At 64.9% G+C, this 53,462-nt stretch carries 57 protein-coding genes (2 of these 57 running past the window's edge); 28 read left to right on the plus strand and 29 right to left on the minus strand.

Annotation, left to right across the window (positions count from 1 at the left end; all coding sequences use genetic code 11):
- Positions 1–1,477, plus strand: the 3' portion of a protein-coding gene (locus tag ABKS89_RS00255; protein WP_348588749.1) for a YdgA family protein. Its footprint begins 32 nt before the window's first position; the window shows 1,477 of its 1,509 coding nt (coding positions 33–1,509); its start codon lies beyond the left edge, outside the window; its stop codon occupies positions 1,475–1,477.
- A gap of 143 nt (positions 1,478–1,620) precedes the next feature.
- Here the strand turns inward: ABKS89_RS00255 and trpA are convergent, their stop codons facing one another.
- Both trpA and trpB read right to left on the minus strand, forming a co-directional pair.
- Entirely contained in the window at positions 1,621–2,427 is an 807-nt protein-coding gene (trpA, locus tag ABKS89_RS00260; RefSeq protein ID WP_138213410.1) for a tryptophan synthase subunit alpha, read from the minus strand.
- Positions 2,424–3,632 (minus strand): tryptophan synthase subunit beta, encoded by a 1,209-nt coding sequence (gene trpB / locus ABKS89_RS00265; protein WP_081518938.1) that lies wholly within the window; start codon positions 3,630–3,632, stop codon positions 2,424–2,426. Before trpB ends, trpA begins: the two co-directional genes overlap by 4 nt.
- Positions 3,633–3,891: 259 nt before the next feature.
- On the opposite strand from trpB, the gene ABKS89_RS00270 reads away from it, so the two are divergent.
- The 5 genes from ABKS89_RS00270 (at position 3,892) to ABKS89_RS00290 (ending at position 6,369) form a co-directional block, all read left to right on the plus strand.
- A complete protein-coding gene (locus tag ABKS89_RS00270) occupies positions 3,892–4,788 on the plus strand; it encodes a LysR family transcriptional regulator (RefSeq protein WP_348588748.1) in 897 nt (298 codons plus the stop codon).
- 101 nt (positions 4,789–4,889) lie between these two features.
- Complete coding sequence (locus ABKS89_RS00275; RefSeq protein ID WP_017518905.1) at positions 4,890–5,105, plus strand: dodecin; 216 nt, start codon at positions 4,890–4,892, stop codon at positions 5,103–5,105.
- Between the two features lie 162 nt (positions 5,106–5,267).
- Positions 5,268–5,489 carry a DUF1161 domain-containing protein gene (locus tag ABKS89_RS00280; RefSeq protein WP_081518936.1) on the plus strand — a complete coding sequence of 74 codons (222 nt, stop codon included), beginning with the start codon at positions 5,268–5,270 and terminating at the stop codon, positions 5,487–5,489.
- A 129-nt stretch (positions 5,490–5,618) separates the two neighbouring features.
- Positions 5,619–6,041 carry an OsmC family protein gene (locus ABKS89_RS00285; RefSeq protein WP_138213407.1) on the plus strand — a complete coding sequence of 141 codons (423 nt, stop codon included), beginning with the start codon at positions 5,619–5,621 and terminating at the stop codon, positions 6,039–6,041.
- Positions 6,042–6,132: 91 nt separating this feature from the next.
- A complete protein-coding gene (locus ABKS89_RS00290) occupies positions 6,133–6,369 on the plus strand; it encodes a DUF1161 domain-containing protein (RefSeq protein ID WP_045213615.1) in 237 nt (78 codons plus the stop codon).
- 73 nt (positions 6,370–6,442) lie between these two features.
- Here the strand turns inward: ABKS89_RS00290 and ABKS89_RS00295 are convergent, their stop codons facing one another.
- The 3 genes from ABKS89_RS00295 to ABKS89_RS00305 form a co-directional block, all read right to left on the minus strand.
- A complete protein-coding gene (locus tag ABKS89_RS00295; protein WP_138213406.1) occupies positions 6,443–6,805 on the minus strand; it encodes a hypothetical protein in 363 nt (120 codons plus the stop codon).
- Between the two features lie 83 nt (positions 6,806–6,888).
- Complete coding sequence (locus tag ABKS89_RS00300) at positions 6,889–7,329, minus strand: PA0061/PA0062 family lipoprotein (protein WP_348588747.1); 441 nt, start codon at positions 7,327–7,329, stop codon at positions 6,889–6,891.
- Positions 7,330–7,372: 43 nt separating this feature from the next.
- Positions 7,373–7,789 carry a PA0061/PA0062 family lipoprotein gene (locus tag ABKS89_RS00305; RefSeq protein WP_045213607.1) on the minus strand — a complete coding sequence of 139 codons (417 nt, stop codon included), beginning with the start codon at positions 7,787–7,789 and terminating at the stop codon, positions 7,373–7,375.
- Between the two features lie 64 nt (positions 7,790–7,853).
- On the opposite strand from ABKS89_RS00305, the gene ABKS89_RS00310 reads away from it, so the two are divergent.
- Entirely contained in the window at positions 7,854–8,945 is a 1,092-nt protein-coding gene (locus ABKS89_RS00310) for an aminopeptidase (protein ID WP_348588746.1), read from the plus strand.
- Positions 8,946–9,074: 129 nt separating this feature from the next.
- Here the strand turns inward: ABKS89_RS00310 and ABKS89_RS00315 are convergent, their stop codons facing one another.
- Both ABKS89_RS00315 and ABKS89_RS00320 read right to left on the minus strand, forming a co-directional pair.
- A complete protein-coding gene (locus ABKS89_RS00315) occupies positions 9,075–10,598 on the minus strand; it encodes a 3-hydroxyacyl-CoA dehydrogenase (protein ID WP_081519184.1) in 1,524 nt (507 codons plus the stop codon).
- A 47-nt stretch (positions 10,599–10,645) separates the two neighbouring features.
- On the minus strand, positions 10,646–12,277 hold the full coding sequence (locus ABKS89_RS00320) for an AMP-binding protein (RefSeq protein WP_348588745.1): 1,632 nt from the start codon (positions 12,275–12,277) through the stop codon (positions 10,646–10,648).
- A gap of 210 nt (positions 12,278–12,487) precedes the next feature.
- Here ABKS89_RS00320 and ABKS89_RS00325 point away from each other — a divergent pair, with 210 nt between their 5' ends.
- On the plus strand, positions 12,488–13,273 hold the full coding sequence (locus ABKS89_RS00325; protein WP_081518930.1) for an IclR family transcriptional regulator: 786 nt from the start codon (positions 12,488–12,490) through the stop codon (positions 13,271–13,273).
- A gap of 147 nt (positions 13,274–13,420) precedes the next feature.
- Here ABKS89_RS00325 and ABKS89_RS00330 read toward each other — a convergent pair whose 3' ends face one another.
- The 4 genes from ABKS89_RS00330 to ABKS89_RS00345 form a co-directional block, all read right to left on the minus strand.
- Positions 13,421–14,551 (minus strand): acyl-CoA dehydrogenase family protein, encoded by a 1,131-nt coding sequence (locus ABKS89_RS00330; RefSeq protein WP_348588744.1) that lies wholly within the window; start codon positions 14,549–14,551, stop codon positions 13,421–13,423.
- A 10-nt stretch (positions 14,552–14,561) separates the two neighbouring features.
- Positions 14,562–15,752: an acyl-CoA dehydrogenase family protein gene (locus tag ABKS89_RS00335; RefSeq protein ID WP_348588743.1), complete on the minus strand. Its 1,191-nt coding sequence runs from the start codon at positions 15,750–15,752 to the stop codon at positions 14,562–14,564.
- A gap of 9 nt (positions 15,753–15,761) precedes the next feature.
- A complete protein-coding gene (locus tag ABKS89_RS00340) occupies positions 15,762–17,855 on the minus strand; it encodes a 3-hydroxyacyl-CoA dehydrogenase NAD-binding domain-containing protein (protein WP_348588742.1) in 2,094 nt (697 codons plus the stop codon).
- A 133-nt stretch (positions 17,856–17,988) separates the two neighbouring features.
- Positions 17,989–18,273 (minus strand): hypothetical protein, encoded by a 285-nt coding sequence (locus ABKS89_RS00345; RefSeq protein ID WP_348588741.1) that lies wholly within the window; start codon positions 18,271–18,273, stop codon positions 17,989–17,991.
- Between the two features lie 182 nt (positions 18,274–18,455).
- Between ABKS89_RS00345 and ABKS89_RS00350 the strand changes: the two genes are divergently transcribed.
- Positions 18,456–19,406 (plus strand): alpha/beta fold hydrolase, encoded by a 951-nt coding sequence (locus ABKS89_RS00350; protein ID WP_348588740.1) that lies wholly within the window; start codon positions 18,456–18,458, stop codon positions 19,404–19,406.
- A 1-nt stretch (position 19,407) separates the two neighbouring features.
- On the opposite strand, the gene ABKS89_RS00355 is transcribed toward ABKS89_RS00350, so the two are convergent.
- Positions 19,408–19,863 carry a GNAT family N-acetyltransferase gene (locus ABKS89_RS00355; RefSeq protein WP_348588739.1) on the minus strand — a complete coding sequence of 152 codons (456 nt, stop codon included), beginning with the start codon at positions 19,861–19,863 and terminating at the stop codon, positions 19,408–19,410.
- A 56-nt stretch (positions 19,864–19,919) separates the two neighbouring features.
- Positions 19,920–20,837: a LysR family transcriptional regulator gene (locus tag ABKS89_RS00360; protein ID WP_348588738.1), complete on the minus strand. Its 918-nt coding sequence runs from the start codon at positions 20,835–20,837 to the stop codon at positions 19,920–19,922.
- Positions 20,838–20,934: 97 nt separating this feature from the next.
- On the opposite strand from ABKS89_RS00360, the gene ABKS89_RS00365 reads away from it, so the two are divergent.
- Complete coding sequence (locus ABKS89_RS00365; protein WP_138213394.1) at positions 20,935–21,222, plus strand: DUF2218 domain-containing protein; 288 nt, start codon at positions 20,935–20,937, stop codon at positions 21,220–21,222.
- Between the two features lie 245 nt (positions 21,223–21,467).
- Here the strand turns inward: ABKS89_RS00365 and ABKS89_RS00370 are convergent, their stop codons facing one another.
- The gene (locus tag ABKS89_RS00370; protein ID WP_138213393.1) at positions 21,468–21,749 is read right to left on the minus strand and encodes a type II toxin-antitoxin system RelE/ParE family toxin; all 282 of its coding nucleotides are present in this window, start codon (positions 21,747–21,749) and stop codon (positions 21,468–21,470) included.
- A complete protein-coding gene (locus ABKS89_RS00375; RefSeq protein WP_045213580.1) occupies positions 21,746–21,973 on the minus strand; it encodes a CopG family ribbon-helix-helix protein in 228 nt (75 codons plus the stop codon). Before ABKS89_RS00375 ends, ABKS89_RS00370 begins: the two co-directional genes overlap by 4 nt.
- Before the next feature lie 251 nt (positions 21,974–22,224).
- On the opposite strand from ABKS89_RS00375, the gene ABKS89_RS00380 reads away from it, so the two are divergent.
- The 5 genes from ABKS89_RS00380 (at position 22,225) to ABKS89_RS00400 (ending at position 26,727) form a co-directional block, all read left to right on the plus strand.
- Complete coding sequence (locus ABKS89_RS00380; protein WP_348588737.1) at positions 22,225–23,610, plus strand: sodium:solute symporter family protein; 1,386 nt, start codon at positions 22,225–22,227, stop codon at positions 23,608–23,610.
- Between the two features lie 25 nt (positions 23,611–23,635).
- Entirely contained in the window at positions 23,636–24,592 is a 957-nt protein-coding gene (speB, locus tag ABKS89_RS00385) for an agmatinase (RefSeq protein ID WP_081518919.1), read from the plus strand.
- Between the two features lie 75 nt (positions 24,593–24,667).
- Positions 24,668–25,591: a LysR family transcriptional regulator gene (locus ABKS89_RS00390; protein WP_348588736.1), complete on the plus strand. Its 924-nt coding sequence runs from the start codon at positions 24,668–24,670 to the stop codon at positions 25,589–25,591.
- On the plus strand, positions 25,588–26,310 hold the full coding sequence (locus ABKS89_RS00395; protein ID WP_348588734.1) for a phytanoyl-CoA dioxygenase family protein: 723 nt from the start codon (positions 25,588–25,590) through the stop codon (positions 26,308–26,310). The genes ABKS89_RS00390 and ABKS89_RS00395 overlap by 4 nt, the downstream gene beginning before the upstream one ends.
- Positions 26,311–26,325: 15 nt before the next feature.
- The gene (locus ABKS89_RS00400; RefSeq protein WP_138213389.1) at positions 26,326–26,727 is read left to right on the plus strand and encodes a GFA family protein; all 402 of its coding nucleotides are present in this window, start codon (positions 26,326–26,328) and stop codon (positions 26,725–26,727) included.
- Between the two features lie 128 nt (positions 26,728–26,855).
- Here the strand turns inward: ABKS89_RS00400 and ABKS89_RS00405 are convergent, their stop codons facing one another.
- From ABKS89_RS00405 to ABKS89_RS00425, 5 genes are all read right to left on the minus strand, one after another.
- Positions 26,856–28,814 (minus strand): DUF7844 domain-containing protein, encoded by a 1,959-nt coding sequence (locus ABKS89_RS00405; RefSeq protein ID WP_518300979.1) that lies wholly within the window; start codon positions 28,812–28,814, stop codon positions 26,856–26,858.
- Positions 28,811–29,146: a DUF2388 domain-containing protein gene (locus ABKS89_RS00410; RefSeq protein WP_348588733.1), complete on the minus strand. Its 336-nt coding sequence runs from the start codon at positions 29,144–29,146 to the stop codon at positions 28,811–28,813. The genes ABKS89_RS00405 and ABKS89_RS00410 overlap by 4 nt, the downstream gene beginning before the upstream one ends.
- 37 nt (positions 29,147–29,183) lie before the next feature.
- Positions 29,184–29,477, minus strand: a complete 294-nt coding sequence (locus tag ABKS89_RS00415) for a DUF2388 domain-containing protein (protein WP_081518915.1) — start codon at positions 29,475–29,477, stop codon at positions 29,184–29,186.
- 106 nt (positions 29,478–29,583) lie between these two features.
- Complete coding sequence (locus ABKS89_RS00420) at positions 29,584–29,904, minus strand: DUF2388 domain-containing protein (RefSeq protein WP_081518914.1); 321 nt, start codon at positions 29,902–29,904, stop codon at positions 29,584–29,586.
- Between the two features lie 92 nt (positions 29,905–29,996).
- The gene (locus ABKS89_RS00425) at positions 29,997–30,128 is read right to left on the minus strand and encodes a DUF1127 domain-containing protein (protein ID WP_348588732.1); all 132 of its coding nucleotides are present in this window, start codon (positions 30,126–30,128) and stop codon (positions 29,997–29,999) included.
- Positions 30,129–30,480: 352 nt separating this feature from the next.
- Between ABKS89_RS00425 and ABKS89_RS00430 the strand changes: the two genes are divergently transcribed.
- The 13 genes from ABKS89_RS00430 to ABKS89_RS00490 all read left to right on the plus strand — a co-directional run bounded on the left by ABKS89_RS00430 (position 30,481) and on the right by ABKS89_RS00490 (position 45,643).
- Positions 30,481–32,016: a glycosyltransferase gene (locus ABKS89_RS00430; RefSeq protein WP_348588731.1), complete on the plus strand. Its 1,536-nt coding sequence runs from the start codon at positions 30,481–30,483 to the stop codon at positions 32,014–32,016.
- Positions 32,013–33,611, plus strand: a complete 1,599-nt coding sequence (locus ABKS89_RS00435; protein ID WP_348588730.1) for a glycosyltransferase — start codon at positions 32,013–32,015, stop codon at positions 33,609–33,611. Before ABKS89_RS00430 ends, ABKS89_RS00435 begins: the two co-directional genes overlap by 4 nt.
- Positions 33,608–34,765 (plus strand): acyltransferase family protein, encoded by a 1,158-nt coding sequence (locus tag ABKS89_RS00440; protein ID WP_348588729.1) that lies wholly within the window; start codon positions 33,608–33,610, stop codon positions 34,763–34,765. The genes ABKS89_RS00435 and ABKS89_RS00440 overlap by 4 nt, the downstream gene beginning before the upstream one ends.
- Before the next feature lie 21 nt (positions 34,766–34,786).
- Positions 34,787–35,623: a class I SAM-dependent methyltransferase gene (locus tag ABKS89_RS00445; protein ID WP_348588728.1), complete on the plus strand. Its 837-nt coding sequence runs from the start codon at positions 34,787–34,789 to the stop codon at positions 35,621–35,623.
- 460 nt (positions 35,624–36,083) lie between these two features.
- Complete coding sequence (locus ABKS89_RS00450) at positions 36,084–36,278, plus strand: hypothetical protein (RefSeq protein WP_348588727.1); 195 nt, start codon at positions 36,084–36,086, stop codon at positions 36,276–36,278.
- Between the two features lie 125 nt (positions 36,279–36,403).
- Positions 36,404–37,309 (plus strand): GDP-mannose 4,6-dehydratase, encoded by a 906-nt coding sequence (locus ABKS89_RS00455; protein ID WP_348588726.1) that lies wholly within the window; start codon positions 36,404–36,406, stop codon positions 37,307–37,309.
- Positions 37,310–37,512: 203 nt separating this feature from the next.
- Positions 37,513–38,484, plus strand: a complete 972-nt coding sequence (gene gmd, locus ABKS89_RS00460) for a GDP-mannose 4,6-dehydratase (RefSeq protein ID WP_138213375.1) — start codon at positions 37,513–37,515, stop codon at positions 38,482–38,484.
- 3 nt (positions 38,485–38,487) lie between these two features.
- Positions 38,488–39,924, plus strand: coding sequence for a mannose-1-phosphate guanylyltransferase/mannose-6-phosphate isomerase (locus ABKS89_RS00465; RefSeq protein WP_348588725.1), 1,437 nt, complete (start codon positions 38,488–38,490; stop codon positions 39,922–39,924).
- Entirely contained in the window at positions 39,924–40,721 is a 798-nt protein-coding gene (locus tag ABKS89_RS00470; RefSeq protein WP_348588724.1) for an ABC transporter permease, read from the plus strand. The genes ABKS89_RS00465 and ABKS89_RS00470 overlap by 1 nt, the downstream gene beginning before the upstream one ends.
- Entirely contained in the window at positions 40,721–41,983 is a 1,263-nt protein-coding gene (locus ABKS89_RS00475) for an ABC transporter ATP-binding protein (protein WP_348588723.1), read from the plus strand. The genes ABKS89_RS00470 and ABKS89_RS00475 overlap by 1 nt, the downstream gene beginning before the upstream one ends.
- Positions 41,980–43,371, plus strand: coding sequence for a glycosyltransferase family 4 protein (locus ABKS89_RS00480; protein WP_348588722.1), 1,392 nt, complete (start codon positions 41,980–41,982; stop codon positions 43,369–43,371). The genes ABKS89_RS00475 and ABKS89_RS00480 overlap by 4 nt, the downstream gene beginning before the upstream one ends.
- Entirely contained in the window at positions 43,355–44,485 is a 1,131-nt protein-coding gene (locus ABKS89_RS00485; protein WP_348588880.1) for a glycosyltransferase family 4 protein, read from the plus strand. The genes ABKS89_RS00480 and ABKS89_RS00485 overlap by 17 nt, the downstream gene beginning before the upstream one ends.
- Positions 44,486–45,643 (plus strand): glycosyltransferase family 4 protein, encoded by a 1,158-nt coding sequence (locus tag ABKS89_RS00490; protein WP_348588721.1) that lies wholly within the window; start codon positions 44,486–44,488, stop codon positions 45,641–45,643. It begins immediately after the preceding gene.
- Positions 45,644–45,715: 72 nt separating this feature from the next.
- Here ABKS89_RS00490 and ABKS89_RS00495 read toward each other — a convergent pair whose 3' ends face one another.
- The 9 genes from ABKS89_RS00495 to ABKS89_RS00535 form a co-directional block, all read right to left on the minus strand.
- On the minus strand, positions 45,716–45,922 hold the full coding sequence (locus tag ABKS89_RS00495) for a DUF1127 domain-containing protein (RefSeq protein WP_138213368.1): 207 nt from the start codon (positions 45,920–45,922) through the stop codon (positions 45,716–45,718).
- 5 nt (positions 45,923–45,927) lie between these two features.
- On the minus strand, positions 45,928–46,251 hold the full coding sequence (locus tag ABKS89_RS00500) for a hypothetical protein (RefSeq protein WP_348588720.1): 324 nt from the start codon (positions 46,249–46,251) through the stop codon (positions 45,928–45,930).
- A gap of 28 nt (positions 46,252–46,279) precedes the next feature.
- Positions 46,280–47,776, minus strand: coding sequence for a succinyl-CoA:acetate CoA-transferase ScpC (scpC, locus tag ABKS89_RS00505; RefSeq protein ID WP_348588718.1), 1,497 nt, complete (start codon positions 47,774–47,776; stop codon positions 46,280–46,282).
- A gap of 186 nt (positions 47,777–47,962) precedes the next feature.
- Entirely contained in the window at positions 47,963–49,399 is a 1,437-nt protein-coding gene (locus tag ABKS89_RS00510; RefSeq protein WP_081518899.1) for an NAD(P)(+) transhydrogenase (Re/Si-specific) subunit beta, read from the minus strand.
- A 1-nt stretch (position 49,400) separates the two neighbouring features.
- Complete coding sequence (locus ABKS89_RS00515; RefSeq protein ID WP_015474896.1) at positions 49,401–49,715, minus strand: NAD(P) transhydrogenase subunit alpha part 2; 315 nt, start codon at positions 49,713–49,715, stop codon at positions 49,401–49,403.
- Positions 49,716–49,777: 62 nt separating this feature from the next.
- Complete coding sequence (locus ABKS89_RS00520) at positions 49,778–50,896, minus strand: Re/Si-specific NAD(P)(+) transhydrogenase subunit alpha (protein ID WP_348588717.1); 1,119 nt, start codon at positions 50,894–50,896, stop codon at positions 49,778–49,780.
- Positions 50,897–51,510: 614 nt separating this feature from the next.
- On the minus strand, positions 51,511–52,146 hold the full coding sequence (locus tag ABKS89_RS00525) for an SCO family protein (protein ID WP_138213364.1): 636 nt from the start codon (positions 52,144–52,146) through the stop codon (positions 51,511–51,513).
- Positions 52,147–52,287: 141 nt separating this feature from the next.
- Positions 52,288–53,190, minus strand: a complete 903-nt coding sequence (gene cyoE / locus ABKS89_RS00530) for a heme o synthase (protein WP_081518896.1) — start codon at positions 53,188–53,190, stop codon at positions 52,288–52,290.
- Between the two features lie 73 nt (positions 53,191–53,263).
- Positions 53,264–53,462 carry the end of a COX15/CtaA family protein gene (locus tag ABKS89_RS00535; protein ID WP_348588716.1) on the minus strand. The gene runs 875 nt beyond the window's last position, so 199 of the gene's 1,074 nt are visible here — the last part of the coding sequence; its start codon lies beyond the right edge, outside the window; the stop codon is at positions 53,264–53,266.

Below are 53,462 nucleotides of genomic sequence, written 5' to 3' on the forward strand. Positions count from 1 at the left end.
CGTTGCCATCGTCGGCGCCGCCGTTGCCGGTGCCTGGTACACCGGCAGCCGCGTCGAGCAGGAAGTGAACCGCGGCATCACCGAAGCCAACGAACTGTTCCAGCAGGAAGCCCCCGGCCTGGGCGCTCACCTGACGCTGGTGGACATCCAGCGCGGCCTGCTCTCCAGCACTGCGCGCTACAACCTGTCCTTCACCGGCAAGGAAGGCGAAGAGCCGCAGATCCTGGTCTTCACCGATCACCTGGAGCACGGCCCCTTCCCCGCCTCGCGCCTGGCGGCCGGCAAGCTGGCGCCAGTCATGGCGCAGAGCCATTTCGCCCTCGAGCAGAACGAGCTGACCGCCCCGCTGTTCACCGCTGCCGGCGGCAAGGCGCCGCTGTCCGGCGAGCTGACCATTCACTACGACCAGAAGCAGGAAGGCAGCGTCGAAACCGCCGCCCTGCAATTCGCCAAGGACAGCGACAAGCTGCGCCTGTCCCCGGCCAAGGTGACTTTCAGCGTTTCCGCCGACAAGAAGGACGTGAGCGCTGTGGGCAACCTCGCTGAGGTCGACCTGGACTTCACCGACGAGAACACCGGCCAGCCGGCGGGCGTGCAGCTGCGCGACCTGGGCATGCAGGGTGACAAGAAGGAAAACGCCAACGGCTTCGCCCTGGGCCCCAGCTCCGCCACCATCAAGAGCCTGAACATCAAGTCGCCGGGTGCGCCGGAAGTCGAACTGCGCGAAGCCGTGGTCGAGGAAGTCCTCAAGCAGGGCGGCAAGGGCCTGGACCAGAGCATCTCCTACCGCATCGGCAAGGTTGTGGTGCAGGGTCAGGAAATCGGCGGCGTGAAGCTCGACCTGAGCCTGCGCAACCTTGATGAAGGCGTGCTCAAGACCTTCAAGGAGTCCTACAACAAGATGGCGCTGGACAGCCTGGAAAGCACCGAGCTGACCCCGGCCCAGGAAGAGGAACTCAAGCGCCTCGGCCTGGCCCTGCTGGAAGGCTCGCCGGTGTTGTCGCTGGACGAGCTGTCGCTGCAGACCAGCCATGGCGTGGCCAAGGCCTCCCTGTCGGTCGACCTGCGCAAGCCCAATGCCGCCGCTGCGACGCCTGACGAGATGGCCCGCAGCATCCTGGCCGCGCTCAAGGCCGACCTGAAGGTCGACAAGGCAGTGATCGGCGACATCGTCGCGCTGCAGGGTTCGCTGGGTGGCGAGGCGGCCGGCAGCGTCGACCCGGTAGCGCTCAAGCAGCAGTCCGATGCCATGACCGACCTGTTCAGCGGCATGGCCCTGAACTCGCAGTGGGCGGTGCTCGACGGCAATGCGCTGTCCAGCTCGCTGGCCTACGCCAACGACCAGGTGAAGTTCAACGGCAAGGACATGAGCGTGCCGGAATTCATGGCCTTCGCCATGGGCTCCGCACAAGGCTTGGGCCTGGGCGGCCCGGCTGCTGGTGCCGAAGAAGAGCCGCAGGAAGAAAGCGTGGAATAAGCCTCGCCTGAAACGAAAAAGCCCGGCATTCGCCGGGCTTTTTTCTGGGTGCAGATCATGCGACCCGCCGCACTTCGGAGCTCCCTGTAGGAGCGGGCCATGCCCGCGATCGCGCGCGTGGCACGCTCCTACACGGGGACCACTCAGCGGGCGCTACGCACGCCTTCGGCCAGTTGACGGCACAGGCCGAGCACGCTCTGCACCGCGTCGGCGGAGCTGGTGGCTTCGGCGATCTTGTCGATCAGCGCCGAACCCACCACCACGCCGTCGGCCAGGCGCGCGATGCTCGCCGCGTGCTCCGGAGTGCGGATGCCGAAACCGATGGAGACCGGCAGGTCGGTGTGGCGACGCAGGCGCGCCACGGCGTCTTCGACATGGTCCAGGGTCGCCGCGCCAGCGCCGGTCACCCCGGCCACCGAAACGTAGTAGACGAAGCCCGAGCTGCCGTTCAGCACGGTCGGCAGGCGCTGGTCGTCGGTGGTCGGCGTGGTCAGGCGGATGAAGTCCAGGCCGGCGGCCTGGGCTGGGTCGCAGAGGTCTTCGTTGTGCTCCGGCGGCAGGTCCACGACGATCAGGCCGTCGACGCCGGCCTCTTTCGCGTCGGCGATGAACTTGTCCACACCGTAGTAGTGGATCGGGTTGAAGTAGCCCATCAGCACCAGCGGTGTGGTGCTGTTGTCCTGGCGGAATTCGCGGACCATCTTCAGCGTCTTGACCAGGTTCTGGCCGTTGCCCAGGGCGCGGATGTTGGCCAGCTGGATCGCCGGGCCGTCGGCCATCGGGTCGGTGAACGGCATGCCCAGCTCGATCACGTCGGCGCCGGCCTCGGGCAGGCCCTTGAGGATGTCCAGCGAGGTCGAGTAGCCCGGATCTCCAGCGGTGATGAAGGTCACCAGGGCGGCGCGGTTCTGCTCTTTGAGTTCGGCGAAGCGGGTCTGCAGGCGGCTCATGCTTGCGGCTCCTGTTGCATGTGGTGCATGACGGTCTGCATGTCCTTGTCGCCACGACCGGACAGGTTCACCACCATGATGTGGTCCTTGGGCAGGTTCGGCGCGCGCTTGAAGACCTCGGCCAGCGCGTGGGAGGACTCCAGCGCGGGGATGATGCCTTCCAGGCGGCAGCACTGGTGGAAGGCTTCCAGCGCCTCGTGGTCGGTGATCGAGGTGTACTCGACGCGGCCGATGTCATGCAGCCAAGCGTGTTCCGGGCCGATGCCGGGGTAGTCCAGGCCGGCGGAGATGGAGTGCGCGTCGATGATCTGGCCGTCCTCGTCCTGCAGCAGGAAGGTGCGGTTGCCGTGCAGCACGCCCGGCACGCCGCCGTTCAGGCTGGCCGCGTGCTTGCCGGTCTCGATGCCGTGGCCGGCGGCTTCGACGCCGATGATCTGCACGCTGGCGTCATCGAGGAACGGGTGGAACAGGCCCATGGCGTTGGAGCCGCCGCCGATGCAGGCGACCAGCGAATCGGGCAGGCGCCCTTCCTTCGCGGCCAGTTGCTCGCGGGTTTCCTTGCCGATCACGGCCTGGAAGTCGCGGACCATCGCCGGGTACGGGTGCGGGCCGGCCACGGTGCCGATCAGGTAGAAGGTGTTGTGCACATTGGTCACCCAGTCGCGCAGCGCTTCGTTCATCGCGTCCTTCAGGGTGCCGGTGCCGGCGGTGACCGGGATCACCTCGGCGCCCAGCAGCTTCATGCGGAACACGTTGGCCTGCTGGCGATCGATGTCGGTGGTGCCCATGAAGATCACGCACTCCATGCCGAAGCGCGCGGCCACGGTGGCGGTCGCCACGCCGTGCATGCCGGCGCCGGTCTCGGCGATGATGCGTTTCTTGCCCATGCGCTTGGCCAGCAGGATCTGGCCGATGCAGTTGTTGATCTTGTGCGCGCCGGTGTGGTTCAGCTCTTCGCGCTTCAGGTAGATCTTCGCGCCGCCGCAGTGCTCGGTCAGGCGCTCGGCGAAGTACAGCGGGCTCGGACGGCCAACATAGTCGCTCTGGAAGTAGGCGAGCTCCTTCTGGAACTCCGGATCTTCCTTGGCCTTCTCGTACTCGCGGGCCAGGTCGTGGATCAGCGGCATCAGGGTCTCGGCGACGTACTGGCCGCCGAAGTGGCCGAACAGGCCCTTGGCGTCTGGACCGGTGCGCAGTGTGGACATGGGAAGGCTCCTTGGGTCTCTTGGCGGTAAGGCACTGGGCACTGCCGCGTGAATTTTCGTAGGGCGCATAACGCGCCAGCGTTATCCGCCGCGGATGGCCTGGCGGATAACCTGTCTCAGGTTATGCGCCCTACCGGGTCGATCGCGCAGCGAGTTGGCTGATGCTCTTACAAGTGCTGCTCAGGATACGGCTGTGTGATGACGGGGAAAAGCGATAAGATCGCCACAACCCGTCAGAAAAACTCACGGATAGAACACCATGAGCCGAGACCTTCCGCCGCTCAACGCCCTGCGCGCCTTCGAAGCCGCCGCCCGACTGCGCGGCATCAGCGCAGCGGCTGACGAGCTGAGCGTCACCCACGGGGCGATCAGCCGGCAGATTCGTCTGCTCGAAGACGAGCTGGGAGTGACCTTGTTCGTCAAGGAAGGACGCGGCGTAAAACTCACCGATGCTGGCGTTCGTCTGAGCGAGGTGGCCAGCGATTCCTTCGAGCGCCTGCGCAGCGTCTGCGCCGAACTGCGCCGCCAGGCCGGCGGCGATGCGCCCTTCGTCCTCGGTTGCCCCGGTAGCCTGTTGGCGCGTTGGTTCATCCCGCGCCTGGACCGCCTGAACCGCGACCTTCCGGACCTGCGCCTGCAACTTTCCGCCAGTGATGGCGACCTCGATCCGCGCCGTGGCGGCCTCGACGCCACCCTGTGCTTCGCCACGCCGCCGTGGCCCGCGGACATGCGCGTGCTGGAGCTGGCGGTGGAAAGCATCGGCCCGGTGCTCAGCCCGCGCTCCCCGCGCTTCGAGCAACTGCGCGAGGCTCCCGCCGGGGCACTGTTGGGCGAGCCGCTGCTGCACACCGTCTCGCGCCCGCAGGCCTGGCCGGAATGGGCCGCGCGCCATGGCCTCGACCCGGCGCGGCTGAAGCTCGGCCAGGGCTTCGAGCACCTCTACTACCTGCTGGAAGCCGCCGTGGCTGGCCTTGGCGTGGCCATCGCGCCGCAGCAACTGGTGGCCGACGACCTCGCCGCCGGCCGCCTCGCCGCGCCCTGGGGCTTCGTCGAAACCACTGCGCGGCTGGCACTGTGGGTCCCCGAACGCCGTGCAGACCCGCGTGCCGAGCGCCTGGCGCGCTGGCTGCAAGTGGAGCTGAACGGCCGCGCGTAAAGTCTGAACCGCCCCCGTTTGCCGTCGGTCCACCCCTCTACTACTGTCCATTGGGCGCGCTGGCATTCTGCCTGTGCGCCGCCAGACCCAGGAGAGAGGCAATGTCCAATCACCACACCTACAAGAAGATCGAGCTGGTCGGCTCCTCGCGCACCAGCATCGAGGATGCGATCAACAACGCCCTGGCCGAAGCGGCCAAAAGCATCGACTTCCTGGAGTGGTTCGAGGTGGTGGATACCCGCGGGCACATCGAGAACGGCGCGGTGGGGCACTACCAGGTGACCATCAAGGTCGGCTTCCGCATCGCCAACAGCTAGATCGCCTGCGGCTCGATCCTGCTTGTCGAGAGCCATTTTTCACGCGGCTCTTTTGTCACGTGCCGCTGCCATTTTGGCGAGGCGCGTGGTCGTGCGTACCGGGGTAGCCCGGTTTTCCGGCCCGTTCGGGCCTTTTCTGTGAACGACGAGGGAGCGTTACCGATGAAGAAGTTCCTGATCGCTGTGGGGGTCTTCGCCCTGGCTGGCAACGTCTTTGCCGCCGGCAAGCCGTGCGAAGAGCTGAAGTCGGAAATCGATGCGAAGCTCAAGGCCAAGGGCGTTGCTTCGTACAGCCTGGAGGTCGTCGACAAGGGCAGCGCGGGCGGCAAGCAAGTCGTCGGCACCTGCGAAGGCGGCACCAAGGAAATCGTCTACTCCAAGTAAATGCCTGGATGTGAATCGAGGCCGGGCTCCGCGAGGGGTCCGGCCTTTTTCATGGTCCGCAAAAAGCTGAACCCGCTGGCGCGGACAGGCCTCGAAAGTCCTGACTGCAACCCACGCGGAGGACGCGACATGAAGAAATCGGCATCGGCCCACTGGCAGGGCGGCCTGAAGGACGGCAAGGGCACGATCTCCACCGAGAGCGGTGCGCTCAAGTCCCAGCCTTATGGCTTCAACACCCGCTTCGAGGACGCGCCGGGCACCAACCCGGAAGAACTGATTGGCGCGGCGCATGCAGGCTGCTTTTCCATGGCGCTGTCGATGATGCTCGGCGAGGCCGGCCTGACGGCCGAGAGTATCGATACGAAGGCTGAGGTCAGCCTGGAGAAGCTCACCGACGGCTTCACCATCACCGCCGTGCACCTGACACTGAAGGCGAAGGTGCCGGGCACCGACGCGCAGACCTTCCAGGCCATCGCCGACAAGGCCAAGGCCGGCTGCCCGGTCTCGCGGGTGCTCAACGCGCGCATCACCCTCGACGCCAGCCTCGAATGAGCCTGCGGGGCACTCTGTCCGGCGGTTGCGGTCCACCGTTAGGATAGGGTGCCCCGCCGTGGGGCTTTGACGAGGGACTGTGATGACGACGATGAAGTGGGCCGTGGCGACAGGCGTGGCGGTACTGCTGGCGAGCGGCGCGAGCTGGGCGGCGGTGAAGCCCTGCGAGGAGCTCAAGGCCGAGATCGAGACCAAGATCCAGGCCGCCGGGGTTACCTCCTACACCCTGGAGATCGTGGACAAGGCCGAGGTAAAGGACCCGAACATGGTGGTCGGCACCTGCGACAACGGACAGCGGCGGATCATCTACCAGAAGAACGACGGCTGAGTCTGCGCGCGGTTGCTCGATTGCCGGAGCGCGCCATGGCTTGCATGGCTCGCCCCTGCAGGGAAAGCCCGAGTCAGAGGTCCAGCAGGTAGCCCGCTGCGGCTGCGCTCAAGGCCAACGCCGAGAACACCAGGGCCGGTCTGGACGTCAGCAGCCTGAGCAGCATCTGGCGGCCCTTGCGACGCGCCTCCCAGCGGATCTTCCGTAGCTCTTCAGCGGCCTCGGGGTGGATGTCGCGGATGAAGTACGTGCTGCTATAGATCAGGTATCTCGCCTGCGTCATCTCGCTCACATTGGGGCAGGCGATGGAGAACAGCGGGCTGCCGTCACGGGCGACGCCGACATTGAAGACGTAAGAGTCCAGCCCGTGCCGGCGCAGGGCCGAGTTCAGGTACTCGGCCAGTGCTTCTTCCTTGAAATCGAGCAGCGTATGCATGGGGGCGCGAGGCTCCGCTCACTGGGAGCGCGACTGTACGACAGGATGCTGCGCGGAAGGTACTGCTCGACTACAGGATCGACTCAGAACGGCCCGCAGCGCACCGCGCCCTGGAAATCCGCCTTCGCCACCAGCTTGCCGTTGGCGTCCGTCAGCAGTGCCAGGGCGCTGCGCAATTGCGGGCGCAGCTCCAGCCGGTAGCGCTGGCCGGCGGCGAAGTCGTCGTAGGTCACCTTGACCCGGCAGGTCAGCTCCGAAGGATCGGTCATCTGGCCCATGCCGCCGCCACTGGAGACCTCGTACTGGAAGCGCACCACCAGCTCGTGGCGCCCCGGCGTCACCTGGTAGAAGCGGCCGTCGTTCACCGACTGACCGTCCAGGCGTTCGGCCATCAGCGTCTTGCCCGGCGTGGTGTAGAGATCGATCCAGGCCATCTGCGGATCGTGGGCCGGCAGCGGGCTGGCGCAGCCGGCGAGCAGGGCGAAGCTCAGGGGAAGGAAGCCGGGCAGGTAACGCGGGCGCATGGAGGTTCACCGTGGGTTGGGCTCATCCCACAGCATACCCCGCTCAGGCCTTGGCGCAGCCCCGTTCACGGCCGCGGGCGATCTCGCCGCCCTGGGCGTCGTAGAGCTTGGCCCAGGGGCGGAAGCCGATGCTGCCGGTCTCCAGGCGGTAGCGCTGGCCGGCGCTGAAGTCCTTGTACTGCACGGTGATCTCGCAGTCGCGCCACAGCGCCTCGTCCACCGGGCCGATGTCCACCGGTTCGACCTGGAACTGGAAGCGCACGCGCAGCTCGTGGGAGCCCGGGTCGACCTCGAAGTAGCGGGTGCTGGACCATTCCTTGTTGTCCACTTCCATGGCCGCCAGGTCGCTCTGGCTATTGGTGTCCAGATCGACCCAGGCGCGGTTCGGGTCGGGCTGGGGCATCAGCATCGAACAGCCGCTCAGGGCGAGCAGGCCGGCAGGTATGAGGAGGGCGCGCATCGGGGTGGCTCCTGGGTCGAGGGGGCGGCAGCGAGCGGACCAGGCCCTGTGCTATGTTCCGCGCATGCCCTTCCGCCTTCTTATCCCGACACTCGACAGCCGCCTGTGCCGCTGGGTTCCCTGCCTGGCCATCTGGGCGCTGAGCGGTTGTTCCACCGTGGGGTATTACGGCCAGCTGGCGGACGGCCAGTTGCGTCTGCTCACCGCCCGCGAACCGGTGGCCGACGTGGTCGCCGACCCGACCCGCGATCCCGCACTGCGCCAGCGCCTGGAGCTGTCCCAGGAAGCCCGCGCCTTCGCCAGCGCCGAACTGGGCCTGCCGGACAACCAGAGCTACCGCCTCTACGCCGACATCCACCGACCCAACGTGGTCTGGAACGTATTCGCCACGCCGGAGCTGTCGCTGCAGCCGCTGACCCACTGTTTCCCCATCGCCGGCTGCGTGGCCTATCGCGGCTACTACGGCGACCAGGGTGCGCAGGCCGAGGCGAAGCGCCTCAAGGAGCAGGGGCTGGACGTCTATGTCGGCGGCGTGGAGGCCTATTCGACCCTCGGCTGGTTCGACGACCCGATTCTCAGCAGCATGCTGCGCTGGGGCGACCAGCGCCTGGCCGAGACGATCTTCCACGAGCTGGCGCACCAGAAGTTCTACCTGCCCGGCGACACAGCCTTCAACGAGTCCTACGCCTCCTTCGTCGAGGCCGAGGGTGGCCACCGCTGGCGCGCTGCGCGCCATCTGCCGGACGAATCGCCGCTGCTGGCCGAGCAACGCAAGCGCTTCACCCAGCTGGTGCTCGATACCCGCGAGCGCCTGCAGGCGCTTTACGCCAGCCCACGCAGCGACGCCGAGAAGCGCGCCGGCAAGCAGGCCGAGTTCGAGCGACTGCGCCGCGACTACGCGCGGATGCGCGATGAAGACTGGGGCGGCAAGGCGCCCTTCGACGCCTGGGTCAACGCTCCGCTGAACAACGCCAAGCTGTTGCCCTTCGGCCTCTACGACCAGTGGGTGCCGGCCTTCGCGGCGCTGTTCGCCCAGGTCGGCGGCAACTGGCCGGCGTTCTATGCGCGGGTGGAAAAGCTCGGGGCGTTGCCGCCGGCAGAGCGCAAGGCGGCGCTGGAGAAGTTGAAGGCTGGGGAGTTCGTCAGCTTCCGGTGAGCCCTTCGCCGGGGTGGGTTTGCGAGCAAGCTCGCTCCTACGAAAAGCTGCATCGCGCTGGCCCATAGGAGCGAGGGGGACGCTTGGTGATCGCTCGCGAGTCGCCCAGCGCCGGCGCCTCCCTGCATGTCACTCTGCCCGATCCGGGCTATGCAGCGGCAAATCCAGCTGCACGCGGCGGCGCAGCCACGGGCTGGGCCGGTAGCGCGCCTCGCCGTAGCAGACCTGCAGGCCCTGAAGAATGGTGAGGATGCGCGCCGCGCCGTAGTGTTCGCCGAAGGCCAGCGGACCCAGGGGGTAACCCAGCGCCAGTTGTACCGCGCGGTCCAGCGTCACCGGGGTGGCGATGCCGCGCTGGGCGATCTCGCCGCCGAGGTTGACGATGCCGGCGACCACCCGCTGGCTGATGAAGCCGGGCGAATCGTTGATCACTTCCACCGGCACGCCGTCGCTGCCCAGCGCCTGGCGCGCCTGGGCTTCGAGCTTGGGGTCGAGGGCCGGCTGGCGCATCAGCACGCGGCGGCGGTCCAGCTCGGTGAAGGTCTCCAGCGCCAGGCTGCGTTCCGGCGGCAGGCCGAGGGCGTCGATGCGCGTGCTGGCGTCCACGCCCAGCGGGGTGACCAGGCAGATGGCGCGGGACGACGGTGCTTCGCCGGTCTCCAGCACCACGCCGCCCAGGGTGAGGATCGCCGCCACGCGGTGGCGCAGCTCCGGGTCCTGGCTGTCGAGCCAGTACGGGCGATTGAGCAGCACGGTTTCATGCTGTTCCTCGGGCTCGCGCACGGCCTGGCCGTCGCGGTAGCGGTAGAAGCCCTCGCCGCTCTTGCGCCCCAGCAAGCCGCCCGCGACGCGCTGCGCGGCCAGCGGCGACGGGGTGTAGCGCGGGTCCTGGTAGAACTGCTGGTAGAGCGACTCCATCACCGCGTGGGAGACGTCCAGGCCGGTCAGGTCGAGCAGCTCGAAGGGCCCCATGCGGAAGCCCACGCCGTCGCGCAGGATGCGGTCGATCTGCGCCGGGCTGGCGATGCCTTCGCCGAGGATGCGCAGCGCTTCGGTGCTGAAGGCGCGGCCGGCGTGGTTGACGATGAAACCGGGGCTGTCCGGCGACACTGCCGGGTAATGCCCGGCCTGCTCCGCCAGCCGGCTCAGGCGGCGCACCACCGACTCGCTGGTGCGCTGGCCGCGCACCACCTCGACGATGCGCATCAGCGTCACCGGATTGAAGAAGTGGAAGCCGGCGACCCGCTCCGGGTGCTGGCAGCGCGCGGCGATGCGGGTGACCGAGAGCGACGAGGTGTTGCTCGCCAGCACGGCATCCGGCGCCACGCGTTTTTCCAGCTCGGCGAGCAGCGCCTGCTTGGCGCCGAGATCCTCGATGATGGCCTCGATCAGCAGGTCGCAGTCGGCCAGTTCATCCAGGCTGTGGGTCGGCAGCAAACGCTGCATCGTCGCGTCGAGGCCGTCCGCGGCGAGCTTGCCCTTGGCCACCGCGCGCTCCAGCAGCTCGCGGTTGAAGGCCAGGGCCTGTTCCACGGTCTGCGGGTTGCTGTCGTACAGGCGTACTGTCCTGCCTGCGCTGGCGAACAGCTGGGCGATGCCGCGGCCCATGGCCCCGGCGCCGATCACGCCAATACGGTGGAAGGACTCGGTCATGCTGCGGGTCTCGTCGTGCGCACCTGCTTCAACCATAGACGTTGTGCTCACGCGGTGGTCCTTTTGGCCAGTTCCAGGTCGCGAAGCTGTCGGCGCAGGAGCTTGCCGACGCTGGTCTTGGGCAGCTCGTCGAGCACCTCGACGAAGCTCGGCACCTTGTAGCCGGTGAGGTGCTCGCGGCAGTGGGCGATGATCTGCGCCGGCGCCAGCGTCTCGTCCTTGAGGCTGACGAACAGCTTCACCGATTCGCCCTTGCGCTCGTCCGGCACGCCGATGGCCACGCACTCGCGTACGCCGGGGTGGCGCATCACCGCGTCTTCCACCTCGTTGGGGAACACATTGAAGCCCGAGACCAGGATCATGTCCTTCTTGCGGTCGACGATCTTCAGCATGCCGTCGGCGTCCAGTTCGGCGATGTCGCCGGTCTTCAGCCAGCCGTCGGTGGTGAGCACGTGGGCGCTTTCCTCCGGGCGCTGCCAGTAGCCCTGCATCACCTGCGGGCCGCGTAGCCAGAGTTCGCCGGGCTGGTCGGGGCCGGTGTCGTTGCCCTCCTCGTCCACGGTGCGCAGCTCGGTATCCACCAGCGCCTGGCCGACGTAGCCCTCGCGGTACGGGCTCAGCAGCGTGCCGGTGGAGACCACCGGCGACGCCTCGGTGAGGCCGAAACCTTCGCGCACCGGCGCACCGGTCAGCGCTTCCCAGCGCCGGCCCACTTCGCGGTTCAGCGGCGCGCCGCCGGAGGTCACCCATTTCAGGTGGCTGAAATCGATGCTGGGGAAATCCGCGTGGTTCATCAGGCCGACGAACAGGGTGTTGATCCCGCTCATCAGGGTGAAGGGATAGCGGTGCATGGCGCCGATGATTTCGTCGAGGTTGCGGCCGTCGCGGATGAACACCGTGTGCAGGCCCATGCCCACCGAGGACAGGCAGTTCGTGGCGAAGGCCATGATGTGGTAGAGCGGCAGCGGCGCGATGCGCACGTCGGTGGCCGGCTCCAGCAGGCCGGGGCGCAGGAACAGCTCCAGGGTCTGGATGACGTTGGCGATCAGGCAGCGGTGGCTGAGCATCGCGCCCTTGGAGACACCCGTGGTGCCGCCGGTGTACTGCAGCAGCGCTAGGCGATCCAGGCCCGGCTCGGCATCCACCGGCGGTGCCTCGGCTCCCAGGCGCAAGGCCTGCTGGAAGCGCGTGCAGTCGGCCTCGTCGCTGTCGAACTGCGGACGCTCGATGTCGTCGATCGAGGTCAGCAAAACCTGTCGAACATCGCTGTGCCCTTGCACCCCGCGCAGCAGCGGCAGCAGGCGGTCGAGCAGCAGCACGGCGCTGGCGCCGGAGTCGGCCAGCTGATGGCGCAGTTCGCTGGCGGTGTACTGCGGGTTGGTGTTCACCAACACCACGCCGGCCTTCAGCGCGCCGAAGGTGGCAATGGGGTATTGCAGGGAATTGGGCAGCATCAAGGCCAGACGGTCGCCGGGTTGCATGCCGGCGTGGTGGCGCAGGTAGCGGGCGAAGGCATCGGCCTGGCGCTCCAGCTCGGCGAAGCTCAGGTGGCTGTCACCGCAGGAGAACGCCAGGCGCTGGGGGAATTCGCGACAGGCATCGCGCAGCAGGTCGTGGAGGTTCTGGTAGGCGTGACGGGCGAGCTCGCGGGCCACGTGACCGGAGGGTTGAGCAGACATCGACTTCTCCGTTTCTTTTTCGAGCCTGTACTGGCTCTGGATTCGAATTGTTGTTCTGCACAGCGAAACATCGTGTCGAAATCGATGGTATGCGATAGGCTAGCCCGGCGCAACGAGCACACGCGGACCGCTGCGTGGCGACTGGGCGATCTGCTATCGTTCGCCCGCGCCGCGCGTGGCGCCGCAACTGCAATCCCCCGCCGAGGCCCCATGAGCGACGAAGTCGAAGACAGCAGCAACCCCAAGGACCGCAAGTACGTCGAGGCGCTCGCCCGCGGACTGGACGTGCTGCGCGCCTTCACCCACGGCTCGGTGGTGCTCGGCAACCAGGAAATCTCGCGGATCACCGGCCTGCCCAAGGCGACGGTGTCGCGCATGACCTACACCCTCACCCAACTTGGCTACCTCTGCTACTCGCAGCAGCACGAGAAGTACCAGCTGGATTCCGGTGTGCTGGCGCTGGGTTACGCATACGTCTCCAACCTGCGTGTACGCCAGTTGGCGAAGCCGTACATGGATGCCTTCGCCCGTCGCACCAACACCACGGTCGGCCTGACCTGCCGTGACTGGCTGTCGATGATCTACGTGGAAAACTGCCGTCCGCCGGAAGCCACTTCCCTGCGCATGGACGCCGGCGTGCGCCTGCCATTGGCGACCACAGCCGCCGGCCGCGCGTACCTCGCCGCGACCCCGGAGCAGGAGCGCGAGCACCTGCTGTCGGCCCTGCAGGAGCGCCACGAAGGCGATTGGTCGGTGATGCGTGCTTCGCTGGAGGCGTCCTTCGAGGAGTTCCGCCAGCATGGTTTCTGCCTGTCCCTCGGCGACTGGGATCGCAACGTGCGCGCCGCCGGCGTACCGCTGCGCCTGGCCGACGGCGGGCTGATGGCGCTGACCTGCGGGGCGCCGTCGTTCCAGCTCAGCGAAGAGACGCTGCGCGGATCGCTGGCGCATGAGCTGGAGATTCTGGCGCGGGATATCGAGAGCCTCGGGGCCTGATCCTACCCTTCTGCAAAAAAAGAAAAATCGTCGCGGACTTCGTCCGCGACGGTTCGGCATTCCCGGCGAAGAACGGAGTCCCCCTGTAGGAGCGGGCCATGCCCGCGATCGCGCGCTGGGCGCGCTCCTACAGTTGAAGCCAGCCGGTCAGGCGACTTCCATCAACCGCGCATACACCTTCAGGTGATGATCGTCGTCCCCCAGTTGGTGGCTGAGCATCACCAGGCGCTTGGCGTGGTGCGCCAGGACGTACTCCCAGGTCATGCCGATGCCGCCGTGCAGCTGGATCGCCTGCTCGGCCACGAAGCGTGCCGCGCGGGTGACGATGAACTTGGCCGCCGCCAGGGTACGGCTGCGCTCGGCGCTGTCGGGCTGGTCGGCGACGCAGGCGGCGAGGATCGCCATGCTGGTGGCCTGTTCCAGCTCGCTGCGCATGTCCACCATGCGGTGCTGCAGCACCTGGAACTTGCCGATCGGCATGCCGAACTGCTTGCGCGTCTTCAGATAGTCCAGAGTCAGCGCGCAGGCTTCCTGCAGGCTGCCGAGGGCTTCGGCGCACTGGGCGGCGATGGCGCGGCCCTGTTGATAACGCAGCGCCGGCAATGCCTCACCGGGCGTGCCGAGGGCTTCGCCGCTGGCGTCGTCGAGGAACAGTTCGCAGGCGCGCTGGCCGTCCACCGTCGGGTACTCGCGGCGGCTCACGCCGGCCTGCTGCGGATCGACGAGGAACAGGCCGATGCCTGCCTCGTCCCGCGCATTGCCGGACACCCGCGCCGAGACCAGGATCGCCGTGGCGCTCTGCCCGCCGATCACCACCGCCTTGCGCCCGCTCAGCTTCCAGCCGTTGCCGGCCGGTTCCGCGCGGGTCTGCACGTCGTGCAACTGGTAGTGGCTCTGCAGCTCTTCCAGCGCGACCGCCAGCTGTGCTTCGCCGCTGGCGATGCGCGGCAGCCAGTGGTCCTGCTGCGCGTCGCTGCCCAGCTGGGCGATCAGCCCGCCGCCATGCACCACCGATTGCAGGTACGGCTCCAGGCACAGGCCACGGCCCAGCTCGGTGAGCACCAGCATGCTTTCCACGCCGCCGCCGAAACCGCCATGGCTTTCCGGCAGCGACACCGAAGTCAGCCCCAGTTCGCCGAGCTGGCGCCAGAAGTCGGCGCTGTAACCCAGCGCGCTTTTGCTGAAGCCTTCGCGCTTGTCGAACGGGTATGCGTCGCGGACCAGGCGGGCCGCGGTGTCCTGCAGCATCTGCTGCTCTTCGCTCAGTTTGAAGTCCATGGTCCTGGCCTCACAGCTCGAGAATCATCTTGGAGACGATGTTCTTCTGGATTTCGTTGGAGCCGCCGAAGATCGACAGCTTGCGCAGGTTGAAGTACTGGCTGGCCGGCGCGGCCGAGTAGTCCGCATGCAGCGCCTGGCTGCCCAGCTCGAATTCGTCCTCGATGAAGGGCAGCGCATAGGGGCCGAGCACCTTGCGCAGCAGGTGGCTGATCGCCTGGCGGATCTCGGTGCCCTTCACTTTCAGGATCGAGCTTTCCGCGCCCGGCACGCCGCCTTCGCGGGCGGCGGCGAGGATGCGCAGCGTGCTCATCTCGATGGCCATCAGCTGCATCTCCACCTCCGCCACCTGGGCGCGGAACAGCGGGTCTTCGAGCATCGGCTTGCCGTCGCACAGCTCGCGGCTGGCGACCTGCTTCAGGTGGGCGAGCACCGCCTTCGACGCGCCGATGCCGGCCAGCCCGGTGCGCTCGTAGGTCAGCAGGTACTTGGCGCAGGTCCAGCCTTCGTTCTCGCGGCCCACCAGGTTTTCCACCGGTACGCGCACGTTGTCGAAGAACACCTCGTTGACCTCGTGCTCGCCGTCCAGGGTGATGATCGGGCGCACGGTGATGCCGGGGGTTTGCATGTCGATCAGCAGGAAGCTGATGCCACGCTGCTGCTGCGCCTCGGGGTCGGTGCGCACCAGGCAGAAGATCCAGTCGGCGTGCTGGCCGAGGGTGGTCCAGGTCTTCTGGCCGTTCACTACATATTCGTCGCCGTCGCGCACCGCGCGGGTCTTCAGGCTGGCAAGGTCGGAGCCGGCGCCCGGCTCGGAGTAGCCCTGGCACCACCAGTCGGTGCCGTCGAGGATGCGCGGCAGGTAGTGCGCCTGCTGCTCGGGCGTGCCGAACTTGATGATCACCGGGGCGACCATGTTGACGCCGAAGGGGATGGTCCGCGGCGCGCCGAAGGCAGCGCATTCCTCTTCGAAGATGTGCTTCTGCACGGCGTTCCAGCCGGTGCCGCCGAACGCCTCCGGCCAGTGCGTGGCGTACCAGCCCTGCTCGGCGAGCACGCGCTGCCAGCGCTGGTGGTCGCCCTTGTTCAGGTGTTTGCCCAGGCGCACCTTGCTGGCGATGTCCTTGGGCAGCTTGGTTTCCAGGAAGTGGCGGACTTCATCGCGGAACGCCAGTTCGTCAGGGGTGAAGTGGATGTCCATGGCGGGTCCTCAGAGATCGGCGAAGCGGCGGCTTTCGGCCACCAGGCGTTCGAGCAGCGGTGCGGGTTGCCACCAGGCGCCGAGGCGCTGGTGGAACTCGCGGATTCGTTCGAGCACTTGCGCAAGGCCGACGCTGTCGGCATAGAACAGCGGGCCGCCGCGCCAGGCGGGGAAGCCATAGCCGTTGAGGAAGATCACATCGACGTCGCTGGCGCGCTGGGCGATGCCTTCGTCGAGGATGTTGGCGGCCTCGTTGATCAGCGCGTAGAGGCAGCGCTCGACTATTTCTTCATCGGCGACCGGCGCGCGGGTGATGCCGCGGTCGGCGGCGGCCTGTTCCAGCATGGCCGGCAGCGCCGGGTTGTCCTGCGCGGCGCGACCTCCCTCGCCGTACTGGTAGAAGCCGGTGCCGGTCTTCTGCCCAAGCATGCCAGCGGCGATCAGGTGATCGAGCACCGTGGGCAGTGTCTGGCCGGGCTTGAGGTTCGGCCGCTGGCGCGAGCGGATCGCGTGGCTGATGTCGAGGCCGGACAGATCGCGTACCGCCAGCGGCCCCATGGCCATGCCGAAGCTGCGCAGTGCGCGGTCCACCTGCGCAGGTGTGGCGCCCTCCTCCAGGAGGAATTCGGCCTGGCGGCCGTACTGGAAGATCATGCGGTTGCCGACGAAACCGTCGCACACGCCGACCACCACCGAGACCTTCTTCAGGCGCTTGCCGAGCTGCATGGCGGTGGCCAGCACGGCGTCCGAGGTGGCCTTGCCGCGCACCACTTCGAGCAGACGCATGACGTTGGCCGGGCTGAAGAAGTGCAGGCCGACCACGTCCTGTGGACGCTTCGTGAAGGCGGCGATCTCGTCGAGGTCCAGCGACGAGGTGTTGCTGGCGAGGATCGCGCCGGGCTTGCAGTGGGTGTCCAGTCGTTCGAACACCTCGCGCTTCACCTCCAGGCTTTCGAACACCGCTTCGACCACCACGTCGGCATTGCCCAGCGCGGCGTAGTCGAGCACGCCGCTGATCAGGCCCAGGCGCCGCTCCATCTCCTCGGCGCCCAGGCTGCCGCGCGCCACGCTGGCGGCGTACAGGCTGCGGGCGCGGTCGAGGCCGCGTTGCAGGGCTTCGTCATTCACTTCCAGCAGTTGCACCGGGATGCCGGCGTTGGCAAAGCACAGCAGGATGCCGACACCCATGGTGCCGCCACCGATGACTGCGGCTCGGCGGATTTCCCCTGGCCGCACCTCGTTGGCCAGCCCGTCGACCTTGGCGGCCTCGCGCTCGGCGAAGAAGGCGTGGATCAGCGCGGCGCGCTGCGGGGATTCCATGCACTGCATGAACAGCTCGCGTTCACGCACCAGGCCTTCGCGCAGCGGCAATTGCGTTGCGGCTTCCACCGCATCGATGCAGCGTTGCGGGGAGAACTGGCCGGGCAGACGTTTCTGCACTTCGCCGCGCTTGTGGGCGATCAGCTCGGCGAGGCCGCTTTCCTGCACGCGCTCATTGCGCTCGCCGCTGCGGCGCGGCCCTTTGCCGTTCGCCAGCAAGCGCTGGGCGAAGGCGACTCCGGCGTCGATCAGGTCGCCGTCGAACAGCTCGTCGACGACGTTGAATTCGAGGGCCTGTGACGCGCGGATCGGCGCGCCGGAGACGATCATGTCCAGGGCTTTTTCCACACCCGCCAGACGCGGCAGGCGCTGGGTGCCGCCGGCGCCGGGCAGCAGGCCGAGCTTCACTTCCGGCAGACCGACCTGGGCGTCGCGGCGGGCGATGCGGTAGTGGCAGGCCAGGGCGACTTCCAGGCCGCCGCCCAGGGCAGTGCCGTGGATCACGGCGACGCTGGGCTTGCTGGCGCCTTCGAGGATATCGACCACCTCGGGCAGGGACGGCGCCTGCGGCGGCTTGCCGAATTCGCGGATATCGGCGCCGGCCATGAAGGTGCGTCCGGAGCAGACCAGCACCACCGCGCGCACTTGTGGATCGGCCTCGGCCTGCCGGAAAGCGGCGAGCAGCCCGGTGCGGACGGAGTGTCCGAGGGCGTTCACCGGTGGGTTGTCGACTGTCACCAGGGCTATCTCGCCCCGGCGTTCGAGCAGTACCGCATCTGACATGCTGAACTCCGTTTTAGCGTTGTTTTAACGGAATGATGTTTCGCTGTGCAGAATACGATGCTGTTTTTTATTGTCGGATTGCAAGTCCTTTTGGCGGGGCGCCGGGCGTTCGGTGCCTTCCGGCAGGGAGCAATCAGGGCCGCTGCGTGCTCCCGGCGACCAGCAGATCACCGTGCATCTCGCAGTAGCATTCGTCGTTCCAGCCGTAGTGCGGGTCGCGGCAGATCGAGTGGCGGACGGGGCCGGATTGGCCCGGCGCGCGGGTTCTCAGGCTGTCGCGCAGGGCCGCGTAGATCGAGCCGGGCTGCGGCCAGTCGGTGCGCACGGGGCCTTCGCCGAGCTGGTTGCCGGCGCGCAGTTCGGCCCGCAGGATGGCGTCGAGTTCCGGGCACAGCTGGGCGGTGGGCTGGCGGCTCATGGGAGTCCTTCCTGGAGTGGGATCGGTGGCAGCGCCGGCATTATCCGCCGTTTCCCCACGCCGCTTCGCCGAGCGGGCCGCTTTGCCGGCTGGAAAGATCCCTTCATTCGCCTGGTGAATAGGGTTCGGCTGGCACGTCGGGCTTGGCATAGTGAAGCTCACCATCTGCGGGAGTGCGCGCCATGAACGAGTTCGAACACCAGTTGCTGGCGGTCAACGGCATCCAGCTCAGCCTCTACAGCTGCGGGCCGGCGGACGGCAAGCCGGTGTGGATGCTGCACGGCTTTCCCGAGTGCTGGCATTCCTGGCAGCACCAGATGCGCGCCCTCGCCGCTTCCGGCTACCGCGTGTTCGCCCCGGAAATGCGCGGCTACGGCCAGACCAGCGCGCCGCCTGAGGTGGACGCCTACGACGTGCTGACGCTCTGCGCGGACATCCAGGGCGCCATGGATGCGCTGGGGCACGAGCGCGTGGCGATGGTCGGGCATGACTGGGGCGCGCCGGTGGCGTGGCACCTGGCGCTGCTGGAGCCGCAGCGCGTGGCGGTGCTGGCGACGCTCTCGGTGCCCTTCGCCGGACGCGCGAAGCGTCCGCCGGTGGAGATCATGCGCGAGGTGTTCGCTGGCAAGTTCTTCTACATCCTCTACTTCCAGCAGCCCGGCCGCGCCGAGGCCGAGCTGGATGCGGACATCGCGCTGAGCCTGCGCCACTTCCTCGGCGACAACGTGCGCCTGGCGCCGGATCAGTCCCCCGACGGCCGCCTGTTCGACGGCCTGCCACCGCCGCCGGCGCACCCGGCCTGGTGCAGCGAAGAGGACTTCCAGTGGTACGTGCAGACCTTCGAAGGACGGGGTTTTCATGGCGCGCTGAACTGGTACCGCAACTTCGAGCGCAGCTGGCAGCGCACCGAGCCGCTGGCCGGGCGCAAGGTCGAGCAACCGACGCTGTTCCTGATCGGTGACCGTGACCCGGTCGGCCGTTTCGAGGCCTACACCGTACAGCGCATGCCCGAGCATGTGCCCAACCTCGAACAGCATGTGCTGGAGAACTGCGGCCACTGGATCCAGAGCCAGCAGCCGGAGCGGGTCAATGCGCTGCTGGGAGATTTCCTCGGCCGGCATTACCCGGCCTGAGTCAGGCCTCGCGGCGCATCCCGATGTGCGGGATATCGTCTTCCAGGTAGACCTCGGTCACCGGAGTGAAGCCGTAGCGGCCGTAGTAGCCCTGCAGATGCGCCTGGGCCGAGAGGTACACCGGCAGCCCCGGCCAGCGCTGGGCGATGGCCTGCAGCGCCTGCTCCATGAGCTGGTGACCGAGACCAGTGCCGCGACCCTGCGGGGCGATCACCACGCGGCCGATCACCACGTCGCCGTCGTGGCGTTGCGGGTCGAGCAGGCGCAGGTAGCCGATCAGCTTGCCCTCCTCTTCCACCATCAGGTGGCAGGTGTCGCCGACCAGGTCCAGGCCATCGACTTCCTGGTAGGGGCATTTCTGTTCCACCACGAAGACTTCGGTGCGTAGCTGCAGGATGGCGTAGAGCTCTTCCTTGCCCAGGTCGCGGTGGTGCTTGCAGGTCCAGTTCAGGGCCATGTGGTGTTCACTCCGATCATCAAGGTGGCGTCTTCACCGCGGCATGGTAGCGCGCCTCAGACCGGCGCGTGGAAGCGCAGCGTGGTCGAGCCGCCGAGGTGTCGACGCAGTGCTTCGATGGCGACCTTCACCTTGGCCGGCTGGGCATCGCGGCGCGGGGTGACGGCATAGATGCCGAACGGCGGCAGCGTCCATTCCGGCAGCAGCCGTACCAGCCTGCCCTCCTCCAGCGCCTCGCGGACTTCCGGCTCCGGCTGGGCAGAAACACCGAGGCCGTCGAGGGTGAACTGGCGCAGGGCGATCATGCTGTTGGCAGCGACGCGGGCTTCGAGCCGCAGCTTGCAGGTCTCCCCACCCGGCCCGCTGAAGTTCAGGTACGCCTGGTGCGCCACGGTGTTCAGCGAGAGCCAGTCAACGCCCTGCAGTTGCTGCGGATGGTCGATGGCTGGCATGCGCCGCAGGTACGCGGGGGCGGCGCAGATGACGTTGTTCCACTCCGCCAGATGACGCGCCACCAGGCTCGAATCGGACAGGGTGCCGACGCGGATGGCCAGGTCGATGCGCTGCTCGACCAGGTCGATCTGCTCGTCGTGGAAGAACAACTGCAGGCGCAGTTGGCGATGATTCTCCAGCAGCGGGCGCAGCGCCTCGGTGATCAGCTTGCCGGAGAAGCCCACCGGCGCGGCCAGGCGCAATTCCCCCACCGGTGCCTCGCGCCATTCGCCCAGGCGCTGTTCGGCCTCCTCGGCGATGGCGAGCATCTGCGCACAACTGCGGTAGAAGGCCTCACCGGCCTCGGTCAGCGTCAGCTTGCGGGTGGTGCGGTGCAGCAGCGTGACCTGGGCGTGGGTTTCGAGCTTGCGGATCTGCTGGCTGACCGCCGAAGGCGTCATGCCCAGCGCTTCGGCCGCGGCGGCCATGGAGCCGCGCGCGACCACGGTGGCGAACACCGCCATGCCGCGAAGATTGTCCATTGTGAAGCTCCGCTAAAGAGTGAAAGGCAAAATAGCGGGTTTTTCCCTGGATTGCCGGCGCCTAGGATGTCATCTCCCAAAATGGAGAAGAGAAACGATGCCTTCGAGCCGTGCCACCGTCCCTACCCCCGATGCCGCGCGCTACCTCAAGCGCCTGTGCAACCACTTCGCCCACAAGCTGCCGGTCGAACTGACCGACGACCGTGGCGTGCTGCCCTTCGATTTCGGCACCTGCCGCCTGCACGCGACCCCGGAAGCGCTGCTGATGGACGCCGAGTCCGCTGATGCGGAAGGCCTCGAGCGCCTGCAGAACGTGGTGGTCAGCCACCTCGACCGTTTCGCCTGGAAAGAAGGCCAGCTGCCAGTGAACTGGCAAGCCGCCTGACAAAGCTGGCGAAAAAAGCGGAAAAAACGAGAAAACCCGGCCAAGGCCGGGTTTTTTGTTGCCTGAAAAAAGCCAGGCACCGCTGAGATTACGTGACCGCTATTGCCATGCTCGGTCACCAAAAATCCATGTATTCCAGCTTGGCCGATAGAACGACCAGATTATTGAATTGTGTGCATTTGATTGCTTTTTAACCAAATGCCAAAGTCAATACTTTGAAACATCTTGTAACCGTGTGGCCACTTTTACCCCGAGTTATCCACACGGTCGATGCGCAAAATCTGCACAGAACGGCCCTTTACCCGAAAAGCGGCCTGGTACGGCCAGCGCTCGACCAGCAATTCGCGCACGCCGGGCACCTCGCTGGGCACGCCGCTGCTGCTTTGCTCCAGGCTCGCCAGCGGGCTGACCTGCTCGACGATGTCCTGGATCGCCCGCAGCGCCTTCTCCGGGCCGATCAGCACGACGTAGTGGTCGTAGATGGCGTCCAGGTCGGCGGCGGCCTTGTGCGTCCACTGCAGGCTCATGCCAGGCCCCACTTGGCTTCGATGGCCGCGTGCTCCAGCAGGTGGCCGGCATCGGCGTCCGCTACCCCTTCATCGATGGCCGCCACGTGCCAGCTCTGGCGCTCCAGGTACTGCGCCAGCGCCTGGCGCAGGTGGTAGGGCCGGTCCCGGTGGGTGGCACGGGCCAGTTGGTCCAGCGCTGCCACAAGGGCGTCATCGGCGCGGAACGAGACAACGGTGGTCACTTTTTGAACAGCTCCGTTTACGCTGTATACACAGTATACAACGATAACATACGTATACGAATCAAGCACTTGGAGGAGGCGAGTTTTTCCTTCGATGCACCGTGAAAGCCCGCCAGGCGCGGGCTGCGGCGCCACTTTCGCGGCGGCGAAAGTTGGCTTCCGGCTTCAGGGATTTGCGGGCGGGGCGAGGGGCATCAGGCTGGCGGGGCGAAGGCCTGATTCCCACACAACAACAACAGGAGCCCCCCGCCATGCTGCTCGATTACCTGATCATGCTGGTCTACGCCCTGGGCATGCTTGCCCTGGGCTGGTACGGAATGCGCAAGGCGCGCAACCAGAACGACTTCCTCGTCGCCGGGCGCCGTCTCGGCCCGGGGCTCTACCTGGGCACCATGGCTGCGGTGGTGCTCGGTGGCGCATCCACCATCGGTACGGTGAAGCTGGGCTACCTCTACGGGCTGTCCGGCCTGTGGCTGGTGTTCATGCTGGGCCTGTGGATCATCGTCCTCAGCCTGGTGTTCTCGCGGCAGATCGCGAGGCTGAAGGTCTACACCGTCACGCAGATCCTCGAGCAGCGCTACCAGGCGTCCTCGCGGCTGATCGGCGGCATCGTGATGGTCGCCTACGACCTGATGGTGGCGGTCACCGCGACCATTGCCATCGGCTCGGTGACCGAAGTGGTCTTCGAAATCCCGCGCATCCCGGCGATCCTCTGCGGAGGCGGCATCGTCATCGTCTATTCGGTGATTGGCGGCATGTGGTCGCTGACCCTCACCGACATCATCCAGTTCGTGATCAAGACCCTCGGCATCTTCGCCGTGCTGCTGCCGCTGTCGATCCACGAGGCGGGCGGCCTGTCGCGCATGCAGGAAGTGCTGCCGGCGGGCTTCTTCGATCTCGGCCACATCGGCCTGGACACCATCCTCACCTACTTCCTGCTGTACTTCTTCGGTGCGCTCATCGGCCAGGACATCTGGCAGCGCGTGTTCACCGCGCGCAGCGAGAAAGTGGTGCGCTACGCCGGCCTCGGCGCGGGCGTCTACTGCATGCTCTACGGCCTGGCCTGCGCACTGATCGGCGCCGCCGCGCACGTGCTGCTGCCCAACCTGGCGGTGCCGGAAAACGCCTACGCCGAAGTCACCCGCCAGGTGCTCCAGCCAGGCCTGCGCGGGCTGGTGGTCGCGGCGGCGCTGTCGGCCATCATGTCCACCGCCTCGGGCTGCCTGCTGGCGGCGGCCACGGTGTTCCAGGAGGACATCTACGCGCGCTTCCTGCGCCCTGGCGCGCCCAACGGCCTGCGCGAGAGCCGCCTGTTCACCTTGATGATGGGCGTGGTGATGCTGGCCCTGGCATGCCTGGTGAACGACGTCATCGGCGCCCTGAGCATCGCCTACAACCTGCTGGTCGGCGGCCTGCTGGTGCCCATCCTTGGCGCCCTGCTGTGGCGCCGCGCTTCCGCTCGCGGAGCCATGGCCAGCATCGTCGTCGGTTGCCTGGTGGTGGTCGCCTTCATGGCCATCGACGGTGTGCTCGCCAATACCCCCATCGCCTACGGCCTGCTCGCCAGCCTGGTCACCTTCGTGGTGGTCAGCCTCGTCGGTGCACCCGCCGCCAGCCTGCAGGCGCAGGCCGACTGAATCTCAATCCGACAGGAGACGCCCCATGCCCCATGATTTCCCGCAGCCCCTGGACGCCGCGCAGATTCCGCGTTTCGCCGGCATCCCCAGCTTCATGCGCCTACCGATCTTCGAGGACCCGGCGCAGGTCGACATCGCCCTGCTCGGCGTGCCCTGGGACGGCGGCACCACCAACCGCGCCGGCGCCCGCCACGGTCCGCGCGAGGTTCGCAACCAGTCGAGCCTGATGCGCAAGGTGCACCACGTCAGCCACATCGCGCCCTACGACCTGCTGCGCATCGGCGACATCGGCGACGCGCCGGTGAACCCCATCGACCTGCTCGATTCGCTCAAGCAGATCGAGGGCTTCTACCGGCGCATCCACGCCGCCGGCACTGTCCCGCTGTCGGTGGGCGGCGACCACCTGGTGACCCTGCCGATCTTCCGCGCGCTGGCCGCCGAACGACCCATCGGCATGGTGCATTTCGATGCCCACTCCGACACCAACGACCGCTACTTCGGCGACAACCCCTATACCCATGGCACGCCGTTCCGCCGTGCCATCGAGGAAGGTTTGCTGGACCCGAAACGCACGGTGCAGATCGGCATTCGCGGCTCGATCTACGACGCCGACGACGAAGCCTTCGCCCTTGAACAAGGCATCCGGGTGATCCACATGGAAGAGTTCGCCGACCTGGGCGTCGCCGCCACGCTGGCCGAAGTGCGCCGGGTGGTGGGGCAGGGACCGACCTACGTGACCTTCGATGTCGACGTGCTCGACCCGGCCTACGCGCCCGGCACCGGTACGCCGGAGATCGGGGGCATGACCACGCTGGAGGCGCAGCACATGATCCGCGGGCTGCAGGGCCTGAACCTGATCGGCGCCGATGTGGTGGAAGTTTCGCCGCCGTTCGACCAGGGCGGAGCGACCGCGCTGGTGGGCGCCACCATGATGTTCGAGCTGCTCTGCGTGCTGGCCGATTCGGTCGCGGCGCGCCGTTGACCACCCTGGGGGTTCACGGGGCGGCGCGCTCGGCGCTATAACGAAAGGCCTGCGCCCGCCGCCACGAGAACTTCCATGCTGGGCAATCTTTCCGATATCGACCTGCGCCTGCTGCGCACTTTCTGCACCATCGTCGAGGCGGGCGGCTTCACCGCCGCCCAGGTGCGCCTGAACACCAGCCTGTCGCGGCTGAGCGTGCTGGTGCGCGACCTCGAACTGCGTCTGGGCTATTCGCTGTGCCGGCGCGGCAGCAGCGGCTTCCAGCTCACCGAGGAAGGGCAGCAGCTGTACGAGGCGGCGCTCGGGTTGTTCGTCGACATCGAGCGCTTCCGCGAGCAAGTGACGGGCCTCGGCGGCCGCGACCGCGAAGTGCTGCACCTGGGCTGCGTCGACGGTGTGCTCGGCCAGCACTGCTGGCCGCTGCCGCTGGCGCTCCGGCTGTTCCGCGAGAGGCATCCACGGGTGCGCCTGAACCTGCACACCCAGCGCCCGGACGAGCTGGAAAACGCCGTGCTGGAGGAGCGCCTGCAACTGGCCATTGGCGCCTTCCACCATCGCCTGTCGGGTCTGTGTTACCAGCTGCTGTTCCGCGAAGAGCAGAACCTCTATTGCGCCCAGGGGCACCCGTTCTTCGAGCGCGCGCAGGACGAGCCTTCGCTGGAGCAGATCTGCGCGGCTGAATACGTCGGCCGCGGCTACATGACAGAGAGCCGGCGGCCCCACGGGCTGGTCTTCAGCCGCGCCACCAACGCCTACAGCATGGAGGCCATCGCCAACCTGGTGTTCAGCGGCACCTTCATCGGCTACCTGCCCACGCACTACGCGGCGGAATGGGTCGCACAGGATCGCCTGCGGGCGATCCGCCCGGCGCAGCTGGCCTATGTCTCGGAGTTCCATTGCGTGACACGCCAGGGAGCCGAGCCGGGCGAGGTGCTGGGAGCCTTCCTCGACGCCCTGGAGCGCGCCCAGGCCGAACTGGGTAGCGGGGAGCCGGCATGAGCGACGGCCTGCAGGCATTGCGCGAGGACGGTTTCGTCCTGCTGCGTGGCCTGCTGGACGTCGAACAGGTGGCCGAAGTGCGTTCGCTGATTGACGATCTGCGGCCGCTGCACTGGGACTACGAGGGGCTGGTGGATCACTACAAGTGCGTGTTCAACCGTTCCCCGAACTGGTTGCCCTATCTCGATCCGCCGAGATTGATCGAGCTGGCAGAGGCCGCGCTGGGCGCGGACTGCCACGTGATCGGCCAGACCGCCTGGCGCTGCCATCCCGGCTTCATCGGCGCGGACATGCACCAGGACTACCTGCCCGTTGCGCTGCCGGGAGCGGGCCTCGACCTGCCGATGTTCATCTGCACCGCGCAGGTCTATCTCGATGACATCAATGATCAGCTGTGCCCGACCTGGGTGATTCCCGGCAGCCATCGCGCAGGCCGCGCGCCGACGCCGGATGAGCGCGAATGGGCGGGCAGGGTGGCCGAGCCGGTGCTGTGCCGTGCGGGCGATTGCCTGCTGTTTCGCAGCGACCTGTGGCACGCCGGCAGCCGCAACCTGAGCGAGGGCACGCGCTATTTGCTGCAGGTGCACTATGGGCGCCGGATGGTCGCGCAGAAGTTCTCGCCCTACCTGGACTGGACCTTCAACCCCGAGGTGCTCGCCGCCTGCACGCCGCGACAACGCCGGCTGCTGGGCGATCACGAAGAGGCCGAGTACGACTGAATGGGAGATTCACTGATGAAGGCTGTACATGCCGGCGGCTGCCATTGCGGCCAGCTGCGCTACGAGTGCGACGCCGCGCTGACGGACGTCGCCCATTGCCATTGCTCGATCTGCCGGCGCACCACCGGCGGCATCGTCACCACCTGGGCCACGGTGCCTCTGGTCAGTTTCCGCTGGACCCTCGGGACGCCGGCCGAGTATCGCTCTTCGGCGTCCTGCATCCGCTACTTCTGCAGCCACTGCGGCGCGCAGCTGGCGCTGTTCACCGACCAGGCACCGGAGACCCTCGACCTCACCACGGCGACGCTGGACGAGGTGGCGACGGTGGTGCCGGACCGGCATATCTGGGTGAAGAGCCGCTTGCCCTGGATACACCTGGACGAGCAGCTGGAAGAGGAGTGGGAAGAGAAGCTTTAGCGCTCCTTGAAGGTGACAAGGTGACGCTTCGTAGGATGGCGTGGAGCGCAGCGATACCCATCGCTAGCGGCTCTGGGGCAGCATGGGTATCGCTGCGCTCCACCCATCCTACAAGAGCACTGAAACAATCAGGGCAGCTCCAGCCCGCCCGAGGCCTTGTGCAGCTCGCGCAGGTGCGCGCCGATCTGCTTGGTGTTGGCTTCCAGCGCGGCCAGCTCGTCGCGACGCTCTGGTGTCAGCAGGGCGCGGACTTCGCGGTCGAGGTTATCGCTGAGCTGGCGCAGGCGCTGCTGGCGCTGCTGCGTCTGCTTCTCCAAGGTCGCCGTCTCCGGCGCCTGGGGCAGGCCGTAGCCGCCGTCGAGCAGCTCGGCGGGGCGACTGAGGAAGCCGCTGTCGTCGAGGATCTGCTGCAGCGTCTTGCCGGCCGCGGCGAGGTCCGGCTTGCTCTTCATCGCGTCCGGGTTGCTCAGGTACAGGCGCTTGAGTTCGTCCTGGGCCAGCAGCAGCTGGCGGCGCAGCGAGGCCTGTTCGAGTAGCAGCAGGGCGGCGCTGGAGCGCAGGTCGGCCTTGTCGAACCACGGGCGGCGCTCGACGGCGGGGAGGGCGAGCCAGTCCTCGACCTTGTCCTGCGGGACGTTCATGCGCTGCTTCAGCACATCGAACATGGCTTGGTAGCGGTCGCGGAAGGAGTCGAAGCGATAGCCCAGGCGCAGCGCTTCCTTGGGGTTGTCCAGCACGCTGGCGTCGGCGATGCCCTTGTTCTCCAGCAGGCCGAGCACGCCGTAGGGCGTGATGCTGTCCATGGTCTGCAGGCTCTGGCGCTGGATGCCGCTGCGCAGCAGCTTGAGCGTCTCCACCGCGCAGTTGTTGGACAGGAAGTAGTAGTTGCCGTCGTAGCTCCAGTGGCTCTGCGCCGAGCGTTCCACCAGGCTGGCGACTTCGTCGCGGCTGAGCCGTAGTGGAATCGAGGCGAGGCTGCGCAGTTCGACCTTGGTGTACTCCTCGATCACCTGGGACAGCGGTAGCACGAACAGGCGCGACGGGTAGGCGCCGGTCAGGCCGTCCCAGCTGGAGAGCTGCAGGTCGCCGACGAAGGCGCGGTAGGACAGCACCAGGTGCTGGTCGAGGTCCAGGCGGCAGGCCGGGCCGCGTGGGCGCCCCGGTGCGCAGACCACCAGGCGCAGCATGGTGTGGCCCCAGCGGCTGGCGATCTCGTTGTTGGCCTCGGCGATCAGGTAGTCGACCTCGTAGACGCGCTCCGGGTCGAGATACCCCAGCGGCTGGCGGCCGAAGTCGCGGCCGGCGTTGAGGTAGGCGTACTGGGTCGAACATTCGTCATGCGGGCGCTCGCCGAAGCGTTCCGCATAGTAGCGGTACAGCGCCGGGCGGCGGCAGGCGAAGCTGCGGTCGAGGAGGAAGTACTCCATGTTCACCGCGACGTACTCGCGCGGGTTGGTCAGCTCGTAGCGGTCCGGGCTGCGCAGCAGGAAGCGGTTGTGCTGTTCGCGCTCGCCATGCTTGCCGGCGTATTGCGGCCAGCCGGCGAGGTCGAGCAGGCGCGGGTCGTCCGAGAGGCTGAAGCGGCGGCCGGTCTGGCCGCGGCAATCGTCGGGGGCGCCGACGCGGCCGAGGCTCTTGTCGCGCATCGTGCAGCGGCGGATCAGCCGGCCTTCGTCGGTATCCCAGAGACGCGCGCGGTCGTAGAGGTGGGTCAGCTCATGGAGCAGGGTGGCCAGCAGTTCGCGGCGCAGGGTGCCGTGGGTGCGGCCGGTCTGCTCGGTGGCGGCGTTGCCGTCGGTGAGCGGGCCGAGATAGCGGGTATTCAGGGCGATGGCGCCGGGACGCAGGGTGCGGCCCATGCCATTGCTGGGCAGGTCGTCGCGCCATTGCACTTCGACGCTGCGGTCCAGGTGCTGCACGAAGCTGTCCGGCAGGGTGTGCAGGGCTTCGTCCAGCAGCTGCTGGCTGGCCTGGCGCTGGGCGGCGCTCAGGCCGTCGGTGTCGAGCTCCAGGCGGAGCGCGGCTTGGCTGCTGGCGGCGACGGTCAGTGCCAGGGCCGCCAGCCAGCGGCCAATCCGGAAGGTCACAGTGCGAGGATGGCTTCGGCCAGGTCCTGGTCGGAGGCTTGGCGCGCCTGCGGCACCTGCTCGCGCAGCACCTTGAATGCGGCTTCCAGTTGCACACCACGGATCGCGCCGTCGCTGCCGACATAGCTGGCGGCATCGTCACGGGCTTCGCGGACGATCTTCATGTCACGCACGGAAGTGGTGGTGTCCGAGGTGAAGTCGATGCTGCGGGCGAAGGCGTTGGTGGTGATGTTGAACACGCGGATCACCGATTGGGCCTGGGCGGTGGACGCGCAGGCGACGAGCAGCAGGCCGAGGATCAGGGGGCTCTTGGAAAGCGAGCTGAGGCGCATGGATGTCTCCGAAAGGGCAGCGGGAGCTGCTCACGACTTATTTGGCAAGAATTGCTTCGGCCAGTTCCCGATCGTTTGCCGCCAGCTCCGGATGCCGCTGGCGTAGCCAGTGCAGCGCAGCCTCCAGGCGGGCACCGCGCAGGGCTCCATCGGTGGCAACGAACTGCGCCGCGTCGTCGCGGGCGCCGCGCAGCAGTTTGTTGTCAAAGGGCGCGCTGGTGACCTGGCTGGTGGCGTAGCTGGTCGCTACCGGAAACTGGGTGGTCTGGTCGAAGGCCCAGGCGGGCAGCGAACAGGTCAGCAACGGCAGCAGAAACAGCAGGGTACGCATGGGCTTGGACGATCGAGAAAGCACGGCCGCCAAGGCTAACGGAATGCGCCGGCGAGAGCCAGCGCAGAGCGCCGGGCGGAGCGCCCGGCGCGGAGGGTTCAGCCGATCAGATGGTCAGGATGGCCTGGGCCAGTTGCTGGTCATTGGCGGCCAGGGTCGGCAGCTTGCTGCGGATGTGGGCGAGGGCGGCTTCCAGGTGCGCGCCGCGGATCTGGCCCTGGCTGGCGACGAAGGTGGCCGCGTCGTCACGGGCTTCGAGGACGATCTTGTCGTCCTTGAAGGAGTTGCTCAGGTCCGAGGTGCCATCGGAGGTGGCGCCGGTGGCACGCACCGACAGGTCGGTGGTGTAGACGAAGCTGGTGGCGTAGGCGCCGGTGGCGCACCCGATCAGGGCGGCAGCGGCGATCAGGCGAAGACTGTTCTTCATGGAGTGGCTCCGGATAAGACCAAGCAAAGGTGGCCGGGGCGGCCACTCTAACTGTGGTCAGACTAGCCAAGACTGACCGGCGTCACCAGCATTCAGCGCCAGAATGGTTTCGAGATTTCCCGCACACGATCGCTGGGGCTGATGCCCAGGTCGGCCAGTTGCAGGCTGGTGAGCTCGGCGAGCTGGCGGCGGGTGCGGATGTTCTGGTGCCATTGGCGGAGCATTTTCCAGAGGGTTTGCTGCGGACTTTGGTGCCGTTGAGCAGATAGCTGGGGGAGAGTGCGTTCCATGACGGTGTCCTCCGGCTCCTTTGGAGAGCAAGTGGTATGGGAGGACATGATTCCGCGTCGTCGGGTTGACTCGCCAGTCACAGCTGGATGTGATTGCTTAGCCACAATCCATTTATTTTCACGGCTGTAATGGTCGCTTGGTGCTCAACTGTTCCGTAAGTGTCGTTCTCCTTGCAAAGAGCTGGGTTAAGTGGCTTTCTAGCTGACGTTCTCGACACGGAAGGCTAGGCGCTCGAGAGCCAAATTGGCGGATAACAATAATGACCCTGCTTTCTAGGGCTGAATAATGACGATGACGATTATTGTCAGGAATAGAGCCGCAGAGCCGGGCTATGTCCTGGTGGAGAATGGGCCGGGTCCTGGCCTGAGCGTGCTGTACCGTAGCCTGCTGCCCCTGCTGCACACTCTGGGTGACGTACTAGAAGTCGATGCCAGTACTGACTTGCAGGAGCTCTGTCGTTCCTTGCGGGAAAGAGGCAGAGAGCCTTTTTACTGCGTGTTCGGCCTTCCTGATGAAGCTGAGGTCTCCGTTTGCTGTCCGGTCGTCGCTGCTATTGCCTGGCCATTCGATGTCCTCCCGCCGGATTCCCCTGAGCGTTGGCGTGAGCGCCTGCTGGGTTGCGCAGGAGCTATTACCTTCAGCCAACAGACGGCGCGGGCCATCCATCAACTGATGGGGGAGCGCTTTGCGGTGTTGGTAAGTGCCGCCCAGCCTTGGGAGCGTTTCGGCGGGCTTTGCCCGCGCGAGGGTGCATGGCCTTCGTTGGGGCCGCGCGTCATTCACTTCTCGGGGCAACTGCTGGACAGTCCTTCCATCGGTCTGTCGGTTGATGCCTTGGCCAGACCTGCGCCAATCGCTCTGCCCGATCTCGAGCCAGAACCCGAAGCAGTCATTGTCGAAGCGGAGAGTTCGGTCGAGATCGTGGCGCAGCCTCTGTCCCTGCAGCAGCGACTGTATGTCACCGGTGCCTTGCTGCGTGGCTGGTGGCGAGAGGTCACGGATGCGGACCGACACCTTAGACAACAACCCGCGCCGGAAGATGTGCAGGAAGAACCCGAGCCGGTGTCCGAGCCGGCCGTTGATGCTCCGAGTTCCGTCTCTGCTCTGCCGGCGGAGCCGCAGCGCATCACACTGTATGGTGTGGTGTATGCCTGCGTGATGCGCGCGGAAGACGAGACCCGTTGCTGGACGGAGATGCTGACCGCCTTCTGTCGCACCTTCCGTGATCAGCCCGATGTCACCCTGGTCTTCAAGTTCACCCACGAAAACCTCACGTCCGGCCGTATTGGGATGTTGAGCAACCTTTCACGTCTCGCGCCATTCAAGTGCCGCGTTGTGATCATGAATGGCCATCTGGATGAGCAGCAGTACCAGAACCTGATCGCGGCCAGTCACTATCTGGTGCATCCCGCTCACAGCGAGTCGTCCGCCATCACCGCGCAGGAGTTCATGAGTGCGGGCAGGCCAGTTATCGCCCCTCGCCATAGCGCCCTGAGCGACTGGCTGGAGCCGGAGCATCCATTGATCATTCGCAGCAGCCGTCAGCCGACGCACTGGGCCGGTGATCCCGACAAGCGCATGCGTTACCAGGATCACCGCTTGCAGTGGCAGTCGATGTGCGAGGTGTTTCAGGACAGTTTTGACCTGGCCACCCATGGGGCGGCGCAGTACCAGGCCCTGTCCGCCCGCGCGAGCGCGCGAGCGCGCGACCTGGCCTCCGAAAGCAGGCTGCAGGGGCAGTGGCGCGAATTTTTTGCCCGCCTCAATGGCGAGCCGCAAGTCCGGCAGGTTTCAGCTCAGGCGCTGAGGGCTGGGACATGAAGATACTGGTCTACTCCGCCACCAATGCGACGACCATTCGTACCAGCCTTGGCGCTCCGGAATACAGTTACTACTTCGTCCTGAAGGAGTTTCTGCCGGCTCTGCAGGCGTTGGGTGAGGTCGTGGTAATTGAGGATCCTGCCAACCAGGTCGACGCGATCTATCACGATTGCAGACAACGTGGCGAAGCCTGCGTATTCCTGAGCTTTTCTCCGCCGCACAAGACTCTGGCGACGTTGGAGTGTCCGACTTTGCCGGTGTTTGCTTGGGAGTTCGACACCGTTCCTGACGAAATCTGGCTAAACGATGCGGTCCAGGACTGGTCGTTCATGTTGCGCCAGTTCGGCCAGGCTATCACCCATTCGCACTCCACGATCGATGCCGTGCGCAAAGTTGTCCCGTCGGCCTATCCATTGCTTTCCGTCCCCTCTCCGGTCTGGGACGCCTTCGATACCTTGCGCCAATCCAGACTGTCTGCAGGCCGTCATCGCATCAATGGAAAGGGTGTGGTGTTTGATACGTCTGCGTTGGATTTGCAGCAGTTTCTGCACGCAGTACCGGAAGTCTGGCATCTGATGTTCAAGGGCGAGGCCGTCCCCGGCGTGGTTGGCGATCCCGAACCTGAGCCTGCGTCCGCCGTTGAGCAGGAACCCCCGGCCGCACCGGTTCATCCGGCGCCTGAGTACTTCACGGACTATCTTCGGATCACGCGTCGTTATCTGGGCGCGTGGTACCAGATGGTGCTGGCTGACCTGTTGCCGGAATTCTTGAGAGGAAGGCTTCGCCGTTTGCGCCGAAGTACGCCGGTACCCGGCGAAGAGGTGCCGGAGGTCAGTGTGACGCCGGTTGAGGCGCCGATCCCGGAAGATCCCTTCCCGCAGCGCGCGTTGTTCACGCCGGCAGAGTTTGCCGTTGATCTGGAGGGCGTGGTCTTCGCGACGGTGTTCAATCCGTATGATGGCCGTAAGAACTGGCCAGACCTGATCAGCGCATTTTGCTCGGCCTTCTCCGACCAGCCCGACGCGGTCCTGGTCTTCAAACTGACCCATCGTGAATACTGCTCCGCCATCACTGAAATGCTGCGCTTCATGGCGCGCCTGCCGGCGTTCCGTTGCCGTGTCCTGCTGATGCACGGCTATCTGGAGGACGAGGACTATCAGGCCCTGATGCGGGCCACGGTTTATGTGGTCAATGCCTCGTACGGCGAAGGGCAGTGCCTGCCCTTGATGGAGTTCCTGTCTTGCGGCAAGCCGGCCATCGCGCCGTCCCACTCGGGCATGAGTGATTACATCGACGAGCAGGTGGCTTTCGTGGTGGAGAGCTGCCTGGAAGCGGCGAGCTGGCCGCACGATCCACGCAATGCCTTCAGAACCTGTCGGCAGCAGATCGACTGGGAGTCCCTGCGTCTTGCCTACCTGCAGGCCTGGTCGCTTTACCGGGATCATCCGGAGAGCTACCGGGATATGGGGGAGCGGGCGATCGAACGAATGCGCGGCTATTGCTCGCGGCAGGCAGTGATCGAGCAACTCGATCCTTTCCTGCGGATGGTGCTTGACCGGGCATCCGTGCCCCAAATGGAGCGCGCGGGGGCATGAGTCGGCGCATCGGTGATATTGAGGTGCTGCGTGCGCTGGCGGTACTCGCCGTCGTTGTGCACCACATCAACGGCAATCTGACTCCCTTCCAGGCGCCGGGTCTGCCGTGGCCGCTCATTCAGCTGGGGGGCTGGTTCGGTGTGGATCTGTTCTTCGCCATCTCTGGCTTCGTCATCGCGCGGGACCTGATTCCCCGCATGAATGCGTGTGGGGGCTGGCGCGAGTCGCTTTCAGTGGCCCAGGCCTTCTGGGTCAGGCGTATCTGGCGCTTGCTGCCGTCGGCATGGCTCTGGCTGGCCCTGACGCTGTTGGCGGTGGTGGCCTTCAACAAGAGCGGTGTGTTCGGACTGTTGCAGGACAACCTCCAGGCCACCCTTGCCGGTACCCTGAATTTTGCCAACGTGCGTTTCGCCCACTGCTTCATGCGCTGTGAGTACGGCGCAAGCTTCGTGTACTGGAGCCTGTCGCTCGAAGAGCAGTTTTATCTGATCTTCCCGCTGCTGATCTTCCTGTCACGCCGTTATCTGCCCGTTGTGCTATTGCTGCTCATTGCGGTACAGGTGCTGCAGGCCCGAACGCTATGGCTGATGGCCTTCCGGACCGACGCCCTGGCCATGGGGGTACTACTGGCGATCTGGAGCCGCAAGCCATCGTTCATCGCGTGGAAGCCTGCAATGGTTTCTCGGATTTCCCTGCTGGCTCCTGCACTGCTATTGGCGGGAATGGCCACTCTGGCCTATCTAGCGTCGACCTACGCCCAAGGGTTGGTCTACCGGGTGGGGGTGATCGCGCTGGTATCAGCGCTGCTGGTCTGGCTGGCCTCGTACGATCAGGACTGGTTTTGCCGGAGTGCGCCGTTGCGGCGGTTCATGCTCTGGCTCGGCGCTCGCTCGTATGGCGTTTATCTGATTCACGTGCCGGTCTATTTCTTCGTTCGCGAGCTGCATTTCCGGCTGTTTCCGGAGGCGGCTGTCGATACCCGCAGCTATATCATCGGTGCATTTGCCTTGGCGTTGGTGCTGATCGCTGCGCTGGCGGAGCTCAACTTCCGTTTTGTCGAAATGCCCTTGCGCCGCAGGGGGGCCCGAATTGCCGATGACATCACCCGTCGTCCGCAGGCTTTGTCGCAGGCGCCGTTGGGTCAGCCGGACTAATCCGTTGCACCAGAGGATCGAATGTTTTCTCGAATGAAAAGAGCGTTGCAGGCATCCACGGCTGCCCCAGCCAATCCGGTTACGCACGCAGAGCCGGAGGCTGAGGAAGTTTTGCCGGAGCTGGGGCTGATCGATATGTCGCTCAGCGGCTGGTTCCGCAATGAAACCGGTGAGTTGATCGAGGGGTTCCCCATCACTGCCGAGGACTCCGTTCTCGATATCGGTTGCGGTGACGGAGGGTTCACCACCTTTGCCGGACGCCAGGGCGCGGAAATCTTCGTGGCCGACATCAGCCAGGACAATGTCAACAAGGCTGTGTTGCGGGTGAGGGAGACCATTGCACGTGCTGTGCATCCGCTGGTCACTGACGCGGATCCGATCCCGCTCCCTGATGGCCGGGTCTCTCGCGTCATTGCGATGGAAGTGCTGGAACACGTCGACGACCCCGCGAAATTCATGGCCGAGCTGACGCGAATTGCCCAGCCGGGCGCACTATTCCTGCTGACGGTTCCCGACGCCGCCAGCGAGCACGCCCAGAAGGGCTTGGCGCCGCAGAGTTATTACCGTAAGCCCAATCACATCCGCATCTTCGAGCGAGAGGAGTTCGACCAGTTGGTTGCCGACGCCGGGCTGATCATCGAGCACCGCCTGCATTACGGTTTCTATCGGACCATCTGGTGGATGCTGTACTGGGCCGTGGAGCATGCCGATTTGGCAACAGCGGATTCCCATCCGATGATCGAGAAGTGGCGCGATACCTGGGGGGCGATTCTGTCGATGCCCAAAGGGAAGCAGATCAAGCGGGCACTGGACGAGGTGCTCCCCAAGAGCCAGGTGATCATCGCTCGCAAGCCATAGAGTTGACGGAAATGTATAACAAGAAAATCGCAGACATCGAATTGCTATGCGGTGTAGCTGTGCTGATGGTGGTAGTTCTTCATGCCAATCAGAACTTATTCACCTGGATTAGTCTGAACCTGGCTCGTTTTTTTGCCTATTTCGGCGGGGCCTCCGGCGTTGATCCATTTTTTCGCGATTTTCGGCTTTGTCATTGCGCGGGATCTGATCCCACGACTTGATTCGGCGGAGAGTCGCGAGCAGGCCCTGAAACTATCGATCGTTTTCTGGATTCGCCGGGCATGGAGATTTTTGCCTTCCGCCTGGCTTTGGTTGGCGCTGCCATCGCTGGCGACGGTGTTCTTCAACCAGTCAGGGGCCTTTGGCAGTGTCCGGGCCAATAGCTCAAGCCGCGGAGGCTCAGGGAAAGGGGCTGAGCCGACTTGGCCGTGTGAGTAGCCTGAGGAGTCCGGCTGTCGGCATGGGGCACTATGCTGGCGACCGTGATGAATTTGCCGAAGCTATTGCCGTACGCCAAGAGAAGGATTTTTCCCTGCTCAACCTGTACATGCTCTGGGTTGATATGGAGTTTTTACTCCAGCACGCCGCTTGGAAAAAATGTGTTGATACTTTGCTGAGGAGAGTTGCAGTGCGCTCCTGGCAGGAACATCGGTAGCGGAGAGTGGTTGCGGATTTCATATGGCAACCTCCAGACGAACATCGTGTGACAGTAAGGTAAGTGACTTACCAGTCAGCCCTTAATGGGTTCCCTTCCTCCAGAACAATCAGAGAGACTGGCCTTTGAACAAACGATTACTGGTAACAGGGCTTTCCGGTTTCGTAGGCACCCAGCTTCGGGCGTCGCTGGGGCCGCAATGGCAGTTGATGGAGCTGCCACGCCTGGATCTGGCCGAGCCTGGGGCTTTCGATGAGTACCTGCGCGACGATGTGCCGGACGCCGTGATCCACCTCGCGGGCCAGACGTTCGTGCCGCAGGCGTTCCGTGATCCTGCCGGAACCTTGCAGGTGAACCTCATCGGCACGTTGAACCTGCTGCAGTCGCTCAAGCGTTGCGGCTTCACCGGGGCGTTTCTGTACGTCAGCTCCGGGGATGTGTACGGACAGGTGAGCGAGGATCAGCTGCCGATTACCGAGTTGCAGTTGCCCAGGCCGAGGAATCCCTACGGCGTGAGCAAGCTCTCGGCGGAGTTGCTCTGTCAGCAGTGGAGCTTCGCCGAACCTTGGCGCATGATGGTGGCACGCCCGTTCAACCACGTGGGAATGGGCCAGAAGGCCGATTTCGTGATACCGGCGGTCGCAAGACAACTCGCGCGTATTCGTCATGGATTGCAGGATGCGTGTATTGAGGTAGGGGACATCGATGTCACCCGCGACTTCCTCGATGTACGTGATGTTCTGTCGGCCTACTTCGCATTGCTCGAAAAGGGGCGTTCGGGGGAGGTGTACAACGTTTGTTCGGGCCAGGAGTATCGCTTGCGCGACCTGATCGCCCAGATGGCCACGCTGGCCGGAGTGGAACTGCAGATTCGTCAGGATCCGCAGAAGCTGCGCAAGGCCGAGCAAAGGCGTGTTCGTGGCAGCAATGCCAAGCTGCAGAGTGAAACCGGGTGGAAGCCGGCTCACGGGATGGAGCAGATCCTGCGGGATGTCCTGGCTGACTGGGATGTCCGCGCCTTGCAGGAGTGACACCGGTCGCGCTGGTTTTGCGACCACTGCTGGCGACACCTGTCGCCGCTTCAGGACCCCGCCAGGCCTGCCAGGGGGAACGGGGTCCCAGGTAATGTGCAGTACGCGGAGGCATCGCTCGGGTGGAAGCCGATCGAGTCTCCGACATAACTAAAACGAGCTCGCAGCGCTTTCATCTGCGAGCCATCACGGATGCTAGAAGAATGACAAAAAGTGCTCTGATCACCGGCCTGACCGGCCAGGATGGCGCCTACCTTGCGAAACTGCTGCTGGAAAAGGGCTACAAGGTCCATGGTCTGGTAGCTCGCCGCAGCAGCGATACGCGCTGGCGCTTGCGTGAACTGGGGATCGAGTCCGAGGTGATCTACCTCGATGGCGATCTGGCTGACGCTTCCTCCGTGCAGCGTGCCGTGATCAAGGCCAAGCCGGACGAACTCTACAACCTCGGCGCACAGAGCTTTGTCGGCAGCTCCTGGGACCAACCGGTCACCACCGGTATCGTTGACGGCCTGGGCGTGACCCATCTGCTGGAAGCCATTCGCCAGTTCAATCCGGAAACGCGCTTCTACCAGGCATCCACCAGCGAGATGTTCGGCCTGATCCAGGCTGAGCGGCAGGACGAGAACACTCCGTTCTACCCGCGCAGCCCCTACGGCGTGGCCAAGCTCTATGGTCACTGGATCACCGTGAACTACCGCGAGAGCTTCAAGCTCCACGCCTCCAGCGGCATCCTCTTCAACCATGAGTCACCGCTGCGCGGCATCGAATTCGTGACGCGCAAGGTCACCGATGCGGTGGCCCGCATCAAGCTGGGCAAGCAGAACGAACTGCGCCTGGGTAACATCGACGCCAAGCGTGACTGGGGCTTCGCCGGCGACTACGTCGAAGCCATGTGGCTGATGCTGCAGCAGGAGCAACCGGATGATTACGTTGTCGCCACCGGCGTGACGACCACCGTCCGCGAGATGTGCCGCATCGCCTTCGAATATGTAGGTCTGAAGTACCAGGATCATGTGGTGATCGACCCGGCCTTCTTCCGCCCGGCGGAAGTGGATGTGCTGCTGGGTAACCCTGGAAAGGCCGAGCGAGTATTGGGCTGGAGTCCCAAGACCAGCCTGGAGAACCTTATCCACATGATGGTCGACGCCGACCTGCGTCGCGTTGGCAAGGAGTGATTGATGCTCGTCCCTGTCATCCTTTCCGGTGGAGCCGGCACCCGGTTGTGGCCGGTCTCCCGTGAGGGGCAGCCCAAGCCGTTCATGGCAATGCCCGACGGGCAATCGCTGCTGAGCAAGACTTACCGACGTGCAGCCAGCCTGCTGGGGGCCGACGGACACATCGTCACGGTGACCAACCGTGACTACTACTTCCAGAGCAAGGATCATTTCCAGTCGGCCAAGCTGCGCCAGCGCGGTCACTTCATCCTTGAACCCTCCGGTCGCAACACCGCACCGGCCATCGCGGTTGCCGCGCTGGCGCTGCGCGCCCTGCATGGTGATGACGTGACCATGGTGGTCATGCCGGCGGATCACCTGATCCGTGATGTCGAAACTTTCGGCCGCTGCGTCGAGCATGCCGTGGAGCTGGCCGAGGCGGGGCAACTGGTGACTTTCGGTGTGGTACCCAACGCGCCGGAAACCGGTTTTGGCTACATCGAAATGGGCGATGCGCTGGACAGTCGCGGCGGCAGCCGGGTGAAGCGCTTCGTCGAGAAGCCCGACCTGGATACCGCCAAGGGCTTCCTGCAGGCCGGTACCTTCCTGTGGAACTCCGGCATGTTCTGCTTCACCGTCGGCACCTTCATCAGCGAGCTGGAGAAGTACGCGCCGGAGATGCTCGAACTGGCCATTGATTGCCAGATGGCCAGCCAGCCGGCCGAGTTCGGCAACCTGGTGCAGCAGGAGCTGCCTTCGGAGCACTTCTGTGCGCTGGAGGACATTTCCATCGACTACGCGTTGATGGAGCGCTCCGACCGCGTCGCCGTGATCCCGGCCGCATTCGACTGGAGCGACATCGGTTCCTGGACCGCCATGAGCGCCCTGGTGGACGCCGATGCCGACAACAACCGCGCTGCCGGCAACGCTATTTTTGTCGATAGCCGTGACAACTACGTACAGAGCGAAGGTCGGCTGATCGCGACCGTGGGCGTCGAGGGGTTGGTCGTGGTCGAGACCGCCGATGCGATTCTGGTGGCGCGGGCTGACCGTGCGCAGGACGTGCGCAAGGTGGTCAAGCAGCTCAAGGACAGCGACAACGAAGCCTATCGCCTGCACCGTACGGTGAGCCGCCCGTGGGGCACCTACACCGTTCTGGAAGAAGGCCAGCGCTTCAAGATCAAGCGCATTGTGGTCAAGGCCGGCGCCGCCCTTTCGCTGCAGATGCATCACCATCGCAGCGAGCACTGGGTCGTGGTGCAGGGCATGGCCAAGGTCACCAACGGCGAATCCGTGCGGCTGGTGAACAGCAACGAGTCCACCTATATCCCAGCGGGCCACCGACATCGTCTGGAGAACCCGGGCGTGATCGACCTGGTGATGATCGAGGTGCAGAGCGGGGAATACCTGGGCGAGGACGATATCGTCCGCTTTGAGGATATTTACGGCAGGATCGTTTGATGTCGCTGAGTATGTTGAGAGGTGTGTGGCACTACCGCGGCTTTATCGCAGGCAGTGTGCGCAGAGAGTTTGAGTCGCGCTACAGGGGGTCGTTGCTGGGCGCGGCCTGGACGGTACTCAACCCCCTGGCGATGATCGTGGTGTACACGGTGATCTTTTCCGAGGTGATGCGTGCCCGGCTGCCCGGTGTGGATGACAAGCTGGCCTACAGCGTCTTCCTGTGTTCCGGTCTGCTGACGTGGGGGTTGTTTTCCGAAGTTGTTTCCCGTTGTCTGACGATGTTCCTCGATAACGCCAATCTGCTGAAGAAGCTCAGCTTTCCGCGTATCTGTTTGCCTGTGATCAGCGCCTGCAGTTCGTTGATCAACTTCGCCATCATCTTCGGTCTGTTCTGCGGCTTTCTGCTCATCACCGGCCGCTTGCCGGGCATCGCCTTGCTTGCGTTCCCGCTGCTGGTGGGGCTGCAGTTACTGTTTGCCATGGGGCTGGGGATGATGTTGGGGCTGCTCAACGTATTTTTTCGCGACGTCGGGCAGATCTTCGGCATTGCCCTGCAGTTCTGGTTCTGGTTCACGCCCATCGTTTACCCGCTGAGCATTCTCCCCGAGCAGATTCGCCGACTGGTCCAGCTCAACCCGCTGAGTGCGCTCATCGAGGCCTACCAGAACCTGTTCCTCAATGGGCGCTGGCCGGACTGGTCGAGTCTGCTGCCGCTGGTCATCGTCAGTTGCGTTCTCTGCGTGCTGGCATTGGCTCTGTTCCGCGCAAGATCCGGTGAGATGGTGGACGAACTCTGATGGGACATATACGCATCGAACAGTTGGGCAAGGCCTATAGGCAGTACCCGACGCGCTGGTCACGTCTGGCGGAGTGGATCATTCCTGGAGGCCCGCTGCGGCACCAGCAGAACTGGGTGCTGCAGGACGTCAGCCTGGATATCAGGCCGGGCGAGGCGGTAGGTATCGTGGGGTCTAACGGGGCCGGCAAAAGTACGCTGCTCAAGATCATCACTGGCACCACCATGCCCACCTGCGGCACCTGCAGCGTGGGGGGGCTGGTTTCGGCCTTGCTGGAGCTGGGTATGGGGTTCCACCACGATTTCACCGGTCGCCAGAACGTCTACATGGCTTCCCAGCTGCTGGGTCTGCAACGTGACGAGATCGAGCAGCTGATGCCGGCCATCGAGGAGTTCGCGGAAATCGGCGATGCCATCGACCGGCCCGTGCGCACCTATTCCAGCGGCATGCAGATGCGCCTGGCGTTCAGTGTCGCCACAGCCCGCCGCCCTGATGTTCTCATCATCGACGAAGCGCTGTCGGTGGGTGACGCCTATTTCCAGCACAAGAGCTTCGAGCGCATCCGTAGTTTCCGGGAGGCGGGCACCACGCTGTTGATCGTGTCCCACGACCGCTATGCGATCCAGTCCATCTGTGATCGGGCGGTACTGCTGGAGTTCGGCAGGATGATCATGCAGGGCGAGCCGGAAATGGTCATGGACTACTACCACGCTCGCATGGGCAATGGTCTGAACCAGATGGCGCGCCAGGAAATGCTGGAGAACGGCAAGACCCGGACGATCTCCGGCACCGGCGAAGCGGAGACCGAGTTCGTAAGGATCGTCGGGGGCGATGGCGAGCAACTCGATGTCGTGGAGGTTGGTCGTCCGGTTGTCCTCGAAGTGGGTATCCGCGTGAAGCAGGACATCGACCGACTGGTGCTGGGCTTCATGCTCAAGGACCGGCTCGGTCAGGCCATGTACGGCATCAACTCGCACCGCCTGGAACAGGCCCAGGAAAATCTGCGGACTGGCGAACTGGTGGTCTATCGCTACGCGTTTCCCATGCGACTCGGGTCAGGCAACTACTCCGTCTCCCTGAGTCTTTCGCGATTCGACTCCCACCTGGATGGCAATTACGAGTGGCGCGATTGCGCCATGATCTTCCATGTCATCAACAACAGCCGAGAAAACTTCATCGGTTACTCCTGGCTGGGAGCCCAGTTGTCCATTGAACGGCAGGGCCACACTCAGCCCGCAGGCCTGAGCAGGAGTCTGTCATGACGCGTCTGTTGATCGAATGCACTTACGTCTACGAGCACCCGGACCTCAACTCCGGCATCCAGCGCGTCGTGCGCAACGTCATTCGCCACCTTGAAGGGCGCCAGGGCACGGTGGAGTGTATCCCGGTGGTTATGCAAGATGGCCAGCTCAGGCGCGTGCTCGAGCTTATCCCAACGGCCAGGAGTGACGAGCCCAGCGCGATCCGTCGCTGGATCCATCGTCTGGATCACGCCCGCCTGCTGTTCTGGGGACTCTATGCGCGGGTGGTTTCGCTGCTGCGCATTCGCGACGAGGGTGTCGGGCGCAAGGCGCTGTTCTGGAGTTGGCGCATCGCAGGTCTCAGCCTGACCGCGCCGATCCGCCTGCTGCTCTGGCTGGAGCGTCGCCTGGGGCTCACCCGGCAACGCAGTGTTGACCTCGAGACCAAGCCAGGTGACGTTTTCCTGATGCTGGATTCCTCTTGGCATGTGGATTTCTACGCCCTGGCCGACAAACTCAAGCAGCAGGGGGTAGTGATTATCTCGGTGATCTACGACCTCATTCCCCTGACGCACTCGCAGTTCTGTGATGCTGGACTGACCAAGGTCTTCGACCGCTGGTTCGGCTGGGTGGCCAGCACCGCCGACGGCTTCATGGCCATCTCGCAGACGGTGCGCGACGAAGTGCGAAATGAGGTAGTCCGCCGACTGGGGCCGGTCGAAGCCGAGAAGCGCCTGTTCGACTACTTCTACCTGGGCTCTGAGCTGGATCTTAGCCGCCGCGACACCGTGCTGGATCCCAAGCTGGTGAAGCTCTTCGACGATGCGGCACCGGTCTACCTGATGGTCAGCACCATCGAGCCGCGGAAGAATCACCAGTATCTGCTCGATGCCTTTGCCCAGCTCTGGGCCAAAGGATCGAACGCACGCCTGTGCATCATCGGCAAGATCGGCTGGAAGAGCGAGGGCCTGATCGGCGACATCCACCGGCACCCCGAGCTGGGAAAGCGCCTGTTCATGTTCAACCAGCTCAACGATGCCGGCCTGGAGTATGCCTACGCGCGTGCTCGAGCATTGGTCTTCCCGTCCCATGCCGAAGGTTTCGGCCTGCCGCTGGTGGAGGCCATGCAGCGTTCGCTGCCGGTCATGGCGAGCGATATTCCGGTGTTCCGTGAGATCGGCCGCGATTACATGGCCTACTTCGATCTGGATGCCTCGGATTCCCTGGCGAGCCTGATCGACGAATATGAAGTCAGCGGCCGCTTCCCCGCATCCGCCGACCTGGCCCTGTGGCAGTGGATCGGCTGGCGCGAGGCGAGCCATCAACTGCTGGACCGCATCATGTTGGATGTGACTCGCCGCCGGTCCGGATCTCCGAAGCTTGAGCGTGCTGATGCGGATTGCGTTTAACACGGGGGTGTTGAAAGCACCGAGGACCGGTATCGGGCAATACACGGCCGCATTGGCGCAGGCACTGGTAGAACGACCGGACCTGTCAGTGGAGTATTTCCTGGGAGATGGTTGGGGGACGGAATTGCCCAACGTCCTGCCGGGGTACTCCCGGGCGGCGGCACTGGCCAAGCGCGTGCCGGGCGCCTACCGGATCCGTCGCTGGCTGGAGCAGAAGCGCTTCGACCAGGGCCTCGCGACACGCGCCATCGACCTCTACCACGAGCCTACCTTGTGGCCGCTGGAGTTCGACGGCCCGATGGTCATGACCCTGCATGACCTGACCCATGTGCACTTCCCGCAAACCCAGCCCGCCGACCGTCTCGCCGAGATCGAACGGCATGTTGGCCGTGGCGTGGAGCGTGCGCAGTGCGTGCTGACAGACTCCGAGCATGTCGCGGGGGAAATTCGCCGACACTTCGGCCTGTCTGCGGAACGAGTGATGGTTGCGCCCCTGGGCTACGCTCCGCGCTTTCATCCGCGCGAGGCGCAGGCACTGCATGCAACGCTGGCCGCACTCGACCTGGTGGCCGGGCAATACCTGATCTGCGTTGGCACCCTGGAACCACGCAAGAACCTGGAACTGGCTCTGCGCGCTCACGCGCTGCTTTCACGCGATCTGCGCTCGCGCCTGCCATTGGTGATAGTTGGAATGCCAGGCTGGCGGCACGCTGCTCTGGATGAGACCCTGGCCTCGGCGATGCGCGAGGGCTGGGTAAAAGTGCTGGGCTACCAAAGCGACGAGGCGCTGGCGAAGTTGCTGGCGGGCGCGCGGGCTCTGCTGTTCCCCTCACTGTACGAAGGTTTCGGCCTGCCCGTGCTTGAAGCCATGGCCAGTGGCGTACCGGTGGTGCTGACGCGCACCTCCTCGCTACCGGAAGTGGCTGGAGAGGCCGGGTTGTATGTCGACGCTCAGGAGCCCCAGGGCATGTGCGAGGCCATTGGAAAACTGGTGGAAGACCCGGTGTTGCACCAGCGTTGCCGGGAGCTGGGACTGGAGCGCGCCAGGCAGTTCAGCTGGCAGCGTTGCGCCCGTATCACCCGCGATGCCTACCAAAAAGCTGTGGGAGGCTGAATGCGCGTACTGCACTTCTTCAAGACCTATCTGCCGGACTCCGTGGGGGGCATCGAGCAGGTGATCAACCAGCTCTGCCGTACCGGGCGGCATCACGGAATCGAGCACCAGGTGCTCACCCTGAGCTCGAACCCCGAGCCTGCGGAGCTGATGGTCGACGGACATCGTGTCTACCGGGCTCGCCTCGATCTGCAACTGGCGTCCACCGGCTTCTCCTACAGTGTCGTGCCGCTGTTCCGCCGGCTGGCGGCAGAAGCGGACATCATCAACTTCCACTTCCCCTGGCCGTTCATGGATGTGGTGCACCTGCTGGCGGGCGTCGATAAGCCGACGGTGGTGACCTACCACTCCGACATCGTACGACAGCGGTACCTCTTCAAACTGTACCAGCCGCTGATGCACCGATTCCTCGGCAGCGTGGACCGTATCGTCGCAGCTTCGCCCAACTACCTGGGGTCCAGTGAGACCCTGCGCCGCTATCAGCACAAGGCAGAAGTCATTCCCTATGGACTGGACAAGCACGCGTACCCGGCCCCTTCCGAGGAGTGCACGGCACGCTGGCGCCGCGAGGTAGGGGAACGGTTCTTCCTGTTCGTCGGTGTGATGCGCTACTACAAGGGCCTGCACATCCTGCTGGAAGCCGTGCAGGGTACCGGGTACCCAGTAGTGATCGTCGGGGCCGGGCCGCTGGAACAGCAGTTGAAGGCGCAGGCGGCAGCGCTGGGCGTCGAGTCCCACGTGCGTTTCGTCGGGCGTGTCAGCGAAGAGGACAAGGTCGCCCTGCTGCAACTCTCGCGGGCGATCGTTTTCCCCTCGCACCTGCGCTCGGAAGCCTTCGGCATCTCCCTGCTGGAAGGCGCCATGTACGGCAAGCCGATGATCTCCAGCGAGATCGGCACTGGAACCAGCTTCATCAACGCCAACGGGCTGACCGGCCTGGTGGTGCCACCGAGCGATCCTCTGGCGTTCCGTCAGGCGATGAGATGGTGTTGGGATAATCCGGAAGCGGCAGCAGAAATGGGACGGCACGCAGAAGCGCGCTATCAGGAGCTGTTCACGGCGGAGGCGATGGGGCGCGTCTGGGCAGACCTGTATCGCAATCTGCTGGACGAAAGGGCGGAGAAGGAAGGGTTGTTGCCCGAAGGTCGCTCTGGCTGAGCGACCGGGGCAACGAACTTACCAGTACAGTTACGGCGAGCCTGCAGAGTGTGGCTCAGTTGTACTGTTGAATCAGCGCCAGAACGGCTTGTTCAGTTCGGCGTAACGCTGGGCTTCGCTGATACCGGCGTCGGCCAGCAGGCGGGAGTCCAGGCGAGCCAGCTGACGGCGGCTTTCCATGCGGCGCTGCCACAGGCGAACGGTGCCGACGAAGCCACGATGGGCGCTGGAGGTGCTACGGGTAGTGCTCAGAGCTGCGGAACCGAGGGTACGTTCCATGGTGGTCATCCTTCTCGCTTGTGGCGAGTAGTCAGTTGCTGAATGGATTGAGCATATGATCTGACTTTTTGGTCAGAGATGACAGGTACAGTTGCACTGAATTGCGGCTGGTCAGACGATTGTAATTTTGAACTGTAATGGTCTTTTTCGGGGCGAACTGTACCGTTGCGCTCCATTCTGGTGCGCAATTGGCGGGTGTCTGAGGCTTTTTGCAGGTGCCGGCCAGGTTGGCGGCGGGGGAAGCTGAACAGTTGGTGCGGGATAAAAATCTGTTCAGGAGTGTTTTTACGTGGTTTTTTTCCGGCTGTAAACCCTTGCGGGCCATTCATTGCTGAATGACCCGCAAAGCGTCTGGAATCAGCTCGCCGCCAGCATGTGGCCGCGTTCTTCCAGATTGATATGCCACTCCAGGGCCTCGCGCAGGATGTGCGGAGTATGGCCGCCGCGCTCGCAGGCGGCATCGAAGTAACTGTTCAGGGCGTCGCGGTAGGACGGGTGCACACAGTTGTCGATGATCACCCGCGCGCGCTCGCGCGGTGCCAGGCCACGCAGGTCGGCCAGGCCGACTTCGGTGACGAGGATGTCCACGTCGTGCTCGGTGTGGTCGACGTGGCTGACCATCGGCACCACGCTGGATATGTTGCCGCCCTTGGCGATGGACTTGGTGACGAAGATGGCCAGGTGCGCGTTGCGGGCGAAGTCGCCCGAGCCGCCGATGCCATTCATCATCTTGGTGCCGCCCACATGGGTGGAGTTCACGTTGCCGTAGATGTCGAATTCCAGCGCGGTGTTGATGCCGATGATGCCTAAGCGACGGACCACTTCGGGGTGGTTGGAGATTTCCTGCGGGCGCAGCACCAGCTTGTCCTTGTAGCGCTCCAGGTTGCCGAACACGTTGGCGTTGCGGCGGGTCGACAGGGTGATGGAGCTACCCGAGGCGAAGCGCAGCTTGCCGGCGTCGATCAGGTCGAAGGTCGAGTCCTGCAGTACTTCGGAGTACATGGTCAGGTTCTCGAAGGGCGACTCGATCAGGCCGCACATCACCGCGTTGGCGATGCTGCCGATGCCGGCCTGCAGCGGGCCGAGGCTGTTGCTCATGCGGCCGGCATCCACTTCACGCTTGAAGAAGTCGATCAGGTGGTTGGCGATGCCCTGGGTCTCGTCGTCCGGCGGCAGCACGGTGGACGGGGAGTCCGCCTGGTCGTTGACGACGATGGCGACGATCTTTTCCGCCGGGATCGGGATGGCGGTACTGCCGATGCGGTCGTCGACCTTGGTCAGCGGGATCGGCGTGCGGGTCGGACGGTAGGTCGGGATGTAGATGTCGTGCAGGCCTTCCAGGTTGGTGTTGTGCGCGACGTTGATCTCGACGATCACCTGCTTGGCGAAGATCGCGAAGCTGGCCGAGTTGCCCACCGAAGTGGTCGGCACGATATGGCCTTCCTCGGTGATGGCGACGGCTTCGATGACGGCGATGTCCGGCAGCTTGAGCTGGTGGTTGCGCAGCTGCTCGACGGTCTCGGAGAGATGCTGGTCGATGAACATGACTTCGCCGGCGTTGATCGCCTTGCGCAGGGTGCTGTCGACCTGGAAGGGCATGCGACGAGCCAGCACGCCGGCTTCGGTAAGTTGCTTGTCGAGGTCGTTGCCCAGGCTGGCGCCGGTCATCAGGCTGATGCGCAGCGGCTCCTGCTTGGCGCGCTCGGCGAGGGCCTTGGGTACGGCTTTGGCTTCGCCGGCGCGGGTGAAACCGCTCATGCCGACGGTCATGCCGTCCTTGATAAGGGCCGCGGCCTGGTCGGCAGTCATCACCTTGTCCAACAGGGAGGACATACGCACGCGATCACGGAACATGGGAAAACCTCGGGCAGTAGGAAGTGCGAGGCGGCCAGTCTAGGGACTCGGCGATTTTTGGCTCTTATACCAAGGTCGAAAAATCGCCCGGCCGGGGCCTTCTTACTACCAATGTCCAGCGCTTTTCATGTTGCCGGAAAGCAAGACACCGGCGCGAGGCCGGTGTCTTGTGGATCGACGGTCGTCTTATTCGACGGCCTTGACCATGTCTTCGATGACTTTCTTGGCATCGCCGAAGACCATCATGGTCTTGTCCAGGTAGAACAGTTCGTTGTCCAGGCCGGCGTAGCCGCTGGCCATCGAGCGCTTGTTGACGATCACGGTCTTGGCCTTGTAGGCCTCGAGGATCGGCATGCCGGCGATCGGCGACTTCGGATCGTTCTTCGCGGCCGGGTTCACCACGTCGTTGGCGCCCAGTACCAGCACCACGTCGGTCTGGCCGAACTCGGAGTTGATGTCTTCCATCTCGAACACCTGCTCGTAAGGCACTTCGGCCTCGGCCAGCAGGACGTTCATGTGGCCCGGCATACGACCGGCAACCGGGTGGATGGCGAACTTCACGTTGACGCCGCGATGGGTCAGCTTCTCGGCCAGTTCCATCAGCGCGTGCTGGGCACGGGCCACCGCCAGGCCATAGCCGGGAACGATGATCACGCTGTCGGCGTTGGTCAGCAGGAAGGAGGCGTCGTCGGCCGAACCGGATTTCACCGGGCGGGCTTCTTTCGCACCTGCCGGGCCGCCAGCGTCCGCTTCGGCGCCGAAACCACCGAGGATGACGTTGAAGAACGAGCGGTTCATCGCCTTGCACATGATGTAGGAGAGGATCGCGCCCGAGGAGCCCACCAGGGAACCGGCGATGATCAGCATCGAGTTGTTCAGCGAGAAGCCGATACCTGCCGCGGCCCAGCCGGAGTAGGAGTTCAGCATCGACACGACTACCGGCATGTCCGCGCCACCGATCGGGATGATGATCAGCACGCCGAGGATGAAGGCCAGGGCCAGCATCACGACGAAGGCGGTGAGGTTACCGGTGAACATGAACAGCAGGCCCAGGCCCAGGGTGGTCAGACCCAGCACCAGGTTGAGCATGTGCTGGCCGGTGAACTGCACCGGGGCGCCCTGGAACAGGCGGAACTTGTACTTGCCCGACAGCTTGCCGAAGGCGATCACCGAACCGGAGAAGGTGATGGCGCCGATGGCGGCGCCGAGGAACAGCTCCAGGCGGTTACCGGTCGGGATGGTGTCGCCCAGGTTCTGCACGATGCCCAGCGACTGCGGCTCGACCACGGCGGCGATGGCGATGAACACGGCGGCCAGGCCGATCATGCTGTGCATGAAGGCGACCAGTTCCGGCATCTTGGTCATCTCGACGCGCTTGGCCATGATCGAACCGGCGGTGCCGCCGACCAGCAGGCCGATGATCACGTAGACGATGCCGGTAGTGGCTATCTCGCTGCTGATCTTGAACACCAGGGCGACGGTGGTCAGGGCGGCGATGGCCATGCCGATCATGCCGAACAGGTTGCCGCGACGCGACGTGGTCGGGTGCGACAGGCCTTTCAGGGCCTGGATGAAGCAGACCGAGGCGATGAGGTAGAGGAGGGTGACGAGGTTCATGCTCATGTCAGTGCTTCTCCGCCTTCGGCGCTTTCTTCTTGAACATTTCCAGCATGCGGCGGGTGACCAGGAAGCCACCGAACACATTCACTGCAGCCAGGGCCACGGCCAGGGTGCCCATGGCCTTGCCCAGCGGGGTGACAGTCAGGGCGGCGGCCAGCATGGCGCCGACGATCACGATGGCCGAGATGGCGTTGGTCACTGCCATCAGCGGGGTGTGCAGGGCAGGGGTGACATTCCAGACCACGTGGTAGCCGACGTAGATCGCCAGCACGAAGATGATCAGGTTGTAGATGCCGTGGGAGATCAGCATGTCTTCCATAGTTTCTCACCGGTCTTCAGGGCCGGACGCGGGGTCCGGCGCGTTCTTATATAAGAAGGGCTTCAGCCGTTCTTGCGCACGATCTGGCCATCACGGCACATCAGGCACGCGGCGACGATGTCGTCTTCCATGTTCACCGTGAAGCCTTCGGCAGTCAGGGTGAGCTTGAGGAAGTCGAGCAGGTTGCGTGCGTAGAGTGCAGAGGCGTCTGCCGGCACCAGCGCGGCCAGGTTGCTCAGGCCGACGATGGTTACGCCGTGCTTGATCACGACCTGGTCTGCCTCGGTCAGCGGGCAGTTGCCGCCCTGGGATGCCGCGAGGTCGATGACCACCGAGCCCGGCTTCATTTCGGCGACAGTCGCCTCATGCAGCAGGGTCGGTGCCTTGCGGCCCGGAATCAGTGCGGTGGTGATGACGATGTCGGACTGCTTGGCGCGCTCGTGCACGGCCTTGGCCTGGCGCTCCATCCACGAGGCCGGCATCGGGCGGGCATAACCGCCAACACCTTCGGCGCACTCGCGCTCTTCGTCGGTCTCGTAGGGTACGTCGACGAACTTGGCGCCCAGGGACTCGATCTGCTCCTTCACCGCCGGGCGTACGTCTGACGCCTCGATCACCGCACCCAGGCGCTTGGCCGTGGCGATGGCCTGCAGGCCGGCAACGCCGGCGCCGAGGATCAGCACGCGGGCGGCCTTAACGGTGCCGGCGGCGGTCATCAGCATGGGCATGAAGCGCGGGTAGTGATGGGCAGCCAGCAACACGGCCTTGTAGCCGGCGATGTTGGCCTGGGAGGAGAGCACGTCCAGGCTCTGCGCGCGGGAAGTACGCGGCGCGGCCTCGAGGGCGAAGGCGGTGACACCGCGTTCGGCCATGCGGGCGATGTTCTCGTTGTTGAACGGGTTGAGCATGCCGATCAGCACGGTACCCGGCTTCATCTGCGCCAGCTCGCTTTCGCTGGGCGAGACAACCTTCAGCACAAGCTCCGAACCGTAGGCATCGGCGGCAGTGCCGATCTTCGCGCCAACGGCTTCATAGGCGGCATCCGGCTGGCTGGCGCTGACGCCCGCACCGCTCTGAATGACGACCTGATGGCCCTGCCCGATCAGTTTCTTGACCGTCTCCGGCGTTGCTGCGACCCGCGTCTCACCGGCTTGGGTCTCGAGGGGTACACCGATCTGCACTTGCAAATCTCCTGCGTGATCCTGGGATTGTCCGGGTTACTACGTCGGCGACCCGGGTTATCTAACTGGCAACGGTCTAATTCTTATTCTGTGACCGGGCTGTGACCCGGTGGCCGCGGCATTGTGCAATCGAACCTGGAGGGCATCAAGAAGTTCTGGAGTGGTACTAAGCGATAACTACAAGTCACGTTTGGACCCGTAGTTTTCCGGTCGCCACCGAGGCCGCGTGGGCCCTGGCGTTTAGCCTAATTGCCTATTGTGACCGGACGGAAATGTCATCCTCGCCGTGAATGACCACCCATCAGAGGCTCCCCATGCCCACCGAAAGGCCCGGTAATCCTGCAACAGGCTCAGGCATAGGTGTTAATTAATGTTTCTAATATGGAGTATGAGTCATTCCTGATGCCTGATTTCCTGTAGCAGATTTTTTACATTGACTACGGGGTCAGGAAATTTGTCGGGAAGCTTCAAGGCCGCGTGTTACACCGCGCCAGAGCCCTGAGAAGAGGTTTAGCAGAAAGTTCGGATTTGTCCGGGGAACGCGGGAGTGACACGGAAAAAACAACGGCCACCTTTATCGGGTGGCCGTTGGGGGTGAGACACGGTGTCGCGGGTCAGTTGCTGGCGCCGACTACGCCGGGCAGCTGGGCGACCAGCTTGTCGTTGTGCAGCGGGGCGCGGATGAAGCCGTGCTGGGTGTTGTCCGGGCCGATGATGACCAGGTTGCCGCTGTGGTCGACGGTGTAGTTGGGCTTGCTGGTGTCGGCCGGGATGTAGGGGATGCTCATGGCGTTGGCCAGCTTCTGCACGTTCTCTTCCGAGCCGGTGATGCCCTTGAAGCCAGCATTGAAGAAGCCGAGGTATTCCTTGATGCGCGGCGCGGTATCGCGGTGCGGGTCGACGCTGACGAACACCACCTGCAGGTTCTTCGCCACTTCCGGCGGCAGCTTGGTCTGCAGTTCGCGCAGTTGCGCCAGAGTGGTGGGGCAGACGTCCGGGCAGAAGGTGTAGCCGAAGAACAGCAGGGACCACTTGTCCTTCAGGCTGGCGGTCTGGAACGGCTGGCCGTCCTGGTCGGTGAACGCGAGGTCGGGGACGCTGCGGGTCTGCGGCAGGATCACGATGCCGGCGTCGAGCAGCACGGTCGGATCGAGCTGGTGGCGCTGGTTGAGCACCTTCTGCACGGTGAGGCCGAGGATCAGGGCGACGATGGCGACGAGGATGAAGACAGTCTTGTTGACTCGGGACATGGGGTTCTCGTGGGTCGGGACGTCTGGGCTTGAGGCTGCTGTTCGCACCGCGCCCCTGCCTGGCAGGGGCGCGGCGAAGTTTGCGAGCAAGCTTGCTCCTACAAGGGAGTTCCCTTTAGCAGCGAGCTTGCTCGCGAACCCTCAGTAGTTCAGGTGCAGCGGCAGGTAGTGGTCCACCAGCAGCGCAATGAACAGCAGGAACAGGTAGGCGATAGAGTACTTGAAGGTCTTGATCGCCGCATGGGGTCGGCTGCCGCAGTAGAGCGCCCAGGCCCAGTCGAGGAAGCGCGCGCCCAGGGCAAGCGCGGCGAGCAGGTAGACCAGCCCGGCCATGTGGATGGCGAAGGGCATCAGCGTCACGGCGAACAGCACCAGGGTGTAGAGCAGGATGTGCAGCTTGGTGTAGTGCTCGCCGTGGGTCACCGGCAGCATCGGGATGTCGGCCTTGGCGTATTCGTCCTTGCGGTGCAGGCACAGCGCCCAGAAGTGCGGCGGGGTCCAGGCGAAGATGATCAGCACCAGCAGCAGCGGTTCGGCGGAAATCTGCCCGGTCACCGCGACCCAGCCCAGCAGTGGCGGGGCAGCGCCGGCGAGACCGCCGATGACGATGTTCTGCGGCGTGGCGCGCTTGAGAAAGCCGGTGTAGAGCGCCGCGTAGCCCAGCAGCGAAGCCAGCGTCAGCCAGGCCGTCAGTTCATTGGTGAACACCAGCAGCACCGCCATCCCGGCTACCGACAGCAACATGGCGAAGCCCAGCGCGATGGGCGGCGAGACGCGTCCTTCGGCCAGCGGGCGCTTGTGGGTGCGCGCCATGATCGAGTCGATGCGCCGGTCCACCACGTGGTTCACTGCTGCCGCGCCGCCGGCGCACAGGCCGATACCGAGGTTGCCGAAGACCAGCACCTGCCAGGGCACGCCGGCCTTGGTGGCGAGCAGCATGCCGATCAGCGAGGTGATCAGCATGAGCAGGACCACCTTGGGCTTGGTCAGTTCGAGCAGGTCGCGCCAGCTGGCTTGGCTGGAAGTGCTGATGACGCTGGCCATGGGCATTTCTCCTGACTTCTTCATAGGGGGCCGGCACGCCGTGGCGCCGGCCTTCGTGCTCAACCGTGCAAGGTCACCCCTGCGAGGGATACGCCACCGGGCGCTCCAGGGCGTCCAGGGTGATCGGGCTGCTGGCAGGCAGCTCGACGTGTTTCGCCGCGGGCGCGCGCACCCGGTAATTCACCAGTACCAGCATCAGCAGCAGGAACGCGCCGCCGCCGTTGTGCGCCACCGCTACCGGCAGCGGCAGGTGCAGCAGCACGTTGCTGATG

Origin of the sequence: Pseudomonas sp. LABIM340 (assembly GCF_040017195.2) — a bacterium.
Lineage (GTDB): Bacteria > Pseudomonadota > Gammaproteobacteria > Pseudomonadales > Pseudomonadaceae > Pseudomonas.

Excerpts from the sequence above, each read along its gene's own strand:
- ABKS89_RS00500 (WP_348588720.1), bottom strand. The coding sequence starts at position 46,251 with ATGAATGGCCCGCAAGGGTTTACAGCCGGAAAAAAACCACGTAAAAAC.
- ABKS89_RS00370 (WP_138213393.1), bottom strand. The coding sequence starts at position 21,749 with ATGAGCCTGCAGTGGACGCACAAGGCCGCCGCCGACCTGGACGCCATC.
- ABKS89_RS00390 (WP_348588736.1), top strand. The coding sequence starts at position 24,668 with ATGCTGGGCAATCTTTCCGATATCGACCTGCGCCTGCTGCGCACTTTC.
- trpA (WP_138213410.1), bottom strand. The coding sequence starts at position 2,427 with ATGAGCCGCCTGCAGACCCGCTTCGCCGAACTCAAAGAGCAGAACCGC.
- ABKS89_RS00485 (WP_348588880.1), top strand. The coding sequence starts at position 43,355 with ATGCGGATTGCGTTTAACACGGGGGTGTTGAAAGCACCGAGGACCGGT.
- ABKS89_RS00435 (WP_348588730.1), top strand. The coding sequence starts at position 32,013 with ATGAAGATACTGGTCTACTCCGCCACCAATGCGACGACCATTCGTACC.
- ABKS89_RS00295 (WP_138213406.1), bottom strand. The coding sequence starts at position 6,805 with ATGCATACGCTGCTCGATTTCAAGGAAGAAGCACTGGCCGAGTACCTG.
- ABKS89_RS00480 (WP_348588722.1), top strand. The coding sequence starts at position 41,980 with ATGACGCGTCTGTTGATCGAATGCACTTACGTCTACGAGCACCCGGAC.
- ABKS89_RS00335 (WP_348588743.1), bottom strand. The coding sequence starts at position 15,752 with ATGGACATCCACTTCACCCCTGACGAACTGGCGTTCCGCGATGAAGTC.
- trpB (WP_081518938.1), bottom strand. The coding sequence starts at position 3,632 with ATGTCCACACTGCGCACCGGTCCAGACGCCAAGGGCCTGTTCGGCCAC.
- ABKS89_RS00315 (WP_081519184.1), bottom strand. The coding sequence starts at position 10,598 with ATGACCGAGTCCTTCCACCGTATTGGCGTGATCGGCGCCGGGGCCATG.
- ABKS89_RS00430 (WP_348588731.1), top strand. The coding sequence starts at position 30,481 with ATGACGATGACGATTATTGTCAGGAATAGAGCCGCAGAGCCGGGCTAT.
- ABKS89_RS00450 (WP_348588727.1), top strand. The coding sequence starts at position 36,084 with ATGGGGCACTATGCTGGCGACCGTGATGAATTTGCCGAAGCTATTGCC.
- scpC (WP_348588718.1), bottom strand. The coding sequence starts at position 47,776 with ATGTTCCGTGATCGCGTGCGTATGTCCTCCCTGTTGGACAAGGTGATG.
- ABKS89_RS00445 (WP_348588728.1), top strand. The coding sequence starts at position 34,787 with ATGTTTTCTCGAATGAAAAGAGCGTTGCAGGCATCCACGGCTGCCCCA.
- ABKS89_RS00515 (WP_015474896.1), bottom strand. The coding sequence starts at position 49,715 with ATGGAAGACATGCTGATCTCCCACGGCATCTACAACCTGATCATCTTC.
- ABKS89_RS00415 (WP_081518915.1), bottom strand. The coding sequence starts at position 29,477 with ATGCGTACCCTGCTGTTTCTGCTGCCGTTGCTGACCTGTTCGCTGCCC.
- ABKS89_RS00320 (WP_348588745.1), bottom strand. The coding sequence starts at position 12,277 with ATGTCTGCTCAACCCTCCGGTCACGTGGCCCGCGAGCTCGCCCGTCAC.
- ABKS89_RS00350 (WP_348588740.1), top strand. The coding sequence starts at position 18,456 with ATGAACGAGTTCGAACACCAGTTGCTGGCGGTCAACGGCATCCAGCTC.
- ABKS89_RS00275 (WP_017518905.1), top strand. The coding sequence starts at position 4,890 with ATGTCCAATCACCACACCTACAAGAAGATCGAGCTGGTCGGCTCCTCG.
- ABKS89_RS00380 (WP_348588737.1), top strand. The coding sequence starts at position 22,225 with ATGCTGCTCGATTACCTGATCATGCTGGTCTACGCCCTGGGCATGCTT.
- ABKS89_RS00330 (WP_348588744.1), bottom strand. The coding sequence starts at position 14,551 with ATGGACTTCAAACTGAGCGAAGAGCAGCAGATGCTGCAGGACACCGCG.
- ABKS89_RS00465 (WP_348588725.1), top strand. The coding sequence starts at position 38,488 with ATGCTCGTCCCTGTCATCCTTTCCGGTGGAGCCGGCACCCGGTTGTGG.
- ABKS89_RS00425 (WP_348588732.1), bottom strand. The coding sequence starts at position 30,128 with ATGCTCCGCCAATGGCACCAGAACATCCGCACCCGCCGCCAGCTCGCC.
- ABKS89_RS00360 (WP_348588738.1), bottom strand. The coding sequence starts at position 20,837 with ATGGACAATCTTCGCGGCATGGCGGTGTTCGCCACCGTGGTCGCGCGC.
- ABKS89_RS00290 (WP_045213615.1), top strand. The coding sequence starts at position 6,133 with ATGAAGTGGGCCGTGGCGACAGGCGTGGCGGTACTGCTGGCGAGCGGC.
- ABKS89_RS00495 (WP_138213368.1), bottom strand. The coding sequence starts at position 45,922 with ATGGAACGTACCCTCGGTTCCGCAGCTCTGAGCACTACCCGTAGCACC.
- ABKS89_RS00475 (WP_348588723.1), top strand. The coding sequence starts at position 40,721 with ATGGGACATATACGCATCGAACAGTTGGGCAAGGCCTATAGGCAGTAC.
- ABKS89_RS00365 (WP_138213394.1), top strand. The coding sequence starts at position 20,935 with ATGCCTTCGAGCCGTGCCACCGTCCCTACCCCCGATGCCGCGCGCTAC.
- cyoE (WP_081518896.1), bottom strand. The coding sequence starts at position 53,190 with ATGGCCAGCGTCATCAGCACTTCCAGCCAAGCCAGCTGGCGCGACCTG.
- ABKS89_RS00490 (WP_348588721.1), top strand. The coding sequence starts at position 44,486 with ATGCGCGTACTGCACTTCTTCAAGACCTATCTGCCGGACTCCGTGGGG.
- ABKS89_RS00510 (WP_081518899.1), bottom strand. The coding sequence starts at position 49,399 with ATGAGCATGAACCTCGTCACCCTCCTCTACCTCATCGCCTCGGTCTGC.
- ABKS89_RS00345 (WP_348588741.1), bottom strand. The coding sequence starts at position 18,273 with ATGAGCCGCCAGCCCACCGCCCAGCTGTGCCCGGAACTCGACGCCATC.
- ABKS89_RS00305 (WP_045213607.1), bottom strand. The coding sequence starts at position 7,789 with ATGCGCGCCCTCCTCATACCTGCCGGCCTGCTCGCCCTGAGCGGCTGT.
- ABKS89_RS00420 (WP_081518914.1), bottom strand. The coding sequence starts at position 29,904 with ATGAAGAACAGTCTTCGCCTGATCGCCGCTGCCGCCCTGATCGGGTGC.
- ABKS89_RS00395 (WP_348588734.1), top strand. The coding sequence starts at position 25,588 with ATGAGCGACGGCCTGCAGGCATTGCGCGAGGACGGTTTCGTCCTGCTG.
- ABKS89_RS00310 (WP_348588746.1), top strand. The coding sequence starts at position 7,854 with ATGCCCTTCCGCCTTCTTATCCCGACACTCGACAGCCGCCTGTGCCGC.
- gmd (WP_138213375.1), top strand. The coding sequence starts at position 37,513 with ATGACAAAAAGTGCTCTGATCACCGGCCTGACCGGCCAGGATGGCGCC.
- ABKS89_RS00410 (WP_348588733.1), bottom strand. The coding sequence starts at position 29,146 with ATGCGCCTCAGCTCGCTTTCCAAGAGCCCCCTGATCCTCGGCCTGCTG.
- ABKS89_RS00400 (WP_138213389.1), top strand. The coding sequence starts at position 26,326 with ATGAAGGCTGTACATGCCGGCGGCTGCCATTGCGGCCAGCTGCGCTAC.
- ABKS89_RS00340 (WP_348588742.1), bottom strand. The coding sequence starts at position 17,855 with ATGTCAGATGCGGTACTGCTCGAACGCCGGGGCGAGATAGCCCTGGTG.
- ABKS89_RS00270 (WP_348588748.1), top strand. The coding sequence starts at position 3,892 with ATGAGCCGAGACCTTCCGCCGCTCAACGCCCTGCGCGCCTTCGAAGCC.
- ABKS89_RS00525 (WP_138213364.1), bottom strand. The coding sequence starts at position 52,146 with ATGTCCCGAGTCAACAAGACTGTCTTCATCCTCGTCGCCATCGTCGCC.
- ABKS89_RS00285 (WP_138213407.1), top strand. The coding sequence starts at position 5,619 with ATGAAGAAATCGGCATCGGCCCACTGGCAGGGCGGCCTGAAGGACGGC.
- ABKS89_RS00300 (WP_348588747.1), bottom strand. The coding sequence starts at position 7,329 with ATGCGCCCGCGTTACCTGCCCGGCTTCCTTCCCCTGAGCTTCGCCCTG.
- ABKS89_RS00280 (WP_081518936.1), top strand. The coding sequence starts at position 5,268 with ATGAAGAAGTTCCTGATCGCTGTGGGGGTCTTCGCCCTGGCTGGCAAC.
- ABKS89_RS00325 (WP_081518930.1), top strand. The coding sequence starts at position 12,488 with ATGAGCGACGAAGTCGAAGACAGCAGCAACCCCAAGGACCGCAAGTAC.
- speB (WP_081518919.1), top strand. The coding sequence starts at position 23,636 with ATGCCCCATGATTTCCCGCAGCCCCTGGACGCCGCGCAGATTCCGCGT.
- ABKS89_RS00470 (WP_348588724.1), top strand. The coding sequence starts at position 39,924 with ATGTCGCTGAGTATGTTGAGAGGTGTGTGGCACTACCGCGGCTTTATC.
- ABKS89_RS00440 (WP_348588729.1), top strand. The coding sequence starts at position 33,608 with ATGAGTCGGCGCATCGGTGATATTGAGGTGCTGCGTGCGCTGGCGGTA.
- ABKS89_RS00355 (WP_348588739.1), bottom strand. The coding sequence starts at position 19,863 with ATGGCCCTGAACTGGACCTGCAAGCACCACCGCGACCTGGGCAAGGAA.